Here is a 56347-nt window from a genome sequence, read left to right as displayed (position 1 = left end):
GGGCCGCCGCCCGGCTCACCCGGGTCGCCATGGAGCGCGCCGTGGGCCGGGAGATGAACGAGGTCTTCCCCTTCCGCGACCACGACGGGCGCGAGTGGTGGAAGGCGCTCGACCCCGAGGGCGGGCTGCGTACCAGGACCAGGGTGCCCGAGCGGCCGCTGCACCTGCCGGGCGGCCAGGAGCTCTACGTCGCGGCCCGGCTGGTGCGCGAGCCCGAGCGCGGCGGCGAGGTCGAGCGCGTCACGATCACCCTGCGCGACGGCGGCGCCCGCGCCCGGCTGGAGCGCAGCCGCGCCGACCTGGTCTCCACCGTGGCCCACGAGCTGCGCTCGCCGCTGACCAGCGTCAAGGGCTTCACCGCCACCCTGCTGGCCAAGTGGACGCGCTTCACCGACGAGCAGAAGCGCGTCATGCTGGAGACCGTCAACAACGACGCCGACCGCGTCACCCGGCTCATCACCGAGCTGCTCGACGTCTCGCGCATCGAGTCCGGGCGGCTGGAGGTGCGCCGCCAGGTCGTCGACGTGCCGGCCAGGGCGCGCCGGCTGGTCGCCGGCCGGGTCGCGGCGGGCGACTCGGAAGACCGCTACCGCCTGATCGTCGGCGACCGTTTGCCGGAGATGTGGCTCGACCAGGACAAGATCGACCAGATTCTGGGTAATCTGGTGGAGAACGCGGTGCGCCACGGGCGTGGCACCGTGACGATCGAGATCGAGTCCGTCGGATGGGGAGTGGCCGTGTCGGTGCGCGACGAGGGCGAGGGCATCGAGCCCGAGCTGGCTCCGCGCGTCTTCCGGCAGTTCTGGCGGGGCGGCAACAGCCGCCGGCGCGGCGGCACCGGGCTCGGCCTGTTCATCGTGAAGGGCCTGGTCGAGGCGCACGGCGGCACGATCACCGTGCAGCGTGCGCCCGAGGGCGGCGCGGAGTTCCGATTTACCGTGCCCACCGGCACACCCGACTTCGCCACGGTCTGAAGCCCCGAGCGGCTCGACACCCGTCGAAGTCGGTCCGGTGGGCGGGCCCCACTAGACTCATTTCCGCTCAAGCCCTGGATACGGAGCTCACTCTTGTCTGACTACGACCCCGTCGAGGTGACGCCGTTGCATGCCGACGAGCTGTCCCGCATGGAGGCCGACGCCCTCACGGCGATCAAGGCGGCCGACAGCCTCGACGCACTCAAGCAGGCCAGGCTGGCGCACGCGGGCGACCGCTCGCCCATCGCCCTGGCCAACCGCGAGATCGGCGCCCTGCCGCCGGCCGCCCGCGCCGAGGCCGGCAAGCGCGTCGGCGGCGCCCGCAGAGCGATCAACGAGGCGCTGGCCGCCCGCCAGGCCGAGCTGGAGGCCGAGCGCGACGCCCGGGTGCTCGTCGAGGAGACCGTCGACGTCACCCTGCCGTGGGACCGGCGGCCGCGCGGCGCCCGTCACCCGCTGACCACGCTGCAGGAGCGCGTCGCCGACGCGTTCGTCGCCATGGGCTACGAGGTCGCGGAGGGCCCCGAGCTCGAAGGCGAGTGGTTCAACTTCGACGCGCTCAACATCGCCACCGACCACCCCGCCCGCTCCGAGCACGACACGTTCTTCGTGGACTCCACCGAGTCGGGCATGGTGCTGCGCACCCAGACCTCGCCGGTGCAGATCCGCGCGCTGCTCCAGCGCGAGCTGCCGGTCTACGTCATCTCGCCGGGCAAGACGTTCCGCACCGACGAGCTCGACGCCACCCACACCCCGGTCTTCCACCAGACCGAGGGGCTGGCCGTCGACGAGGGCCTGACCATGGCCCACCTCAAGGGCACGCTCGACAGGTTCGCCGAGGTCATGTTCGGCGAGGGCATCACCACCCGGTTCCGGCCGAACTACTTCCCCTTCACCGAGCCGTCCGCCGAGATGGACCTGAAGTGCTTCGTCTGCCGCGGCGCCTCGGCGATCCCCGGCAACCCGCCGTGCCGCACCTGCAAGTCCGAGGGCTGGATCGAGTGGGGCGGCTGCGGCATGGTCAACCCGCGGGTGCTCATCGCCTGCGGCGTCGACCCCTCGCGCTACTCCGGGTTCGCGTTCGGCATGGGGATCGAGCGCACGCTGATGTTCCGCCACAACGCCGAAGACATGCGAGACATGATCGAGGGGGACGTGCGCTTCACGCTCCCGTTCGGAATGGAGATCTGATGAAGGTCCCGCTCTCCTGGCTGCGGGAGTACGTCGATCTCCCGGCGGCCACCGCGCACGAGGTGGCCGACAGGCTCACCATGGCCGGGCTCAAGCTTGAGGCCATCACCTCCTACGGCCACGACGTCAAGAACGTCGTCGTCGGCGAGGTGCTGGAGATCGAGGAGCTCACCGGCTTCAAGAAGCCGATCAGGCACTGCAAGGTCGAGGTGGGCGAGGCGACGCCGCGCGAGATCGTTTGCGGCGCCACGAACTTCGTCGCCGGCGACCGCGTCCCCGTCGTGCTGCCCGGCGGCGTGCTGCCGGGCGGGTTCGAGGTGGGCGCGCGCAAGACGTACGGGCGCATGTCCGAGGGCATGATCTGCTCCGAGCGCGAGCTGGGCCTCGGCGACGACCACAACGGCATCATGGTGCTGCCCGCCGGCACGCCCATCGGCACCGACGTGGTCGAGCTGCTCGGCCTGCGCGACGACGTGATCGAGCTGGAGATCACGCCCGACATCGGCTACGCGCTGTCCGTCCGCGGCGTGGCCCGCGAGGTGGCCACCGCGTTCGGCGTGGCCTTCCGCGACCCGGCCGACGTCGAGGTGCCCGCCGAGACCGAGCCGTCCTGGCCGGCCTCCATCGGCGACCCGACGGCCTGCGACCGGTTCGTGCTGCGCGAGGTGCGCGGCTTCGACCCGGCCGCGCAGAGCCCGCTGTGGATGCGGGTGCGGCTGAGCCGGTCCGGCATGCGCCCGGTGTCGCTGGCCGTCGACATCACCAACTACCTGATGCTGGAGCTGGGCCAGCCGCTGCACGCCTTCGACCGGTCGAAGCTGACCGGCGAGATCGTCGTCCGGCGGGCCCGGGAGGGCGAGCGGCTGGAGACGCTCGACCACGTCGTGCGCGAGCTCGACCCCGACGACATCCTCATCACCGACCAGTCGGGCCCGATCTCCATGGCGGGCACGATGGGCGGCCTGGAGACCGAGATCTCCGACGGCTCGACCGACATCGTCATCGAGGCCGCCCACTTCTCGGCCACCGGCATCTCGCGCGAGTCGCGCCGGCATGGGCTGGTCTCGGAGGCGTCCAAGCGGTTCGAGCGCGGCGTCGACCGCGAGCTGCCGCTGGTCGCCTCGTGGCGGGCGGTGCGCATGCTGGCCGAGCTGGGCGGCGCGACCGTGCAGCCCGGCGTGACGCACGCCGAGGTCGACGTCACGCCGGCGCGCATCGCGATCCCGGCCGGTCATCCGTCGGCCGTGGCGGGCGTCCCGTACTCCAAGGAGGTCGTCGTCGGCCGCCTGGAGCAGGTGGGCTGCCTCGTGACCGACGGCGACGACCCGGCCGTGCGCCAGGGCGGCGTCGACCCGACCGGCGTCGTGACCGGCGGCGAGCTGGCCGCCCGGCTGGCCGTCACCGGCCCCGACATGATCACGGTCACCCCGCCGTCGTGGCGGCCCGACCTCACCGACCCCAACGACCTGGCCGAAGAGGTCATCCGGCTCGAAGGCTACGACCGGCTGCCGTCGGTGCTGCCCAGCGCCCCGGCGGGCGCCGGGCTGACCGAGGGGCAGCGGCTGCGCCGGCGGGTCGGCCGGGCGCTGGCCGAGGGCGGCTACGTCGAGGTGCTGAGCTACCCGTTCATCGGGGCCGACGACTTCGACCGGCTGCAGCTGCCCGCCGACGACGCGCGACGCCGGGCCATGCGCCTGGCCAACCCGCTGTCGGAGGACGAGCCGCTGATGCGCACGACGCTGCTGCCCGGCCTGCTCAAGACGCTGGTCCGCAACGTCGGGCGCGGCTTCGGCGACGTGGCGCTGTTCGAGACGGGCGCGGTCTACCGGCCCCGGGAGAACGCCCCCGCCGCCGCTCCGGTGCTCGGCGTCTCGCGCCGTCCCACCGAGGAGGAGCTGGCCTCGATCGAGGCGGCGCTGCCCGACCAGCCGCTGCGGGTCGCGGTCGTGCTGGCCGGGGAGTTCGAGCGGTCCGGCTGGTGGGGCTCCGGCCGGCAGGCCTCGTGGGCCGACGCCGTGCAGGCCGCCCGGCTGATCGCCGCCGAGTCGCGGGTCGAGCTGTCCATCAGCGCCGACCAGCACGAGCCGTGGCACCCGGGCCGGTGCGCCGCCCTCTACGTGGGCGACACGCTGGTGGGGCACGCCGGTGAGCTGCACCCGCGGGTCATTGAGGCGTACGGGTTGCCGCCGCGCACCGCGGCCATGGAGCTGGAGCTGTCACGGCTGGAGTCGGCCATGCCGGGGCCGGTGCAGGCGCCGCCGGTGTCCCCATACCCGGTGGCGACGCAGGACGTGGCGCTGATCGTGCCCGACTTCACGCCGGTGGCCGACGTGGAGGCGGCGTTGCGCGACGGGGCCGGCGAGCTGCTGGAGTCGGTGCGGCTGTTCGACGTCTACGCGGGTGAGCAGGTGGGCGAGGGGAACAAGTCGCTCGCCTACACGATGCGGTTCCGGGCGTCGGGCCGTACGTTGACGGTCGAGGAGACGACGGCGGCCAGGGACGCGGCGGTGGCGATGGCGGCCGACCGCGTGGGAGCCCAGCTCCGCAGCGCCTGAGCCGATCAGAGGGGCCGGTACGGATTGTCGTACCGGCCCTTTCTACTTGCGGCGCCGGCCGAGCGCGGTGAGGTCGATGTCGATGTCGAACGGCACGGTCAGCTTGAGCCGGTCATGGTGGACACCGGTGCCGATGTAGGTACCGGTGGCGGGGTCGAGCTCGTAGACGTAGACCACCGGCAGCGCGCCGGCCTTTTCGATGCGCCAGAAGTGAGGGATGCCTGCCTCGGCGTAGAGGGTGGGCTTGCGCTTCCTGTCGCGCTCCTCGGAGTCGGGTGAGACCACTTCGACGGCGAGGATGACATCTTCGGCCTGGTAGCAGGTCACCGCCTCATCAGAGGGCGCTTCCGGGCCCAGAACGATCAGGTCGGGCTCGGGCCGCTGCTTGGGCCCCAGCTTGACGGTCATCTCCTGACAGACCTGGAGGTGGTCGAGTGCGGCATCGGCGAGCGCTTGGTGCAGATCGAAGATCACGTTGTGGTGGAAGCGTTGCTGGGGGCTCCCGAAGACCAAGCTTCCATCAATCAACTCTGTGTGCGCAGGCAAATCCGGAATGTGATCGAGGTCTTCGGCGACGTAGCCCTGCGGCGGGGGGAAGGCCCAGTCGGGGAGTGAAGAAGAGGACTCCATCTTGAAGATCACCGCTTCGGCAGTCATGGTCCAACGCTAACCATGTATTCCGTGCACGCTCGGTGAACGAACGTACACGTGTGTAAGTCGCGGGAGAATGTGGGGCATGAGGCAGTTGCTGGTGTTCGGCGAGCGTGGGGATGCCGAGGAGGTCGCCGAGACGCTGGGGGAGTGGTTCCCGGGGCTCGGGGTGCCGCGGGTGGTACGGGAGACGCTCGCCGGTGAGGACGACGCCGAGGACGCCCAGTGGCTCGTCGTCGTGGAGGGGCTCGACGAGCAGGCCCTCGGTCAGGTGGATGAGCTGGTGGAGCGGTACGACGGCTGGCGGGAGCGGGAGTAAGGCGGCCCCGGCAAGCGGAGCCGCCCCGGCGGGTGGAGCCGGTCCGGCCGATGGAACGGCCGCCCGGGGTGGGCCGGTCCGGTCGGTGGAACGGCGATGGCGGGCCGGTCAGGCCGGGGTGGGGTGGTCGGATGACTGCTCGACGCGGCGGGCGCGTTCGGCGAGCGCGTGTTCGTCGGTTCTGGCGTCGTAGCGGCGGAATCCGGGCAGGGCGGCGGCCAGGCCCAGGACGGCGCCCACGCACAGCAGGCCGCCCGCGCCCAGCGAGAAGCGGGTGCCGCCGAAGTTGGCCATCAGGCTCGCGCGGGCGTTGCCCAGCATCGGGCCGCTGGCGTACGACAGCAACTCGATGCCCGCCAGCCGCCCGCGCAGCTCCTGCGGGATGGTCTGGTTCCACATCGTCGTACGGAAGATGCCGCTGATCATGTCGGCCGCGCCGGCCAGCGCGATGCACAGGAAGACCAGCCACACGCTCGGGGCCAGCGCGGTCAGCGTCATCGCCACGCCCCACAGCGCCGCCGCGACGATCACGCCGAGGCCCTGCCGCTGGACGCGGGCCGTCCAGCGGCCGGTCACCGAGGCGGCCAGGGCCCCCACGGCGGCCGCGGAGTACAGCAGGCCGAGCGACTCGGGCGAGCCCAGCTCGTCGGCCAGGAACGGGAACAGCGCGTTGGACATGGCGAACACCATGGCCGCGATGTCCACCAGGTACGTGCCCATGAGGTCGCCGCGGCCGGTGGCGTACCGCACGCCCTCGACCAGAGAGCTGAGCGAGGCGGGCGCGGCGTCCTCGACGGGCGGCAGCGACCTGATGCGCCACAGCAGCGCCAGGGAGAGCACGAAGGTCGCCGTGTCGATGGCGTAGGCGACGTGCGTGCCGAGGTGCACCAGCAGCAGGCCGCCCAGCGCCGGGGCGACGATCGCGCCGACGTTCCAGCGCAGGCTGTTCAGCACCGCCGCCGCGGCCTGCTGGTCGTGCCGGACCACCTGCTGCATCACCGCCTCCAGGCTCGGACGCTGGAGGCAGGCGATGCCGGTGGACAGGGCGCCCATCACGTACAGGACCCAGACCTGCGGGTGGGGGAGCATCGCGTTGACCACGAGGGCGGCGGTGGTGACCAGCAGGCCCAGCTCGCTCAGCACGATGATCCGGCGGCGGTCGAGCGCGTCGGCGATCGCGCCGCCCCACAGCCCGCACACCACCATCGGCACGAACTCCGCCAGGCTCATCATCCCGACCGCGACGTAGGAACCGGTCAGCTCCTTCATCTGGTACGGCAGCGCCACCATGGTGATCATCGTGCCGAACATGGTGACGACGCCCGCGCCGAACAGCAGGCGGTAGTCGCGGGAGTCGCGCAGCGGGCTCAGGTCGGGGGAGAGATGACGGAGCAGGCGCATGAGTGGTGCGGGCACGAAGTCTGATTGTCCGACCACGTCCGCGACGAGGGCAAATCATTTAGGCACGGCGAAGGCCCCCGGGGGAACCGGGGGCCTTGGCGGGAGGGGTGTCAGGCGGCGGGCACCTTGTCGAGGAAGCCGAGGACCCTGCGGATCCGGCCGTCCTCGGCCAGCTCGACCACGTCGAAGCCGACGGCCAGGGGCTCCTCGCCGGCCGGGCCCAGGTGCCAGGTGAAGCGGGCGATGTGGTGGTGGGCGTCGAACACCTCGCCCGGCGTGAACACCAGGCCGGGGAACATGCCCTGCGCGCCCTCGATCACGGCGGCGATCCCGGCGTGTCCGGCCACGTCGGCCATCGGGTCGGTGTAGGTCGCGTCCTCGGTCCACAGCTCGGCGACGGCCTTGGCGCGGGCGTCGGCGTCGGTCTCGTTCCAGGCGGCGATGTAGCGCTCGACGAGTTCGGCGGTCATGATGATCTCACTTTCTTCCAGAAGTTCTTCCAACGGTTCTCCGGAGACGGTTCTCCGGAGAGATGTCAGCGGCGGGCCTTGCGCAGGCCGGTGATCTGCAGCTCCGCGAACAGCCCCACGACCAGGGCCTGGGCGATGGCCCAGACGGCGCCGAGCGTGCTGAAGTCGAGCGCGCCGGTCACGACGGCGGCCACGCTGCCCAGGGTCCAGGCGATGTTCAGGCCGATGACGGCCTTGACGGCGGCCGGGTTGATCGCGGGGCGGGAGGCCAGCAGGCCGACGGCGGCGCCGTACACGAGCAGGAAGATCCCGATCTCGCGCAGCAGGCCCGCGCCCGGGCCGAGCAGGTCGCTCGCGGGGCCGGCCAGGGCCAGGTAGACCAGCCCGTTGACGCCGGTGACGACGGCGTCCGCAACAAGAGCGAGGCGCAGGAACCTGGTCCGGTCGGCGGTGACGGTGAGGGCGGTCATCTTGGCTCCTTCAAGTGCTGGTTGCGACACTTGAACGATGTCAGCCGGGGCGTAGGGGCCGCGATTACGCGCCAGGTAATGAAGTCCGCGAACCGGCCGCCGACCTGCGGGTTCTCCGGAGAAAAAGAACGGGGCGCCCCCTTGCGGAGGCGCCCCGGAGGGGTTTCAGGAGGGTGCGGGTCCCGGAAGCCGGGGTCGGGAGTGTGGCGTCCGGGAGCGGGCGGGGGCCGTGAGTGCGGAGCCCGGGAGTGGGTCGCGTCCCGGAAGCGGGTCCCGGGAGTGGCGTTCCGGTTGTGCGGGGTCTGCCGAGGGGTCAGGAGCCGAGGACCTCGCGGCGCAGGTGGGTCTTGAGGATCTTGCCGCCGGGGTTGCGGGGCAGCTCGCCCTCGCGGAACCACACGTGCGCAGGGATCTTGAACTTGGCGATCCGGTCCGCCAGGAACGAGCGCAGCTCCTCGGCCGTGACCGATCGGCCCGCCGCCGGCCGGACCACCGCGCCGACCTCCTCGCCCAGCTCGTCGTGCGGGACGCCGATCACCGCCACGTCGTCCACCGCCGGGTGCTCGAACAGGGCGGCCTCGACCTCGGCGCAGTAGACGTTCTCGCCGCCCCTGATCACCATGTCCTTGGCGCGGTCCACGATGTAGACGAAGCCCTCCTCGTCGATCCTGGCCAGGTCGCCGGTGTGCAGCCAGCCGTCCACGAACGTCTGCGCCGTGGCCTCGGGCTGGTTCCAGTAGCCCATGATCACGTTCGGGCCGCGCACGCACAGCTCGCCCACCTCGCCCGCGGGCAGCTCGGCGCCCATGGGGTCCACCACTCGCACGTCCACGACGGCCGAGGGCATGCCGATGCTGTCGGGCCTGGCGTGGTACTCGGCGCCGCCGTTGCCGATGGCCAGGGCGGTCGTCTCGGTCATGCCGTAGCCGTTGGAGGGGGCGCGGTCGGGCAGGTTCGTGGTGATGCGCTCCAGCAGCTTGGGCGGGGCGGGGGCGCCGCCGTAGCCGAGGGTGGTCAGCGACGACAGGTCGTACTTGCCGAAGTCGGGGTGCGACATGAGCTGCCAGGCGTTGGTCGGCACGCCGATCATCGTGGTGACGCGTTCCCGCTCGATCAGCCGCAGCGCCTGCTCGGGGTCCCACTTGTACATGAGCACCACGCCGCCGCCGGTGAACATCGAGGTGATCATGGCGGAGAAGCAGCCGGTGACGTGGAACAGCGGCACGGTCAGCAGCGTCACCCGGCGCACGCTCGCCGCCGCGCCCGCGTCCTTGCCGGCCATGGTGACCGAGCGGACGAGGCCGTAGGCCACGGTCATGGGGGACTGGCCGAGGTTGCGGTGGCTGCCCAGCGCGCCCTTGGGCCGGCCGGTGGTGCCGGAGGTGTAGAAGATCGTCGCCGGGTCCTCGGGGGACAGCTCGACGTCGGGCAGCCGCACGTCGGCGGTGACCTCGCCCAGCACGTCGCCGAACGACCGCGCGCCCTCGGGCGCCTCGCCCCTGGTCACGATCATCGGCACGCCCGTGGAGGCCAGCCTGACCGCCCGCTCGCCGTCGGCGATCAGCACCTTGGCCCCCGAGTCGCGCACGCCGTAGGCCAGCTCGGCCTCCGTCCACCAGGCGTTCAGCGGTACGGCGATGGCTCCGGCGGCCAGCGCCGCAGAGAACGAGACCACCCATTCCGGGTAGTTGCGCATGGCGATGGCGACGCGGTCGCCCTTGGTGACGCCGTACTCCTCGACCAGGCGGCGGGCGAGGGTGGCGGCGCGGCGGAAGTGCTCCTCGAAGGTGATGTGCTCGTCCTCGTAGGCCAGGAAGACCTGCTCGCCGTGGAACCTGCTGGTCTCCAGCAGGGCGCGGAAGTGTGCCGGCGCGTGCTTCCACGTGCGTACCCCGGTGTCGCCGATCTCCTCGGTCTCGAAAAGCTGGCCGGGGCCGGTGAGCTGGGCTTGGACCTGGGCGTGCGAAAGGGACATGCGCAGAACTCCCGCATCAGACGATTCTTCTGGACTTTCACAGTACCGACCGGTAGGTACGTCGCGCTAGAGCAGCCAAAACCCTGGCGACAGGTGTCCGTGAAAGTTTCATATAGAAACCGATATTTTTCGCTCGTCAACTGCTCTTTTGAGGGCGGCGCGCGATCGGCATTGACCGCTCTCCTGCATGTCAATACCGTCTGCGATGCGATCCGCTGGGGATCGAAAGGTTTCGGAATCGAGTGCCTGCCTCCGGAGGTAGATGCCCGTGCTCTCGTCCCTGTCCGTCAGAGTCCTCGCGCTGCTGGGGATTCTCGCAGCATTCCTCCTCCCCGCCACCTCGGCCGACGCCTCGGCGCCCCTGCGCACGCACGCGTCCGCCAAGGGCAAGTTCATCGGCACGGCGCTCGCCACCACCCCGCTGTCCGGCGAGACCTCCTACCGCACCATCGCGGCGACCGAGTTCAGCCAGGTCACCCCCGAGAACGCGATGAAGTGGGACGCCACCGAGCCCAGCCAGGGCCAGTTCAACTACTCCGGCGCCGACGCGATCGTCGCCTTCGCCGCCCAGAACGACCAGCAGGTGCACGGCCACACCCTCGTGTGGCACAACCAGACGCCGGGCTGGGTGCAGGGGCTGAGCGCGACCGCGATGCGCGCGGCCATGCAGAACCACATCGCCAACGTCGTCGGCCACTTCGCCGACAACCCGGCCGTCGTCTCCTGGGACGTGGTCAACGAGGTCTTCGAGGACAACGGCAACCTGCGCACGTCGTTCTGGTACAACACGCTGGGCTCGGGCTACATCGCCGACGCCTTCCGCGCCGCGCGCGCCGCCGACCCCGACGCCAAGCTGTGCATCAACGACTACAACACCGAGGGCATCAACGCCAAGAGCACGGCGATCTACAACCTGGTCTCCTCGCTGCGCCAGCAGGGCGTGCCGATCGACTGCGTCGGCTTCCAGTCCCACCTGGCCATCCAGTACGGCTTCCCCAGCGACTTCCAGCAGAACCTGCAGCGCTTCGCCGCCCTCGGCGTCCAGGTCCGGATCACCGAGCTGGACGTGCGCATGCAGACCCCCAGGGACGCCGGCAAGGACGCCACCCAGGCCACCTACTACCGCAACGTCGTCAACGCCTGCCTCGCGGTGACCGCCTGCCAGGGCGTCACGATCTGGGGCTTCACCGACAAGTACTCCTGGGTGCCCGACACCTTCCCCGGCCAGGGCGCCGCGCTGATCTACAACGAGAGCTACCAGCAGAAGCCGTCGTACACCGCCGTGCACGACGCCCTGGCCGGCGGCGCCGGCACCGACACCACCCCGCCCAGCACGCCGGGCGCCCCCACGGCGGCCAACGTCACCGCGAGCTCGGCCACCCTCACCTGGGCCGCCTCCACCGACACCGGCGGCAGCGGCCTGGCCGGCTACGACGTCTATCGCGAGCAGGGCAGCACCGACACCCGGCTCGGCCAGTCCACCGGCAACAGCATCAACCTGACCGGCCTGACCGCGGACACCCAGTACCAGGTCTACGTGCGGGCGCGCGACGGCGCGGGCAACCTGTCCGGCGAGTCCCCGTCGGTCACCTTCACCACCCTCACCGGGGGCGGCGGAGGCGGCTGCACCGCCGCGGGCACCGTGCAGACCCAGTGGAGCGGCGGGTACGTCATCCAGCCCGTGACCGTCACCAACACCCGCACGTCCCAGATCAACGGCTGGACGGTCACCTTCACCCTGCCCGCCGGGCACACCCTGACCGGCTCCTGGAACGCCGCCGTCACCGTCAGCGGGCAGAGCGTCACCGCCAGGAACGCCGGGTACAACGGCACGCTCGCGCCCGGCGCGAGCACCAGTTTCGGGTTCCAGGTCAGCAGGCCGGGCGGCGACACCGCGACGCCGTCCGCCTACACCTGCGCCTGACCCGCGCGACCTCCCCGGGCGGACATGGCCACCGCCCGGGGAGCCGCGCGACGGCGCGGCGGGGGCACGGGAGGGTGCCCGAACGGGGCCCTTGGTGGGGCCTGCGCGCGGTGGTACACAGTGCACATGGCAGAGATCATCCTGTTGCACTCCGCACAGGGCCTGCGACCGGGGGTAATAGGGGCCGCGGAGGCGCTTCGCGCGGGCGGGCACGTCGTGCGCACGCCCGACTACTACGACGGCGAGGTCTTCGACGACCTCGAATCCGGACTGCGCAAACGGGACGCGATCGGCTTCGACGAGCTCGCGCGCCGCTGGCGGGAGATCGCCGCGCAGGTGCGCGGGCCGGTCGTGTTCGCCGGGTTCTCGCTGGGCGGGTTCGGGGCCCAGCTCCTGGCCGCCACGCACCCGCTGGCCCGGGGGCTGCTGCTCTACCACGGCTGCGCGGCCGTGGCCGAGGTGAGCGCGCAGGGGTGGCCGGTCTCGGTGCCGGTGCAGCTCCACTACGCGGAGGGCGACCCGTGGATGGACGCCGGTGACGTCCGCAGCCTGCGGACGGAGCTCGGTCCGTTATTCGAGTGCTTCATTTATCCGGGAAATGTGCACTTGTTCGCCGATCCCGATCTTCCCGGATACTCCGAAGAGTCGGCGGCGCTTATGTGGAAACGAACCCGCGACTTTATTGCGCGGATATAAGACGATTTCGCGGATATTTCGTACTTGGGTCTATCAAAAGGGGCGATCTTTACTTTATGATCTCATCGGCCCATCAAGATCGACGGAAGGATCGCTCATGACGATCGAGATCAAGAAGGTCGAAGAAGTCGAGACCACCGGAAACAGCAACAGCTGCTGACCTCTTCGGGCCTCCCGCGACGCGGCCCGACCCCGCGGGAGGCCCTCACTCGCCCGGGAGCCGCCTTCATGCCCAGGATTCAAGTGAATCCGGTCTTCCCCCTGTTCATCGACGACGCCCGCGGGCGCGTACGGCTCGGCGACTTCCCCCCGACCGGCCAGATCCTCGACCCGGCGCCGCCACCCCTGCGCCGCCTGCTGCGCCTGTGCGCCGAGACCCCCGTCGAGCAGTCCGACCTGTACGACCTCCTCGACGACCTCACCCCCGCCGAGATCGACTCGGCCGTCGAACAGCTGCGCGCGGCCCGCTTCCTGGTCACCGACGCCGAGCTGGTCACGCTCGCCGCCGACGCCAGACTGTCCAGGTTCGCGCTGTTCATGGCCATGTTCCAGCCGGCCGACCGGGCCGTGGCCGCGCTCGGCGACCTCGCCGGCCGGCACGTGGCGGTGCTCGGCGCCGGCGCGATCGGCGGCCAGGTCGCCCTGCACCTCGCCACCTCCGGCGTCGGCCGCCTGACCCTGCTCGACGACGACCGCGTCGAGATCGGCAACCTGCACCGCCAGCACCTCTACACCGTCCGCGACCTCGGCGAGCCCAAGACGGCCGCGGCCGCCCGCAGGCTGCGCGAGCACTGCCCGGACGTCCGCGTCACGCGCGTCGAGCGGCGCATCACCGGACCCGCCGACGTCGTCACCGACGCCGACCTCGTGGTCAACACCGTCGACACCCCGCAGCCGCACATCCGCCGCTGGGTCAACGAGGCCTGCGTGCGGGCCGGCACGCCGTTCGTCACCGGCGGCTTCAACCAGCACGTCGGCCTGCTCGGCCCGCTGGTCGTGCCCGGCAAGACCGGCTGCCTGGCCTGCCAGGAGGCCGCCCTGGCCGCGCGGTACGGCTCCACCGTCCTGCCGGCCAACGACAACCCAGGACGGGCCATCCCGTCGTTCGGGCCGTTGTGCGGGATCGTGTCGGGCATGCTCGCGTCCGAGGTGATCCGCTTCCTGACCGGCACCGGGGACCCCGCCGTCGAGGGCCGCAGCCTCTGGCTCGACCTGCTCACGCTGACTACCACGGCCTACGACTTCGACCGCCGCGACGGCTGCGAGGTGTGCGGGTGAAGGCCGAGCCGCTGACGGACCTGTCGTTCCTCAGCGTCGTGGCCGACGGCCCGGACGACTACGTCATCGGCAACGGCGAGACGTTCGTCAACGTGCCCGGCGTGGCGGCGGCCGTGGTCGAGGCGCTCGACGGCACCAGGACGGCCGCCGAGGCCCGCGCCCTGGTCCTGGCCGAAAGCGGTCTGGACGTGGACGTCGCCGAGTTCGTGACCGGGCTCGGCGCGGCCGGCCTGCTCGACCGGCCCCGGCGACCGCCCAACCTGTGGGACCGGATCAGGCCCGGCCACGTGGCCTGGCTGTTCTCCCGTCCGGCGCACGCCGTGCTGGCCGCGCTGACCGTGTGTGCCCTGGCCGCGGCGGTCGCCAGGCCCGGCGTGCTGCCGTCGTTCTCCTCGCTGGTCTGGTCGGACAGCCTCACCTTCACCGTCGCCTTCGCCGCGGCCTCCTGGCTGCTGGTGCTGGTCCACGAGCTCGGCCACATCGCCGCGGCCCGGTCGCTCGGCGTGCGGGCCGAGCTGTCGCTCGGCACCCGCCTGCAGTTCCTCGTCGTGCAGACCAGGATCACCGGCATCTGGGGCGTGCCCAGGCGCGCCCGCTACCGCGCCCACCTGGCGGGCATGCGGGTGGACTGGTTCCTCGCCTGCGCCGGGACCTGCGTCCTGTACGCCGCCGACCTGCCCGTGGTGCGGCTGGTGGTGGTCATCTGCCTGTCGCAGATCGCCTGGCAGTTCCTGTTCTTCATGCGCACCGACGTCTACTACGCCATCGCCAACGCCGGCGGCAACAAGAACCTCATGGCCGACGCGCAGGCGTACCTGCGGGCGCGGCGCACCCGTACGGCGCCGCGCGGCGTCCGGGTGTACGCCTGGTTCCTCGTGGCAGGGCGGGTGCTCGGGCTGGCCTTCTTCGCGCTCTACACGGTCCCGGTGACGGTCGCCGTGTGCCGCCGGGCCGTCGAGGAGCTGCCGGGCTGGCAGCCGGTGGCCGCCCTGGCCGTGGTCGGCGCCGGCTGGGCGCTCTACCTGGCCGTCCTGGGCCGCCGCCTGCTCGCCTCCACCCGCAGTATGGCTCGCCCGTCCTCCTGAGACGGCTGACGTAGGGCGCGGTCCCGGCCGCCCCCTCCGCGGCCGGGACCGTGGCGGTCAGGCGCCCCCGCGGCTCCTGGCGACGACCTCCTCCGTGGTGAGCGGCGCCTTCGGGTGGTGCGTCAGGCACATGGGCACGCGCGCCTTGGCGAACCCGCCGCCCTCACCGGCCACGTAGAACTCGCCAGCGCCCAGCCGGGAGATGTCCGGCACGTCGCCGCCGCCCTTGAACTGGGCCATCTCCCTGGCCGCGCTGATCTGGATCGGCGCGTTCAGCAGGCCGAAGAACTGCGTGGCGCAGTTGCCGGGGATCTGGTTGTGCAGCCCCTTGGGCGCCTGCGTGGCGAAGACCAGGCCCAGGCCGTACTTGCGGGCCTGGGAGGCGAGCAGCACCGTGCTGCGGGTGGAGACCGACGCGCCGCCCGCCGCGGGGGCGAACGTCTGCGCCTCGTCCATGACGAACAGCGCGCCCAGCGGACTGTCCTGGGCGGGGTGCCGCTTGAACCAGACGAACAGCTCCATCTGCAGCCGGCTGACGAAGCTCTGCCGCTGCTCCAGGCCCGGCAGCCCGGCCAGGCTGATCACCGAGACGCGGGCCCGCCGGCCCGGCGGCGGCGTCACCAGCAACCCGGGATCGACCGGCTCGCCGGCCCCGCCGAACAGCGGGTCGTTGTCCATCGCCGCGGTCAGCGACTGGGACAGGTCGGCCGCGATGCGCCGGGCGCTGGCCAGCTCGCTCACCCCGTCGGGCAGGTCGGCCAGGTACGCCGCGAACCCTCTCAGACTGGTCGCGCCGCCACCTCCGTAGGCGGCCAGGGCCCGCCTGAGCACGGCCTGCCCGCGCAGCGCCTTCTCGGTGTTGGCGTCCAGCCTGACCCGCGGCACGATGAACGCGACCGCGGCCTCGACCGCCTCGGCGAACTCGTCGGGGTCGCCGGCCAGGCTCGCCAGGTCGGGCAGCGGCTGGAAGCTCAGCGGGCGTCCGCCCGTCCGTCCCGGCGTCCAGACGGTGACCTCGGTGGCCGCCAGGTACTCCTCGGCGCGGCGGGCGTCGCCCTCCGCCCACGTGCGCGGCGGCTCGGGCCACGGCTCGTCCAGCCGGGCCAGGTCGTTGTTCGGGTCCAGCACGATCGAGGAGACGCCGCGCAGCGCGCACTCCTCGACCAGCCGCCTGATCAGCACGGTCTTGCCGGAGCCGGAACCGGCGAAGATCGCGGTGTGCTTGCGCAGCGCCTCCAGCGCGATCCGCACCGGCTCGCCGTCCGCGATCCGCCGCCCGATCGTCAGGGAGTGGTCCTGGGCGTCGCCGTCCTGGCTCCGCGCCGCGACGGGGATCCCGGGGGCCGGTACGGCGGGAACGCTCCACGCGTCGGCCAATGCCTCGGTGAGGAAGCCGATCCCGGACGTCGGCCGCCGCGCGGCGAGCCAGGCGGCCAGGTCCGGCGGGCTCTCCGCGACCAGGGACCGCAGCGCGGCCAGGACCAGCAGGTCCTGGCGGCTCATCCGCAGCGTCCTGCCGCCCGCCCGCTCGAACGCCGCGATCGCCTCCCGCGTCGCCGGCCCAGGCGACCACGGGGTGTCGCGCAGCAGGAACAACCGCCGTTTGGGCACCTCCGCGTCGAGTCCGGCCGCCACGCACGCCTTGCGGAGGCGGTTCAGCGCCGCGTTGCCGTGCGTCGCGCTGACCGCGCGGAAGGCCCAGTGGACCTCGTCCTCCCTGCTCTCGTCGAGCGTGCGGCGCAGCCGGGCGTGCAGCGGGGGCTTGGCGCTCGGCGGCGGGTCCAGGCTGAAGGCCCGGCCGGCCTCACCCTGCTCGGCGATCCACGCGGACAGCCCGGCGGCCAGCAGCGCGGGCATCGCGGTGTCCTCACTGGCCTGGTCGATCACTGGAGCCCGCGCGGCCGCCAGCAGCTCGGCGAAGCGGGCGTCGAGCGCGGCGAGATCGGCGGCGCCGGCCGCCGCGACAGGGCCGGCGTGGTCGGCGGGGCGGGCGTGGTCGGCGGGGCGCGCGGGCGGCTGCGGACGCGGCGTCGTCTCCGCCGCGAACCCGGTCAGCTCCCTGACCTCGCCGTCCAGCAGGCAGGCGCGGACATGCCGGTCGATCCGGATGAGCAGATCGCGCGGGGTGATCCCGGGCGCCTGCTCGAACGCCTCCGGCCGGACCGGCCACGTCGGGTAAGGCGGCTTGACGCCCGCCTCGCCGTACTGCACCTCGAAGCGCGTGGCGACCAGGGAGCGGGCGGTGGCCGCGTCGGGGATGGTCATGAGCGGGACCGCCTGGCGGAAGCGGTCGCGCACGGTGTCGACCGCGACCTGCTCGATGAGCGCCCACGTGGCGGGGATGCAGGTCACCACCGTCAACGTCCGGCGGGTGACCTCGCGCAGCGCCATCAGGCCGCCCGCGATGCGCTCGATCATGAGCTGCTCGGCCGGGTCGTGCCCGGCGTGGCCGGAGGTGGTGACCCGGGACTGGGCGACGAGCGGGTCGATCTGGTCCACCGCGACGATCGTGGGGCCGGTGAGCGCCATCAGCCGCGAGAGGTCCCTGACGATCTCCTGCGGCGTGCGCCCGAGCTGCCGGATGCCCCAGCGGGCCCGCTCGCCCGGCTCGCCCTCGGGCGCCGACGACAGGTACGACTCCCCGAGGTCCTGCAGTCCTGGATCGTCGCCGGCCAGCAGGACCAGGGCGCGCGCGGCGTCCTGGCTGTCGCGGCCGACCTGGCCCCCGACGCGGCGGAACGCGGTGACGAAGGCGTCCAGCTCGTCCCGGGTGAGGCCGCGCTTGCCGGTGATCGAGCGGCGGGCCATGCGGGACAGCCCCGCCATGATGGCCAGGCGGTCCAGGAGCACGGTGAGCTGCGTCTGCCCGTCGTGGCGGGGCCGGGAGAGGCTGTCCAGCAGGGAGACCACGATGCTCTCCCAGAACCCCTTGGCGTCCAGCAGGCCGACCAGGACGAAGTAGCCGTCCTCGCGCTGGGCGCGTTCGCGCAGCCAGCCGAGCAGGTGGGTCTTGCCGGTGCCGCGCTGGCCCTGCACGACCACGCCGATGGGGCTGCTCTCCGGCCGGTGGGCGGCCTCGGCCAGCCCGTCGAGGAGGATCTTCGTCGACGCGCCGTGCAGGCCGTCGACGTGGAAGGGGGAGCGGCGCCACACGTCGTCGGCGCCCTCGGTGTAGTTGAACGTCAGCGCGGCCAGGTCCGCGATGCCGCCGCCGCTCACAGCTCGCCGATCCACAGCAGATGCTTGTCCTGCCCGCCTATGATCACCGCCGCTTCGCGGTCCTCGGGCGTGAGCGTCTTCTGGTTCGACTCCGGGACCAGGTTCACGTCCGGGAGGCGTTCCATCAGGACGAGCGCCTCGTCCACCTCGTGCTTCGGCACGGCGGGGAGCAGCCGCCGGAGCGGGGTCAGGCTCACCCACGAGCCGGGCGCGGCGGCCAGCTCGGCGTACGCGGCCCGGATGCGGGACTCCAGACCGGCGGGAACGACGTCCGGCTCCGGCTGGAAGATCTCCGACAGCCGTTGGTCGGTGCGCCGCATGAACCGGGGCAGCCATTCGAGCAGGGCCCGCGCGATGGCCCCCGACGAGCCGGTCTGCGGCGGGATCGCCCCCGCCCGCAGGTCCTCGGCCAGCCTGGCCCACCCGGAGTCGGTGAGCACGTGCACGAAGGCGCGGCCGCCCCTGGGCTGCCGGCTCTCGACCAGCTTCAGCTCGTTGAGCTTCAGCCGCCTCGGACGGTCGATGGTCAGCTTGTAGTGCTCCTTGAGCTCGCTGCTAGAGACCTCGCGGGCTTCGACGGCCAGCACCAGCAGGGCAGTGAACTCGGGCAGGGTCAGCCCTTTGTCCGGCATATCTCATCCTTCCGCTCTGCGGCGGTTCCGCAGAAACTGGCCGATCTGACGGACGACGGTGTCCATGTCAGTCATCACCTGAGCATCGGGAAAGCGCAGCACGGCGTAACCGTCGAGTTGGAGGAGCACGTCCCGCTGCCGGTCCGCGGCGAACTTGGCCGGCGCCCGGTGGTCGGGACCGTCGATCTCCACGACGCACCGCTCCCGCTCCCAGAGCAGGTCCACCCGGATCGGCACGGCCAGCGGACCCGGCCGGTACGTCTGGTTCCAGGCCCGGCCCCCGGCCCACGCCCGCGCGGACAAGGCGGCCTCCAGCGCCCGCTCGCTCGCGCTGCCCGGATGCGGCCTGCCCGCCACCGGCGGATACGCGACGGCGGGCGCCCGATCGGCGGTCGCGGGAACCGGGACGGCGTCGCGGGCGTCGCGGGCGTCGCCAACGGCTGCGGGGAGCGGGGTGGCGATCGTCCGCACGCGGTCGTCGTGCAGGGGCGCGCCCGCCAGCCAGACGCCGGCCCGGCCCCGGTGCGCCAGCCACTCGCACCCGGCGACCAGCACTTCCCGTGCCGCCGCGCCGAGCCCGTCCGGCACCCGCACCAGGATCGCCAGCCGGGCCCGGCCGAAGCTGTCGGCCAGCACCCTGACCAGCCCCGCCGCCCGGACCTCCGGCGCCAGAGCGCTGGGTGCGCCCGTCAGCGCCCGCCGGGCCAGCTCAGCGAGGAACGGCCCGAAGTGGCCGGTCACCGAGGCCCTGCGCAGGGCCAGCGCCTGGACCGCGGCCACGTTCGCCCCGGACGGGCTCTCGATGCCCTCGGCCCCCGGTAACCAGGCCGGGAACAGCGCGATGGCCGCCTTGTCCAGCTCACGCAGGACGGAGGCGGCCAGGTCGGCGACGGAACGTTCCTCGGCGGCGAAGTAGGTGACGACGGCCGGGGCGTCGTCCGGCAGGGGATCGAGGGCCGGCGCCACGGCGTCGGGGTCGGCGTCGAGCCGTACCACCTGGCCGATCGGCAGCTCTGCCCACGACGGCACGGCTTCCTGCCCTCACAAGATCGGAAACGTCGGCACTTGGGAGGGTAACCCCGTCCTCAGCGGGCTGTCACCCAGACCGGGGACGCAGCCTCCACGGACGGGACGTGGGCGCGGGTCAGCAGGGCCTGGGACACGCTCGCCTTCACCAGGGCCGCCGTCCGCACCACCGGGACGAGCGTGAGCGCGAACAGCAGGCCCACCGCCGTGTTGAACACCACGAACGGCACGGTTCCGGTGCCGAGGCCGAGCAGGGCGGGCAGGCCGCCGTCCACGCCGGGGATCGCGGCGATCGCCCAGCCGTAGACCGGGAAGGTCAGGCCGAGCAGCGCGCCCGCCCACCACACCGCGCTCACGACGGCGGCGGCCAGCGAGACCGGGAAGGTGATGATCGCGTGCAGCAGGTCCATCGCCGCCTGGCCGGAGGCCAGCGGGTTCATCATGCGGCGGAAGGAACCCGCCCCCGCGGGGGTCTGCGCGTAGCGGGGGCGGGCGATCGGGTGGCCGAGCACTCCGGGGAGCGCGGCGCGCTCCAGGTCGGCGAAGTGGCGGGCCATGGCGGCGGTGGCGGCCAGGACGGGCAGCCCGACGAACACGACCGCCGAGCCGAGACCGGCCGAGACTCCGGCGACGGCGAGGGTGAAGGAGGCGGCGGCCGCGGGGAGGCCGAGCAGGGTGTACCGGGTGTCGGTGGCGACGCGGTGCCGGAGGGTTGTCATGGCTACGACGCTACGGGCCCGGCGGGGGAGCGCTCGATCCTGGCGGCGGGCCACTACGTGGTAGGGCAGGCCCTACCACGCCTCCCGGCGGACCCCTGGGGAAACGGTCCCCCCTACTGCGGCTGGTCCACCCGGATCACGGTCAGCTCCTGCGGACGCACCGGCTCCCGGCAGTGCGCGCACACCGTGAGCGGCTCCAGGGGCTCGCCGCACGAGTGGCGCCACACGGTGGGCGGCTCGCCCTCGGTGACGTACCGGTCGCCCCAGTCCATCAGGGCGAGCAGGACCGTGTGCAGGGCCTGGCCCGACTCGGTGAGGACGTACTCGTGGCGCGGCGGGTGCCGCTCGTACGGCACCCGCTCCAGCAGGCCCACCTCGACCAGCTTGCGCAGCCGGGCGGTGAGGATGTCGCGGCTGGCGCCGGTGTTGCGGGCGATCTGGTCGAAGCGGCGCACCCCGAGCATGATCTCGCGCATCGCCAGCAGGCTCCACCGCTCGCCCACGACGGCCAGCGCGTTGGCGATCGAGCACTCTCTCGGGCGGGACAAGGCCCCTCCGCTCAGGTAGGTCCGGATTTCCAACTTACCATCAGGCGGCCCGTCCAGGGATGGCGGCGAGCAGCTCGCGGGTGTAGTCGGCGCGCGGCGAGCCGAAGATCTCGGCCGCCGTGCCGCTCTCCACGATCCGGCCCGCCTGCATCACGTGCACCCGGTGCGAGATCATCCGGACGACGGCCAGGTCGTGGCTGATGAACAGGTAACTGAGCCCGAGGTCGCGCTGCAGGTCGGCGAGCAGCTCCAGGATCTGGGCCTGGACCAGCACGTCCAGCGCGGAGACGGCCTCGTCGAGCACGACCAGCTCGGGGGAGAGCGCCAGCGCCCGCGCGATCGCCACCCGCTGCCGCTGGCCGCCGGACAGCTCGTGCGGCAGCCGTTCGGCCACCGACGCCGGCAGCGACACCTTCTCCAGCAGCTCGGCGACGGTCCGCGCGCGCTCGGCCGGGGTGCCCACCCGGTGCACGCGCAGCGGCTCGGCGATCGACTTCTCGACCGTGTAGCGAGGGTCGAGCGAGGCGTACGGGTTCTGGAAGACCGGCTGCACCCGGCGGCGGAAGGCGAACAGCTCCCGGCGGCCGAGCGAGGCCAGGTCGGTGCCGTCGAACAGGATCCGGCCGGAGGTGATGCCGTCCAGGCCGAGCAGCAGGTTGGCGGTGGTCGACTTGCCCGAGCCCGACTCGCCCACGACCGAGACGGTACGGCCGCGCGGGATCGTGAAGGAGACCCCGTCCACCGCCGTGAACTCCCCGGCGCCGCCCCGCAACGGGAACACCTTGCGCAGGTCCTCCACCACGACCAGGTCCTCGGCGCTCTCCTCGGGGCCGGGCTCGGCCACCCGCACCGACGACAGGCTCGGCACGGCCTTCAGCAGCCGCCGGGTGTACTCGTGCCGCGGGTCGGCCAGCAGCTCGGCCGCCGGGCCGGTCTCCACGATCTCGCCCCGGTACATGACGGCCACCACGTCGGCCCGCTCGGCGGCCAGCGCCAGGTCGTGCGTGATGAGGAAGACGGCGGTGCCCATCTCGGCGGTGAGCTGCCCGAGCTGGTCGAGGATGCGCCGCTGCACGGTCACGTCGAGGGCCGAGGTCGGCTCGTCGGCGATGAGCAGCTTGGGCCGGCAGGCCAGGCCCATGGCGATGAGCGCCCGCTGCCGCATGCCGCCGGAGAACTCGTGCGGGTACTGCCCGGCCCGCCGCTCCGGCTCGGGGATGCCGACCATCTCCAGCAGCTCGGTCACGCGCCCGCGCGCCGTCCTGCCCGCGGCCAGGCCGTGCACCTCCAGGGCCTCGGCGATCTGGTCGCCGATGCGCATGAGCGGGTTGAGGTTGGACATCGGGTCCTGGGGCACCAGGCCGATGCCCGCGCCCCGGACGGCGGTCATCTCGCGCTCGCTCACCCCGGCCAGGTCGCGGCCGTCGAACAGCACCTGGCCGGTGGTGATGCGGCCGCCCGCGGGCAGCAGCCGGTTGACCGCGGCGGCCGTGGTGGACTTGCCCGAACCCGACTCGCCGACCACGGCCACGGTCTGTCCCGGCAGGATCTCCATCGAGACGTTCTTGACGACGGTGACGTCCTGCTTGCGGGTGCGGAAGGCGACGGAGAGGTCGCGGATCTCCAGGAGCGGGGTCATGCGGTCCTCGATCGGTGGGTGATGGCCTGCAGCAGGCCGGTCCAGAGGGCGTCGGTGGGCGTCGGCGCGGCCGTCGTCAGCAGGCGGTTGCTCGCCAGCGCGATCGCGACGTCCCGGCCGGGGACGAACCCGACGGCGCACCCGACGTAGCCGGGGTGGCCGAGCACCGTGACGGTCTCCTCCCGCAGGTCGAGCCGGTAGGTGCGGAAGCCGAGCGCCTGGCCGGGGTCGGGGCCGGGGGTGAAGAACTCGCGGGCGACCTCGGGCCGCCACAGCCGGTCGTGCTCCTCGTAGCGGGACAGCGCGGTGGCGTACCGCAGCAGGTCCGGGACGGTGGAGAACAGCCCGGCATGGCCCGCCACGCCGCCGAAGGCGTGGTAGGCGTTGCCGTCGGCGACCCGGCCGAGCACGGGCTCGTGCCGCCAGCCGGCGAAGTCCGCGCTGCGGAAGGGCACCGGGTACGGCTCGGAGGTGTCGAGCATGCGCATCTCGACCCGGTCGTCCAGGGCGCTCATGGCCACCTCGGGCCCCGCCGGCCGCGCGTACGTGGTGCCGGCCAGCCCGAGCGGCCCGGTGACCAGCTCGGCCACCGCCCGGTCCAGCGACGTGCCGGTGACGGTCTCGACCACCCGGCCGAGCACGATGAAGCCCAGGTCGGAGTAGTGCCGTTCGCGGCCGGGCGCGTAGCGCGGGGCGGGCATCCGCGGGTCGAGGTACATCGGCCACCACTCCCACAGCCCGGCCCGGTGCAGCAGCAGGTCCCGCACGGTGATCTGGTCGGGGCAGCCCTCCGGCAGGTACGCGGCCGCCCGCTCGTCCAGGTCCACCAGGCGGTCGGAGACCAGGCGGAGGAGGGCCGTCGTGGTGGCGACGACCTTGGTGACCGAGGCCAGGTCGTGGTGCGTGCCGAGGGTCATGGGGGCCTCGCCGGCCAGTGCGCCGCCGTCCGCCCGGCGCACGGTGCGGTGGCCGGTGCACTCGGTCAGGTCGAACCACGGCGTGCGGGCCGCCCGGACCAGGCCCGCGGGCGGACCGGGCTCGGGGCTCGCGGGCCCCCCTGGCCGGCTCGAAGGGCCGGGCGGCGCGGCGGGAGCCGGGGTCATCGGCGCAGCACCAGCGAGCGCGGCGGCGTGGTCAGCGGGGCGGGCAGGGCGAGCGGGCCCGCGCCCGGCGTCAGCGTGCCGAGCACCCGGGCGGCCTTCGCGCCCGTGCCGCCGGGGACGGTGCCCGGCAGGCCGTGGGCGGTCAGCCAGCCGATGAGCGCGAAGGCGATGGCCTCCTTGTCGTCGGCCGGGGCGCCGAGCTCGTCGGACAGCGACACCCGCACGCCGGGCAGGGCGGCGCGCAGGCCGTCCATGATGACCGGGTTGCGGCAGCCGCCGCCGGAGACGACCAGCACGTCCACGCCCGCCGCGGCGACGTCGGCCGCCACCGTGCGGACCGTCAGCTCGGTCAGCGTCGCCACCAGGTCAGGGCCGGACGGCTCGCGGCCCGCCCTGGCGATCGCGGCCTCGACGTAGGCCAGGTGGAACAGTTCCTTGCCGGTGCTCTTCGGCGCGGCCAGCCGGTAGTACGGCTCGTCGAGCAGCACGTCGAGCAGGCGTTCGTCCACCTGGCCGGAGGCGGCGATCCGGCCGTCCTCGTCGTAGCCGCGCGGGTTCAGGCCGCGGCCGGACACCACGGCGTCGACGAGGGCGTTGGCCGGGCCGATGTCGTAGGCGCTCAGGCCGCCGTCGCGCACGACGGTCATGTTGGAGATGCCGCCCAGGTTGAGCGCCGCCGCGCCGCCCGCCCCGCCCGTGCCGCCCGTGCCGCCCGTGCCGCCCGGGTGTCCGTCCGACAGCAGGCCGCCGAGCAGCAGGTCGTCGAGCACGGAGACCAGCGGGGCGCCGTGCCCGCCCGCGGTGATGTCGCGGATGCGCACGTCCGACAGCACGGGCGCGCCGGTGCGCTCGGCGATCCAGGCGGGCTGGCCGATCTGCAGGGTGCCGCGCGCGTGCGCGCCCTCCACCCAGTGGAAGACCGTCTGGCCGTGCGAGACGATCAGGTCGGCCGGACCGGCCTGCCCGGCCGCGGCCGCGGCGGCCTCGGCGAAGCACTGGCCGATGAGCGTGTCGAGCACGCACACCTCGGCCAGCGTGACGGGCGCGGGCGGCAGCGCGGCCACCAGCCGGGCGCGCAGCTCGTCCGGATAGGGGGTGCTCGCGGTGTGCAGCACGCGGCCGGTCAGCACGTCGCCGTCGAGGCCGAAGTCGACCAGGGCCACGTCGATGCCGTCGTGCGAGGTGCCGGAGATCATGCCGAGGATCTTCACGCCGGCTCTCCCAGCGCCACGCGCAGCCGTCCCTCGCTGCGGTCCAGCAGCGCCGCCGCCTCCTGCGGCCCGAGCCCGAGCCGGGCGCCGAGCACCGCCTGCTTGACGTTGAAACCGTGCTGGTCGAGCACCCGTTCCGCCTCCTCGCGGTCCACACCGGCGATCGTGCGCACGATCCTGATCGCCCGTTCCCGTAGCTTGCCGTTGCTGGCCTTGACGTCGACCATCAGGCTTCCGTACGTCTTGCCGAGCCGGACCATGACGATGGTCGAGAACATGTTGAGCACGAGCTTCTGCGCCGTGCCCGCCTTGAGCCGGGTCGAGCCGCTGACCACCTCGGGCCCGACCAGCACCTCGATCGCGTGCTCGGCCTCGCCGCTGAGCGGGGTGCCCGGGTTGCAGGACAGGCCGACGGTCAGCGCGCCGCGCTCGCGGGCCCGCCGGACCGCGCCCAGCACGTACGGCGTGCGCCCGCTGGAGGCGATGCCCACCACCGTGTCCAGCGGCCCGACGCCGGCCGCGTCGATCGCCGCCGCGCCGGCCCCCGCGTCGTCCTCGGCGCCCTCGCACGGGTGCACGATCGCCCGCTCGCCGCCGGCGATGACGGCGAAGACCTGCTCGGGCGGGGTGCTGAAGGTGGGCGGGCATTCGGAGGCGTCCAGGACGCCGAGCCGGCCCGGCGTGCCCGCGCCCACGTAGACCAGCCGGCCGCCGGCCCGTACCAGCTCGGCGGCGGCCTCGATGGCCGGGGTGATCTGCGGCAGCGCCGCGGCGACCGCGGCGGGGACGGTGGCGTCGGCCGCGTTCATGGTCGCGGCGAGCTCGGCCACGCTCATGGTGTCGATGCCCGCGAAGCGCGGGTCGGCCGATTCCGTGGTCAGTTCTGAGAGGTTCACCGCTTGCCTCGGGTTCTGGGGTCGAGAGTGTCACGCAGGCCGTCGCCGAGCAGGTTCAGGCCCACCACCAGCAGCACGACGACCGCGCCCGGCGCGATCAGCGTCCAGGGGGCGACGAACACCAGGCTGCGGGCCTCGAAGATCATCGAGCCCAGCGAGGGGGCGGGCGGCGGCGTGCCCAGGCCGAGGAAGCTCAGCGACGCCTCGGTCAGCACCGCCCACGACAACGACAGCGCCACCTGGATGACGATGATCGAGGTGATGTTGGGCAGCACGTGCCTGAGCATGATCTGCCAGCGGCTCTGGCCGGTGGAGACCGCGGCCTTGACGTACTCGATCTCCCGCAGGGAGAGCACGGGGCCGCGCGTGACACGGATGAAGATGGGGACGTACACGATCGCGATGGCGACGGCGACCGTGAACCAGTTGCGGTCCAGCACCGAGGCCAGCGAGAGCGCGAGCAGCAGCGGCGGGAACGCGAACAGCACGTTCGTCACGCCGCCGATGGCGCCGTCGGCGAAGCCGCGGTAGAACCCGGACACCAGGCCGCCCAGCGTGCCGACCACGGTGGCGAAGGCCACCGCGACCACCGCGATGAGCGCCGAGTTGCCGACCCCGGCCGCCACCCGGGAGAAGACGTCCCGGCCGAACTGGTCGGTGCCGAACAGGTGCGTCCCGGACGGCGACAGGAACCGCTCGGGCGGGTTCTGGGCGATCGGGTCGTAGGGGAGCAGCCCGGCGTACGACAGCGCCGCCACCACGGCCAGCACCAGCAGCACGATCGTGCCCGCCAGCATGGCGGGGCTCCTGCGCAGCGCGGTCACGACGCCCTCACCCGCGGGTCGATGATCCGGTACAGCCCGTCGGTCAGCAGGTTGACCAGCACGAACGCCAGCGCGATGACCAGGACCGTGCTCTGCACGACCGCGTACTCCTTCTGCTGGATGCCGAGCAGCACCTGCCGGCCCACGCCGGGCACGGAGAAGATCTGCTCGACCACGACCGCGCCGCCGAGCAGGTAGCCGAACTGCAGCCCGGTCATCGTCACGATCGGCACCAGCGCGTTGCCCAGCACGTGCCGGACCTGCAGGCGGCGCGGCGGCACGCCCTTGGCACGGGCGGTGCGCACGAAGTCCTCCGAGCGCACCTCCAGCACCGCCGTACGGGTGGTGCGCAGGATCGGCGCGGCGATGCCGAAGCCGAGCACGAGCGCGGGCAGGAACATCTGCTGCAGGTTGAGCAGCGGGTCCTCGGCGAGCGTGGCGAAGCCCTGGCCGTTGGGGTTGAAGCCGAACGACGCCGCGAAGATCGACAGCAGCGTCGTGGCCAGCAGGAACGCCGGGACCGACAGCCCGGCCAGGCTCACGACCTGGCCGAAGGCGTCCCGCGGCGAGTTCGTCCTGGACGCCGACAACATGCCGAGCGGCACGCCCAGCAGCAGCGCCAGCACGATCGAGAACACCGCCAGCTCGAACGTCACCGGCAGCGAGTGCAGCGTCATCTCCAGCACGCCCTGCTGCGAGCGGGCCGAGTAGCCGAAGTTGCCGGTGAGCATGTTGCCCAGCCAGGAGAAGAACTGCGTGACCGGCGACTGGTCCAGCCCGTAGTACTGCTCCAGGGCCACGCGCTGCGCCGGGGTGAGGGCAGCCGCCTCCGTGCCGAGCCCCGCGGTGATCTGGTCGCCCGGGATCGCCCGGAGCATGACGAAGACGAACACGGCCACCCCGAACAGGGTGCCGATCGTCGAGGCCACGCGCCGGACGGCCCGGCTTGCGAGGATCCGGCGCATCAGGCGACGGACGTCGTGCGCAGGTACTGCAGCGACCCGCTGACCATCGGTACGAACCCGGACACGTTGGAGGTGGTGCCGGTGTAGGTGTAGCTGGTGAACAGCCAGATCCAGGGCGCGTTGGCCTCCAGCTCGGCCGAGACCTTCTCGTAGATCGCCTTGCGGGCGGCCGGGTCGGTCGTGGCCTTGCCCTCGGCGAACAGCTTGTCCAGCTCCGGCGAGCTGTACCCGGCGACCTTGTTCAGGTTGCCCTTGCTGGTGAAGTAGCGGCCGTAGGAGCCGTCGGGGTCCGGACGCCCGCCGTTGAGCGCGACGGCCGCGTCGAAGTCGGCCGCCACCCAGCGGTCCACGAACGCGCCGGACTCCAGCACCTCCAGGTCCAGGGTGATCTTCGCCTCGGCGAGCTGCGCCTTGAGGTTCTGGGCCTCGTTCACGGAGGTGGCGTACTCGCCCTGGGAGACGATGGCCTTGACCGTCACGCCGCCGGACTTGCCCGCCTTGCCGAGGTACTCGGCGGCCTTGGCCAGGTCGCGGGCCGGGCAGGGACGCTTGGCCGGGTCGGACTTGAAGGCCGGGGCGGTGATCGGCCCGGTCACCTCGCCCTCGCCGAGCGCGGCGGTGTCGAGCACCTGCTTGCGGTCGATCGCGCACTGGATCGCCAGGCGCACGTTGACGTCCTTGAGGTCGCCGCGCTGGGCGTTGAGCTGGAGGGCGTGGTAGCTGAGCTGCGGCGTCTTGGTGACGGTGATCGTTCCGCCGCCCTGCGCGGTCTGGGCGACCAGCGGGTCGTTGAAGACCGCGAGCTGCACGTTGCCCGACTGCATGGCCGAGACGATGGACGACTCGTCCGGGATCACCCGGAACTCGACGCTGCCCACCTTCGGCTTCTCGGCGCCCCAGTACTTGTCGTTCCTGGCCAGCGTCAGCGACTGGCTCGGGACGCGCTTGCCCAGCGTGAACGGGCCGGTGCCGTTGGGGGTGGCGTTGAGCTTCTCCTCGGTGTCGTCGGAGGAGAGCATCGCCATGTTGACGGTGGCCAGGTTCGCCGGGAGCGCGGCGTCGGGGCCGGTCAGCTCCAGCACCACCGTGCTCTCGTCGGGAGCCTCGACGGACTTCACCGACGCCAGCGACGCCCGCGCCACGGCCGCCGTCTTCTCGTCCATGATCTTCTCCAGGGACGCCTTGACGTCCTTGGAGTCGAAGGCGCTGCCGTCGCCGAAGGTCACGCCCTTGCGCAGGGTGAGGGTCAGCTTCTTGCCGTCCTCGGACGCCTGCCACGACTCGGCCAGGCCCGGCACGACGTTCAGGTCCTTGTCGAACTCGGTGAGGGTGCCGTAGATGTTCTGCAACACGTTCACGGCCGTGAACTGGGTGGCCTTCCAGGGGAAGAGCGTGTCGGGGTCGGAGGTCACGCCGACGACCAGGGCGCCGCCGGACTTGCCCGTGGCGCCGGTGCTGGTCGCGGGCCCGGAAGATGATGAACAGGAGGTCAGGGCGATGGACAGCACTGCGGCGGCGCCGATCGCGGAGAGCGCGCCACGGGGCATGTGGTCTCCTCAGGGGCAGTAGGTCATAAAATTACGCAGACCCTACCACTGGTGTACTAAATTTCCTCAACAGGGATGGATGACGAATGGTCGAGGACGACGGAAGCCTGCTGATCCGCATCCGTGCGGCCATGCCCGCATTACGGCCGTCGGAGCGGCGTATCGCCGAGACGTTCACCGGCGACCCGGCCGCCGCCGCGAACCTGTCCATCGCCGAGCTGGCCGCCCGCTGCGCCACCTCGACGACCTCGGTCGTGCGCTTCTACCAGCGCATGGGATACGCCCACTTCAAGGACTTCCGGATCGACCTGACCAGGGCCGCCGCCCGGGAGGAGCTGACCACGTCGAGCCTGCCGGAGGTGTCGGGCGACATCGACCGCCACGACAGCTTGGAGGGCATCGTCTCCAAGGTCGCCACCAACGAGACGCTGTCCATCGCCGACACGGCCCGTTCCCTGGACATGCGGGCCCTGGGCCGGGCGGTCGCCCTGCTGCTGGCCGCGCGCCGGATCGACACCTTCGGCGTGGGCGCGAGCGCGCTGGTCGGCCTCGACCTGCAGCAGAAGCTCTCGCGCATCGGGCGTACCGCGATCAACTGGCACGACGCCCACTCGGCCTGGACGTCGGCGGCCACGCTCGACGCCGGCTGCGTGGCCGTCGCGGTCTCGCACACCGGCGCGACCGTGGACACGGTCGAGTTCCTGGCCATCGCCCGCCGGTCCGGCGCGGCCACGGTGGCGATCACGAACTTCCGCGACTCGCCGCTGGCCGCCACCGCCGACGTGACGCTGACGACGGCCGCCCGCGAGACCCAGTTCCGCTCCGGCGCGCTCGGCAGCCGCATCGCCCAGCTCATGGTCGTCGACTGCCTGTTCACCGGCGTGGCCGCGGCCAGTTACGACGAGTCGATGGCGGCCCTGCGCAACACCTACGCGGTCGTCCACGACCGGACGGTGCACAAGCGGGGGTGAACCGGCCTGACCAGCATGGAAGTCTTTCTTTGGCGGCACGTGAATCTAGTGACAAAAAGTGATGACACGGCTACTTTAAGTTGACATTCTGGTGGCGAGGCATCGTCTACCAGGAGAGACACCACATGCAGCTGATCACCCGTGCCGACTGGCACGCCAAGAAGCCCACGACCAGTTACACCCGGCTGGCGTCCACCAGGGGCGTCAAGATCCACTACACCGGCGGGAAGGTGCCATCCGACCTGCCGGACGCCGACAACCACGACAAGTGCGTCGACCTGGTCAGGGACATCCAGCGCATGCACATGTCCGGCGGGCGCGGCGAGACCTACATCGACCTCGGCTACAACATGGTGTGCTGCCCGCACCGGCGCACCTTCATGGGCCGGGGTCCGCACGTCCTGCCCGCCGCCAACGGCCCGGGGCTCAACTCCGGCCACTACGCCGTGCTCGCCCTGCTCGGCAACACCGGGTTCACCGAACCGAACGACGACCTGCTCAACGCCCTCGTCGACGCCATCGAGTACCTGCGCGAGCACGGCGACGCCGGCGACGAGGTCAAGGGCCACCGGGACGGCTACGACACCGACTGCCCCGGCGACCCGCTCTACCACTGGGTGCGAGGGGGCGCCGAACGCCCCTGAGCCGCATGCGTCCCGAGGACACCCCGCGAGCGGCGGCCGCCACGGACGTCCATGGCGGCCTCGACGGCCACCGCGTGCGCGACGAGAGGCGGGGCGCTAGACCAGCCGGCCCACGTGGGCCAGCGCCTGCTTGAGCAGCACGCCCTGGCCGCCGGTCATCTCCTGCTGCACGGCCGGCGAGGACGCCTCCTCCGGGGTGAACCAGACCAGGTCCAGGGCGTCCTGCCGGGGCCGGCAGTCACCGGCCACGGGCACGATGTAGGCCAGCGACACCGCGTGCTGGCGCGGGTCGTGGTACGGCGTGACGCCCGGCGTCGGGAAGTACTCCGCGACGGTGAAGGGCTGCGGCGAGACTGGGATGCGCGGCAGGGCCACCGGCCCGAGGTCCTTCTCCAGGTGGCGCAGCAGCGCGTCGCGGATGCGCTCGTGGTGCAGCACCCGCCCCGAGACCAGCGCCCGGCTGACCGTGCCGTCCGCCGCGATCCGCAGCAACAGGCCCACGCGGGTCACCACGCCGGTCTCGTCGACGCGCACCGGCACGGCGTCGATGTAGAGGATCGGCAACTGGCCGCGCACCGACTCGAGCTCTTCGGGTGCCAGCCATCCAGGCGCGGTTTCGGTCTTTTCGGTCATCTGCCGATCGTATGCCCCGCGCCGCCACTGACAGCGTAAGCCCCACCGACCGATCCCCGGACGGGGTCAGGCCCGCCGGGCCGGCCTGCTCCTGCCCGCGATCCACGACGCCGTGCAGACGACCAGCACGATGCCCATGAACGGCAGGTACTCGGCGACTCTTCTCATGACAGATCACGCTCCGCTCTCGACTTGGCGAGCCGCCGGCGTTGCGGCTCGACGGTGTACCGGGGGTCGCACGCCGAGGCCGTCCCGGCGTGGAAGATCCCGAACCGGGTGCACACCGACCCGGCCAGCAGGGCCGCCCCCGCGGCCACCGCCGCGACCCTGCTGCGCGCGCCCAGGCCCTGACCGAGCAGGGCGCCCGCGACCGACAGCGCCTGGCCCGCCCTGAGCAGGCGGCTGCGCCGCAGCGGCTCGGCGGTCAGGCCCATCCGGCGTTCCATGCGGACGGCCGCCGCGCACTCCAGGGCCGCCCCCAGCACCGCCGCCCGCCGGGCCGGGGCCGCCTGCGCGACCGGCGCGGCCAGCATGCCGAGCCCGCCCGCCGACGCGGCGGCCGAGCCCGCGAACAGGAACGGCATCTCCCTGAACCCGTCGTGCCAGGCCGGGACGGCGGTGTCGCAGATCAGCGCGGCGGTGTAGGTGGCCAGCGCCGGCCCGGTCAGCCCGGCCCCCACCGTGGCCGCCCGGCCCAGCCGGGGGAACCGCCCGGTCACCCCGGTGAGCGCGGCCAGCCCGGCCTGCGGCCCGTACGCGGTCAGGATCCAGGTGCCGACGCTCATCGGCGAGGTCACCTTGAACACCCGCAACATGTTCAGGAAGCGCGACGGCTTGCCCAGGTCGTGGATCAGCGAGTACAGCGAGCCGCCGACCGCGCCCAGGGCGGCCACCTTGGCGGCGCGGGCCAGCGCCGGGCGTCCGGTCAGCTCGGCGGCGGCGGCCAGCGTGGAGGAGGCGCCGGCCAGGCCGCCGAGGAACAGGTAACCGGCGATGTCGTGGTCGCTCCAGGGCGTGCTGTTCAGCACCGGCAGGCCGTAGTAGGAACCCGCCTCCGGCTCGGGCGGCCGCAGCGAGCGGCTGCCGCGGCCCGCCGAGCCGGGCGTGGCCTCGCGCTCGGTGCGCAGGCCGGGCGCGTCGTCCAGGCGCACGTCGGTCTGGTTGCTCATCCGCCCCTCCTCCAGGCCGCCGCGGCGGCCATCCCGGCCAGCAGGACCAGCGCCGCCGCGCCGGCGTGCCGCCACATCGACGGCAGGTCCGCGGTGGTCACCACGGGGTCCGGCGGCAGGCCGTACACCTGGGGCTCGTCCAGCAGCAGGAAGAAGGCGCCGGTGCCGCCCACGCCGTCGGCCGGGTCGTGGCCGTACAGGCGGGCCGAGGACACGCCCGCCGCGCGCACCTGCTCCAGACGGCGGTCGGCGCGCTCGCGCAGCTCGTCCAGCTCGCCGAACTGGATGGAGTCCGTCGGGCACGTCTTGGCGCAGGCCGGCTCCTGGCCGACCTCCAGCCGGTCGTAGCACATCGTGCACTTGGCGGCCGTGCCGGTCTCCGCGCGCCGGCCGATCACCCCGAACGGGCAGGCGGGCACGCAGTAGCCGCAGCCGTTGCAGACGTCCTCCTGGACGACGACCGTGCCGTACTCGGTGCGGAACAGCGAGCCGGTCGGGCAGACGTCCAGGCAGGCCGCGTGCGTGCAGTGCTTGCACACGTCGGAGGCCATCAGCCAGCGGAAGTCCAGGTCACGGGCGCCGGTCTCCTGGTGGCCCAGCGGCTTGCGCTGCTCGACGAACGCCACGTGCCGCCAGGTGTCGGCGCCGAGCCCGACGGAGTTGTCGTAGGACATGCCGGTGAACAGCAGCCCGTCCTCCGGCACCGCGTTCCACTCCTTGCAGGCCACCTCGCACGCCTTGCACCCGATGCAGACGCTGGTGTCGGTGAAGAAGCCCATGCGCCTGGGCGGGTCGTCGTAGCCGGCGTCGAGCGGCGCCCGGTCGAGGTCGAAGGCCACGGCTCACACCTCCGTTCCGGTGTGCTCGGTCACGCCCGCCCGCCGCCGGTAGGCCAGCACCAGCTCCGACAGGGCCGGGCCACGCGGCCTGCGCCCGGGGCGGATGTCCGCCGACAGGGCCTTGACCTCCTGGATGTGGGAGTTGGGGTCGAGCGAGATGGCCGACAGCTCGTTGGCCGCGTCGCCGGTGGCCAGGCCGTTGGGGCCGAAGTGGAAGGGCAGCCCGATCTGGTGCAGGACCTTGCCGTCCAGGTGCAGCGGCGCCATCCGGTCGGTGACCAGCACGCGGGCCTCGATGGCGCTGCGCGCGGTGATGATCGTGGCCCACTCGCCGTGCACGAGCCCGCGCTCGGCGGCCAGCTCGGGCGAGACCTCGCAGAACATCTCCGGCTGCAGCTCGGCCAGGTACGGCGTGTGCCGGCTCATGCCCCCCGCCGTGAAGTGCTCGGTCAGCCGGTACGTGGTCACCACGTACGGGTAGACCGACGCGCCCGGCTCGGCCCCGCTCGGCTGGTACCGGTTGTCCTCGTGCCGGTAGAGCTTGCGGGCCGGGTTGCGCTGCCGCCCGTAGAGCGGGTTGGCGACCGGCGAGTCCTGGGGCTCGTAGTGGCTGGGCAGCGGGCCGTCGACCACGCCCGAGGGGGCGAACAGCCAGCCCTTGCCGTCGGCCTGCATGATGAACGGGTCGATGCCCGACAACGCCGCCGGTCCCTGCGCCCCCGGCTCGGGCCGGTAGGACGGCGGTTTGCGCTCCTCGAAGTCCGGCACGTCGAGGCCGGTCCAGCGGCCGGCGTCCGCGTCCCACCAGACGAGCTTCTTGCGCTCGCTCCACGGACGGCCGTCCGGCGCGGCCGAGGCCCGGTTGTAGAGCACCCGCCGGTTGGCCGGCCACGCCCACGCCCACTCGGCGGCCACCCAGTCCTGCTCGGCGGCCGGTTTGCGGCGGGCGGCCCGGTTGACGCCGCCGGCGTACACGCCGCAGTAGATCCAGCAGCCGCACACCGTCGAGCCGTCGTCCTTGAGCTGGCTGTAGCCGTCGAGCGGCCGGCCCTCGGCGTCCCAGCCGTTGATCTCGGCGAGCACCGCCTCGGCGACCGGCTCGGCCGTCTCGCCCTCGACGGGGTAGTCCCAGGTGAGGTCGAGCAGGGGCCGGTCCATCGGGTCGGCGGAACCGGCCAGCTTCTGCCGGATGATCCGCCCGAGGTGGTACATGAACCACAGGTCGCTGCGCGCGTCGCCGGCCGGCTCGACGGCCCGGTGGTGCCACTGCAGCCAGCGGTTGGTGTTGGTGAAGCTGCCGCTCTTCTCGGTGTGGGCCGCGGCGGGGAAGAAGAACACCTCGGTGCCGATCCGGGAAGTGGTCAGCTCGCCCGTCTCGATCTCGGGGCCGTCCTTCCACCAGGTGGCGCTCTCGATCAGGTTGAGGTCGCGCACCACCAGCCAGTCGAGCTCGGCCATGCCCAGGCGTTGCATCCGGGAGTTGGCCGAGCCCACCGCCGGGTTCTCGCCGAGCAGCAGGTAGCCCTTGCAGGTGCCGTCGAGCTGCGCGAGCACCGTGTCGTACGTGCTGTGCGAGCCGGTCAGGCGCGGCAGGTAGTCGAAGCGGAAGTCGTTGTCGCGCGTGGCCGCCGGGCCCCACCACGCCTTGAGCAGGCTCACCAGATAGGCGGGCATGTTCGCCCAGAAGCCGCGGCAGGAGGCGTCGGCGCGCAGGAAGTCGCGCATCTTCTCGTGCTCGTGGGCGTGCGGCATCGGGATGTAGCCGGGCAGCAGGTTGAACAGCGTCGGGATGTCGCTGGAGCCCTGGATGCTGGCGTGCCCGCGCAGCGCCTGGATTCCGCCGCCGGGGCGGCCGATGTTGCCGAGCAGGAGCTGCAGGATGCTGGCGGTGCGGATGAACTGGGCGCCGTCGCTGTGCTGGGTCCAGCCCACCGCGTAGACGAACTCGGCGGTCCGCTCCGGCCCCGAGTTCTCCGTCAGGTGGCGGCAGACCTGGGCGAACAGCTCCGGCGGCACCCCGCACACCTGCTGGACCATCTCCGGCGTGTAGCGGGCGAAGTGGCGGCGCAGCACCTGCAGCACGCAGCGCGGGTGCCGCAGCGTCTCGTCCCGCCGCATCTCGCCGCCCAGCGGGACGCCGGTGCCGCCCTGCACCTCGGCGCGGCCGGCCGGGAGGCTGCCCGCCGGCCGGTCGTAGTCCTCGTCCCGCTCGCCGGAGGCCGCGACGGTGTGCATGCCCTCGTACTGCCAGGTGTCGTCCTCGTAGCAGCGGTTCTCGGCATCGAAGCCGGAGAACAGGCCGTCGAGGTCCTCGGCGTCGCGGTAGTCCTCGCGCAGGATGGTCGCCGCGTTGGTGTAGTGCAGGACGTAGTCGCGGAAGAACAGCTCGTTCTCCAGCACGTGGTTGACGATCGCGCCGAGGAAGGCCACGTCCGAGCCCGCCCTGATCGGCACGTGCAGGTCGGCCAGCGCGCTGGTGCGGGTGAACCGCGGATCCACGTGGATGACCACCGCGCCGCGGGCCTTGGCCTCCATCACCCACTGGAACCCGACCGGATGCGCCTCGGCGAAGTTCGACCCCTGGATCAGCACGCAGTCGGAGTGCTGCAGGTCCTGCAGGAACGTCGTGGCCCCGCCGCGCCCGAACGACGTGCCGAGCCCCACCACGGTCGAGCTGTGGCACACCCGCGCCTGGTTCTCGATCTGCACCACGCCGAGCGCGGTGAGCAGCTTCTTGATGAGGTAGTTCTCCTCGTTGTCCAGCGTCGCGCCGCCCAGGCTGGCGATGCCCATCGTGCGGGCCACCCGGCGGCCCTTGTTCTCCCACTCCCAGGTCGCCCGGCGGGTAGCGATGATCCGGTCGGCCACCATGTCCATGGCGGTCTCCAGGTCGAGCTCCTGCCAGTCGGCGGCGTACGGCGGGCGGTACAGGACCTTGCTCAGCCGTCCGGAGCCGGTGGTGAGCTGGAGGCTGGAGGCGCCCTTCGGGCACAGCCGGCCCCGGCTGATCGGGGAGTCGGGGTCGCCCTCGATGTGCACGACCTTCTCATCACGGACGTAGACGTTCTGGGCGCAGCCCACCGCGCAGTACGGGCACACCGACTTGACCACGCGGTCGGCGGCGGCCGTCCGGGCCGGGTGCGCGCCCGTGCGCGGCGACTTCACCGCGGCGGCCCGGCCGAGCTTGTCCTTGCCGGTGAGCTGCCGCAGCAGCGGCCAGGAGAACCCCATGCCGCTCACGCGCCCGTCTGGCGCATGCGCCGGTCGCTCCAGGCCCGCTCGCGCATCCAGGCGCGCACGTCGCCGCGCTCGACCGGCCCGACCTCGCGCGGGTTGACCAGGTGCTGGGTACGCCCGGCCAGCAGGCCCGGCCGTCCGCGCCGGCGTGCCACCGCGTCGCTCCCGTCGGCCGGCACGCCCGTCGCGATCAGGTACGCGCGCCCCGCGGGCACGCCCAGCAACCTGGCGATCTCGGCATAGTCCAGCCCCTGCGACAGCAGCCGCAGCACCCGCTCCTTGCTCGGCATCGTTCCCCCCGGCGCCCGTGCCCCCCGATTCCGGTCCTCCCCTTCGCAGGCAGGAGGAAACCCGAAGTCCCAGGTCAAAGGCGTACTTGGGGGACAGTTGGCGTCAGGCCAGGCGGGCGGCGGCCTCCGTCCAGGCGGCGGCGTCGCCGGAGGGCTCGTAGCGGCGCAACTCCTGCGTGTCGGCCACCAGCGCGCGCATCCCGGCCAGGTCGGCGACCAGCCCGGCCGTGCGCGCCTGCACCAGGACGTTGCCGAGCGCGGTCGCCTCGGCCGGCCCGGCCACGACCGGCAGCCCGCAGGCGTCGGCGGTGAACCGGCACAGCAGCTCGTTGCGCGACCCGCCGCCCACCAGGTGCACGACCTCCACCTCGCGGCCGGACAGCTCCATCGCCTGCCGGATCGCGTTGCGGTGCCCCAGCGCCAGGCTCTCCAGCACGCAGCGGACGATGCCCGCCGGCGTCGAGGGAGGCCGCTGCCCGGTGCGGCGGCACTCGGCGGCGATCCGCGCGGGCATGTCGCCCGGCGGCAGGAACACCGGCAGGTCGGGATCCACCACGGCGGCGAACGGACGTTCGCGCGCCGCCGCCGCCAGCAGGTCGCCCAGCGAGGAGCCGGGCCAGGCCCGCAGGCACTCCTGCAACAGCCACAGCCCCATGACGTTGCGCAGGTAGCGGACGGTGCCGTCGATCCCGGCCTCGTTGGTGAAGTTGGCCGCCCGGCCCGCCTCGGTGAGCACGGGGGCGGCCAGCTCCACCCCGGCCAGCGACCAGGTGCCGCACGAGACGTAGGCGAAGGCGGGCCCGGCGGCCGGCACGGCGGCCACGGCCGAGGCGGTGTCGTGCGAGGCCACCGCCCGCACCGGCGCCGAGAAGCCGATCTCCGCCGCGACGTCGCGGCGCACCCCGCCGATCGGCTCGCCCGGCTGCCGCAACCGGGGGAAGATCCCCTCCGGCAGGCCCAGACGGTCGATCAGCGGCACCGCCCAGGACCGGGTGCGCACGTCGAGCAGGCCGGTGGTCGAGGCGTTGGTCACCTCGGCGCCGATCTCGCCGGTCAGCCAGTAGCCGATCAGGTCGGGGACGAGCAACATCGTCGCGGCCCCGTCCAGCCGGTCGGCCAGGAGCTGGTAGATCGTGTTGAACGGGAGCACCTGCAGCCCGGACACCGCGTACAGCGCCTCGGCCCCGATCAGCTCGGCCACCTGCCCGGCCACCCCCCGCGTACGGTCGTCGCGGTAGTGGACCGGGTTGCCGAGCAGCGCGCCGGTCTCGTCCAGCAGGCCGTAGTCGACGGCCCAGGAGTCGACGCCGATCGAGGTGACCGGCCCGGCCGCGCGCAGACCGGCCAGGATCTCGCGGTAGAGGCCCAGGACGTCCCAGTGGAGGCGGCCGGCCAGGCGGACCGGGCCGTTGGGGAAGCGGTGGACCACGGACGTGGCGAGTCCGTCCGACAGGTCGGCGACCAGCACCCGGCCGCTGGAGGCGCCCAGGTCCACGGCGGCGAATCGGCTCATTGGGTGGACTCCCTCGCGACCAGTTCGGGCTGGAACATGATGTGCTGGTGGGCGTGCTCGGCCGGGTTGTCGCACTCGTCCAGCAGCAGCTCGGTGGCGATGCGGCCGAGCTGGTACGTCGGCTGCCGCATCGAGCTGAGCGACACGGCCGAGGCGGCGGCGAACTCGATGTCGTCGTAGCCCATCAGCGCCACGTCGTCGGGCACCCGCACCCCGGCGCGCAGCAGGGCCCGCAGCACGCCCAGCGCGAGCAGGTCGTTGGCGCAGAACACGGCCTCGGGCAGGCCGTCCGCCATCAGGTCGGCCGCGGCCTTCTCACCCGCGCGGGCGGTCATCGCGGCCGCCCCGACCACCCGCAGCGAGGCGGGGTCGAGCCCGGCCGCGGCCAGCGCCTGCGCCGCGCCCCGCCGCCGCTCGGCGCACTGCCGGATGGTCAGCGGCCCGGTCACGTACGCGACGCCGTTCCCGCCCCTGGCCAGCAGATGCCGCACCGCGGCCCGGCCGCCCGCGACGTCGTCCACCGCGACCGCGCACTGGTCGGGCCGGTGGGCCGGGTGGTCGACGAGCACGACGCTGATGCCGCGCTCGCGCAGCCGGTCCAGCCGGGCCGGGTCCTCGCCGGACGGGGTGATCAGCACGCCGCGCACCCGCTGCTCGGCCAGCACGCCGAGGTTGCGCTCCTCCTTGTCCGGGGAGCCGGCCGAGTTGCCGAGGATCACCGCGTAACCCAGCTCGCTGGCGACGTCCTCGACCCCGGCGGCGACCTCGGTGAAGAACGGGTTGCCGATGTCGATGACGCTCAGGCCGATCGTCCTGCTGTGGCCGGCGCGCAGGGTCGAGGCCGATCCGTGCCGGACGAAGCCGAGCTCCCGGATCGCGGCCTCCACCCGCTCGCGGGTCGCCGGGGCGACCTTCGCCGGTCTGTTCAGGACGTTGGAGACCGTCCCCGGGGAGACGCCGGCGCGGGCGGCGACGTCCTTGATGCTGACCATGGCCATGGCGCCACATTAAAACGTACCAACGGTGATGTTGGCCAGTGCCACCGATCTGACCGGGCGACGCATTGACAGCGCCCCCGTGTGATCGTAGTTTCCTCCGCGACAGATTAAAACGTTTTGAAGAGGGGTGACCGTGCGACGCGTCTGCTTCCTGCTCAAGGTCCGTCCCGAGCGGCTGGCGGAGTACCGCGAACGCCACCGGGCCGTCTGGCCGGACATGCTCGACGCGCTGCGCCGCGCCGGCTGGCACAACTACTCGCTCTTCCTGCGCGAGGACGGCCTGCTGGTCGGCTACCTGGAGACCGCCGACTTCGAGGCCGCCAGGAAGGCGATGGAGGCCACCGAGGTCAACGCCCGCTGGCAGGCCGAGATGGCGCCCTTCTTCGAAGACCTCGACGGCCGGCCCGACGAGGGCATGCGGCCGCTGGACGAAGTGTTCCACCTGGACTGATCGGGAAGTCATGACCACTGACATCAAGGCCGCCCTGCGCGCGCTGCACATCGAGACGCCCTCGTGGGCGTACGGCAACAGCGGCACCCGGTTCAAGGTGTTCGCGCAGCGGGGCGTGCCGCGCGACCCGTACGAGAAACTGGCCGACGCCGCCCAGGTGCACGCCCACACCGGCGTCGCGCCCACGGTCGCCCTGCACATCCCCTGGGACAAGGTGGCCGACTACGGCCACCTGGCCGCCCACGCCCGCGAGCTCGGCGTCGGCATCGGCGCGATCAACTCCAACGTCTTCCAGGACGACGCCTACATGCTCGGCAGCGTCACCAACCCCGACCCGGCGGTCCGCCGCAAGGCGCTGGCGCACCTGCTGGAGTGCGTGGACATCATGGACGCCACCGGCTCGGACACCCTCAAGCTCTGGTTCTCCGACGGCACCAACTACCCCGGCCAGGACGACATCCGCGCCCGCCAGGACCGCCTGGCCGAGGCCCTGTCCGCGGTGTACGCCCGGCTCGGCGAGGGACAGCGCTTCCTGCTGGAGTACAAGCTGTTCGAGCCCGCCTTCTACACCACCGACGTGCCCGACTGGGGCACCGCCTACGCCCACTGCCTCAGGCTCGGCCCCAAGGCGCAGGTCGTCGTGGACACCGGCCACCACGCGCCGGGCGTCAACATCGAGTTCATCGTGGCGTTCCTGCTGCGCGAGGGGAAGCTCGGCGGCTTCGACTTCAACTCCCGCTTCTACGCCGACGACGACCTCATGGTGGGCGCGGCCGACCCGTTCCAGCTCTTCCGCATCATGTACGAGGTCGTGCGCGGCGGCGGCCTGGCCGCGGGCGTGGCGTTCATGCTCGACCAGTGCCACAACATCGAGCCCAAGATCCCCGGCCAGATCCGCTCGGTCATGAACGTCCAGGAGGCCACGGCCAAGGCGCTGCTCGTCGACCGGGACGCGCTGGCCGCCGCCCAGGCCGGAGGAGACGTGCTGGGCGCGAACGCCGTGCTCATGGACGCCTACAACACCGACGTGCGGCCGCTGCTCGCCGAACTGCGCAAGGAGACGGGCCTCGCGCCCGACCCGATGGCCGCGTACGCCAAGTCCGGATATTTCGAGAAAATCGCTGCCGAGCGCGTCGGCGGCACGCAGGCCGGCTGGGGGGCCTGACCATCATGGACGTCATCAACGAGCTCCTGGACCGCTCCCACCGCCTGGGCGCCGACCCGCGCAACACCAACTTCGCCGGCGGCAACACCTCAGCCAAGGGCCGCGCCGCCGACCCGGTCACCGGCCGGGACGTCGACCTGCTCTGGGTCAAGGGCTCCGGCGGCGACCTCGGCACGCTCAAGGAGGCGGGCCTGGCCGTCCTGCGCCTGGACCGCCTGCGCGCGCTGGCCGCCGTCTATCCCGGCGTCGAGCGCGAGGACGAGATGGTCGCCGCCTTCGACTACTGCCTGCACGGCAGGGGCGGCGCCGCCCCCTCGATCGACACCGCCATGCACGGCCTGGTCGAGGCCGCCCACGTGGACCACCTGCACCCCGACGCCGGGATCGCCCTGGCCACCGCCCGCGACGGCGAGGAGCTGACCCGGCGCGTCTTCGGCGACCGCGTGGTGTGGGTGCCGTGGCGGCGGCCCGGCTTCCAGCTCGGCCTGGACATCGCCGCCGTCAAGGAGGCCAACCCGCAGGCCATCGGCTGCGTGCTCGGCGGCCACGGCATCACCGCCTGGGGCGCCACCTCGCAGGAGTGCGAGGCCCGCTCCCTGGAGATCATCCGCACCGCCGAGGAGTACCTGGCCGCGAACGGCCGTCCCGACCCGTTCGGGCCGGTGCTCCACGAGCCGCTGCCCGAGGACGAACGGCACGCGCGGGCCGCCGCGCTGTTCCCGGTCGTGCGCGGGCTGGCCTCCTCGGACGCGCGGCAGGTCGGCCACTACACCGGCACCCCGGAGGTGCTGGACTTCCTCTCCCGCGCCGAGCACCCGCGCCTGGCCGCGCTCGGCACGTCCTGCCCCGACCACTTCCTGCGCACCAAGGTCGCCCCGCTGGTCCTGGACCTGCCGCCGGACGCGCCCCTGGACCAGGCGGTCGCCCGGCTGCGCGAGCTGCACGCCGCCTACCGCGCCGACTACACCGCCTACTACGAGCGCCACGCCACCCCGGACTCGCCGCCGATGCGCGGCGCGGACCCGGCGATCGTGCTGGTGCCCGGCGTCGGCATGTTCTCCTTCGGCAAGGACAAGCAGACCGCCCGCGTGGCCGGCGAGTTCTACGTCAACGCGATCAACGTCATGCGCGGCGCCGAGTCCGTCTCCGCCTACGCGCCCATTCCGGAGTCGGAGAAGTTCCGGATCGAGTACTGGGAGCTGGAGGAGGCCAAGCTGCGCCGGATGCCGAAGCCGAAGCCGCTGGCCGGGCGGGTGGCGCTGGTCACCGGCGCGGGCTCGGGCATCGGCGCGGCGACCGCGCGGCGGCTGGCCGCCGAGGGCGCGTGCGTGGTGCTCGCCGACCGCGACCAGGCCGCCGCGGGGAAGGTCGCCGCCGAGCTCGGGGCCGGGGCGTACCGGGCGTCCGACGTCGCGGTGGCCGTGGAGGTGGACGTCACCTCCGAGGAGCAGGTCGTGGCCGCCGTACGGGCCGCCGTGCTCGCCTTCGGCGGCGTGGACCTGGTGGTGAACAACGCCGGCCTGTCGTTGTCGCGCTCCCTGCTGGAGACCAGCCTGGACGACTGGGACCTGCAGCACGACGTGATGGCGCGCGGCTCGTTCCTGGTCTCCCGCGAATGCGCCCGGGTGCTGATCGATCAGGCGATGGGCGGGGACATCGTCTACATCTCCTCCAAGAACGCCGTCTTCGCCGGGCCGAACAACGTCGCCTACGGCGCGGCCAAGGCCGACCAGGCCCACCAGGTCCGCCTGCTGGCCGCCGAGCTGGGCGAGCACGGCGTCCGCGTCAACGGCGTCAACCCCGACGGCGTGGTGCGCGGCTCGGGCATCTTCGCCTCCGGCTGGGGCGCCAACCGCGCGGCGGTGTACGGCGTGGAGGAGGAGCGCCTGGGCGAGTTCTACGCCCGGCGCACCCTGCTCAAGCGCGAGGTCCTGCCCGAGCACGTGGCCGCCGCGGTCTACGCGCTCACCGGCTCCGACCTGACCCACACCACGGGCCTGCACGTCCCGGTGGACGCGGGCGTCGCCGCCGCCTTCCTCAGGTGAGCCCGGGTGGCGGCCTCACGAGTAGGCCGCCACCACCCCCACCACCATCAGCAGCGCCCCGGCGGCGGTGACCACGCAGCCCGCCGCCACGGCCGCCCGCCTGGCCCGCCGTCCCGCCCCGGCCCAGTAGAGCAGCACGTAGGGCAGGAACCCGATCCCGCCCAGCCCCACCGCGGGCAGGGCCATCGCGGCCAGCACGCCTCTGGTCCCGGCCGGTGCCGCCCGGTCGCCCTCGGGCGTGAGCTGCGCCCGCGTCACGTCGCCCGCCGCGGAGTCGGGGGAGGCGTCCACCGGGACGGACGGGCCGCCGGAGTCGGGCGTGAACCGCCCCTTGCAGTCGTAACGCCCCTGGCCCAGGTCGGCGCAGGAGAGCACGGTCAGCGTCCCCGGCGTGCCGGTCCGCCCGGTGGCCAGCCGGAAGTCCTGGACCGACAGCACCGCCGGCAGCACGCAGATCCCCACCCACAGCAGCACGATGACGGCGCGCCCGAACGGCCCGGGACCGGGCCCGCGCGACGGGGTGACGAAGGTGAGATCGGGCAGGAAGTCGCTCATGCCCGGCAGCATCCCGCCCGCCACTTGGGATTGGCCTGGAAAGGACTGGGACATGGACCCGTCACCGGCGCGGGCCGTCCCGGCTTGCATAATCATCCTCTTGAGTGCATCATCTTCACAAGCAAGGTCATGAGATAGGGTGCATACTTATGCAGGAGGGCCGGATGAGAGCAGCGATCGCGGGAGCCAGCGGCTACGCCGGAGGTGAGCTGCTCCGCCTCCTGCTCGGCCATCCCGAGTTCGAGATCGGCGCGCTCACCGCGGCCTCCAACGCCGGCAGTCTGCTCGGCGCCCACCAACCGCACCTGCCGCAGCTCGCCGACCGCGTCCTGGAGGAGACCACGCCCGGCGTGCTCGCCGGGCACGACGTGGTCTTCCTCGCGCTGCCGCACGGCCACTCGGCCGCCGTCGCCGCCGAGCTCGGCGAGGACACGATCGTGGTCGACTGCGGCGCCGACCACCGGCTCGCCGACCCCGCGGCCTGGCAGGAGTTCTACGGCGGCGACCACGCCGGCACCTGGCCCTACGGCCTGCCCGAGCTGCCCGGCCAGCGCGAGGTGCTGCGCACAACCCGGCGCGTCGCCGTCCCCGGCTGCTACCCGACCTCGGTGTTGCTGGCCCTGTGGCCCGCCTTCGCCGCGGGCCTGGCCGGTCCCGACGTCGTCGTGGTGGCCGCCAGCGGCACCAGCGGCGCGGGCAAGGCGGCCAAGCCCCACCTGCTGGGCAGCGAGGTCATGGGCTCGGTCAGCGCGTACGCCGTGGGCGGCGTCCACCGCCACACCCCCGAGATGGAGCAGGGGCTGTCCGCCGTCGCCGGCGCCCCCGTACGCGTCTCCTTCACCCCCACCCTGGCCCCCATGAGCCGCGGCATCCTGGCCACCTGCACCGCCCCCGCCGCCCCCGGCCTCACCCGCGAGTCGCTGCGCACCGCCTACGAGGTCGCGCTCAAGGCCGAGCCGTTCGTCCGGCTCCTGCCCGAGGGCGTCTGGCCGGCCACCTCCATGACGTACGGCGCCAACACCGCCACCCTCCAGGTGACGCTCGACGAGCGCGCCGGCCGCGTGGTCGCCGTCATCGCCATCGACAACCTCACCAAGGGCACGGCCGGAGGCGCCGTCCAGAGCGTCAACCTCGCCCTCGGCCTGCCGGAAGAGCTCGGCCTTCCCCTGACAGGAGTTGCTCCATGAGTGTCACCGCCCCACTGGGCTTCCGGGCCGCGGGCATCGCCGCCGGCATCAAGTCCGGCGACGCCCGCGACCTGGCCCTCGTCGTCAACGACGGGCCCAGCCGCGCCGCCGCGGGCGTCTTCACCGCCAACCGCGTCAAGGCCGCTCCCGTGCTCTGGTCGCAGCAGGTCCTGGCGGGCGGGCGGCTGCGCGCGGTGGTGCTCAACTCCGGCGGCGCCAACGCCTGCACCGGCCCCGAGGGCTTCCAGGACACCCACGCCACCGCCGAGAAGGTCGCCGAGGTCATCGGCGACAGCGCCGGCGAGATCGCGGTCTGCTCCACCGGCCTGATCGGCGAGCGGCTGCCGATGGAGGCCCTGCTGACCGGCGTCCAGACCGCCGCTGGCCAGCTCTCCCGCGACGGCGGCCTGGCCGCCGCCGACGCCATCCGCACCACCGACACCGTCTCCAAGATCTCCTTCAAGCGGGCCGACGGCTACATGGTCGGCGGCATGGCCAAGGGCGCCGGCATGCTCGCCCCCGCCCTGGCCACCATGCTCTGCGTGATCACCACCGACGCCGACCTGACCAGCGAGGAGCTCGACACGGCGTTGCGCGCCGCCACGGCGACCACCTTCGACCGGCTCGACTCCGACGGCTGCATGTCCACCAACGACACCGTGCTGCTGCTGGCCAGCGGCGCCGCCGGGGTCAGGCCCGACCTGGCCGAGTTCGGGCAGAAGGTGCAGGAGGTCTGCGCCGACCTGGCCAGGCAGCTGCTCGTGGACGCCGAGGGCGCCTCCAAGGCGATCGCCGTCGAGGTCGTCGGCGCCGCCTCCGAGGACGACGCCGTCGAGGTGGGCCGCACCGTCGCCCGATCCAACCTGCTCAAGTGCGCCATCCACGGCGAGGACCCCAACTGGGGCCGCGTCCTGGCCGCCGTCGGCACGACGAAGGCCGCCTTCGAGCCCGACCGGGTCAACGTCGCCATCAACGGCATCTGGATCTGCCGCGACGGCTCCGTCGGCGACGACCGCTCCAAGGTCGACATGCGCCCCAGGGACGTGACGATCACCATCGACCTGTCGGCCGGCCGCCACAGCGCCACGATCCACACCACGGACCTGACCGCCGAGTACGTCCACGAGAACTCGGCGTACTCCTCGTGAGGGCCGTCACCGCGGCCACCAAGGCCGAGGCGCTGATCGAGGCGCTGCCCTGGCTGACCCGCTTCCACGGCGCGACCGTCGTCATCAAGTACGGCGGCAACGCCATGACCGACGAGTCCCTCAAGGAGGGCTTCGCCGAGGACGTCGTGTTCCTGCACCACGCCGGCCTGCGCCCGGTCGTCGTCCACGGCGGCGGCCCGCAGATCAGCAGCGCCCTCGACAGACACGGCATCGAGTCCACCTTCACCGCCGGCCTGCGCGTCACCACGCCCGAGGCCATGCAGGTCGTCAGGATGGTCCTGGTCGGCCAGGTGGGCCGCGACATCGTCGGCCTGGTCAACCGGCACGGCCCGTTCGCCGTCGGCATGTCCGGCGAGGACGCCTGCCTGTTCACCGCCGAGCGCAAGCCCGCGCTCGTCGACGGCGAGCCGGTGGACATCGGCCAGGTCGGCGAGATCGTCAAGGTCGATCCCGGCGCGGTGCGCGCGCTGATCGACGACGGCCGCATCCCGGTCGTCTCCAGCGTCGCCGTCGGCGTCGACGGAGAGATCTACAACGTGAACGCGGACACCGCGGCCGCCGCGCTGGCCGTGGCGCTCGGCGCGCAGAAGCTGATCGTCCTCACCGACGTCGAGGGCCTGTACGCCAACTGGCCCGACGACACCGACGTGATCGACCAGCTCGACGCCGACGAGCTGGAGAAGCTGCTGCCCACGCTGTCCAGCGGCATGGTCCCCAAGATGGAGGCGTGCCTGACCGCCGTGCGCGGGGGAGTGCCCCAGGCGCACGTCCTCGACGGCCGCGTGCCCCACTCGATGCTGCTGGAAATCTTCACCAACGAAGGAATCGGAACCATGGTGATGCCCTCATGAGCCTCCACGAGCGGTTCGAGCAGGCGTTCATGCCCAACTACGGCGTCCCCCCGATCGCCCTGGCCCGCGGCGAGGGCACCCGCGTCTGGGACGTCGACGGCAAGGAGTACCTCGACTTCATCGGCGGCATCGCGGTCAGCTCGCTCGGCCACGCCCACCCCGCCCTGGTCGAGGCCGTCTCCAAGCAGGTCGCCACGCTCGCCCACACCAGCAACCTGTTCCTGCACGAGCCCGAGGTGCTGCTCGCCGAGCGGCTGCTCGGCCTGCTCAACGCGCCCGCCCGGATCTTCTTCGCCAATTCCGGCACCGAGGCCAACGAGGCCGCCTACAAGCTCGCCCTCAAGTACGGCCGGCGCGAGGGCCGCTCCTACTTCGTGGCCGCCGAGAACGGCTTCCACGGCCGGACGATCGGCGCCCTGTCGCTGACCGGCAAGAAGGCCATCCGCGACCAGTTCGGCCCGTTCCCCGTCGACGTGCGCTTCGTCCCGTACGGCGACGCCGACGCGCTCAAGGAGGCGGTGACCGGCGACTGCATCGCGGTGTTCCTGGAGCCGACGCAGGGCGAGGCCGGCGTCGTCCCGCCGCCCGAGGGCTACTTCGAGGCCGCCCGCGAGATCTGCGACGCCACCGGCGCGCTGCTGGTCGCCGACGAGATCCAGTCGGCGATCGGCCGTACCGGCCACTGGTTCGCCCACCAGGCCGACGGCGTCACCCCCGACATCCTGACCCTGGCCAAGGGCCTCGGCGGCGGCCTGCCGATCGGCGCGTGCGTCGGGTTCGGCGAGGCCGGCCGGCTCTTCGACAAGGGCGACCACGGCTCGACGTTCGGCGGCAACCCCGTCTCGTGCGCCGCGGCCCTGGCCGTGCTGGACAACCTCGACCTCGACCACGTCAAGTCGGTCGCCGCCGGGCTGCGCGGCGGCCTGGAGGCCGTCCGCCACCCGCTGCTGAAGGGCGTGCGCGGGCGCGGGCTGTGGCTGGCCGCCGTCCTGACGGAGGAGCGGTCCACGCGGGTGCAGCAGGCCGCCGCCGAGGCGGGCTTCCTGGTCAACGCCCTCCAGCCGGACGCCGTGCGCCTCGCGCCCCCGCTCGTGGTCACCCACGAGGAGGTGACCGCCTTCGTCGAGGCGTTCCCCGCGATCCTTGAGGAGGCGTCGGCGTGACCCGGCATTTCCTGAGGGATGACGACCTGACGCCGGAGGAGCAGGCGGAGGTGCTCGACCTGGCCGCCGCGATGAAGAAGGACCGGTTCGGCTACCGACCGTTCGAGGGCCCGAAGACCGTCGCCGTCCTGTTCGACAAACCCTCGGCCCGCACCCGCGTCTCCTTCCACACCGGCATCGGCGAGCTCGGCGGCCTGCCGCTCGTCGTGGACAACGTCGCGGTGCTGATGGGCAGGGGCGAGCCGACCGCCGACATCGCCCGCGTGCTCGACCGCCAGGTGGCCGCCATCGTGTGGCGCACCACCGGGCAGCGACTCGTCGAGGAGATGGCCGCCGCCTCGGCGGTGCCCGTCGTCAACGCGCTCACCGACGACTTCCACCCCTGCCAGATCCTCGCCGACCTGCAGACCGTCCGCGAGCGGCTGGGCGGCACGGCCGGGCTGACGCTGACCTACGTCGGCGACGGCGCCAACAACATGGCCCACTCCTACCTGCTCGGCGGCGCCACGGCCGGCATGCACGTCCGGATCGCCGCCCCGGCCGGCTACCAGCCCGACGCGGTGATCCTCGGCCAGGCCGCCGCCGTCGCGGCCAGGACCGGCGGATCGGTGGTCGCGATGACCGACCCGGCCGCCGCCGTCCAGGGGGCGCACGTGATCGCCACCGACACGTGGGTGTCCATGGGGCAGAGCGGCGAGCAGGAGCGGGCGGCGGCGTTCGCGCCGTACCAGGTGAACGCCGGGCTGCTGGAGCACGCCGCGCCCGAGGCGATCGTCCTGCACTGCCTGCCCGCCTACCGCGGCAAGGAGATCACCGCCGACGTCCTCGACGGGCCGGCCAGCGTCGTGTGGGACCAGGCGGAGAACCGGCTGCACGCCCAGAAGGCCCTGCTCCACTGGCTGGTGACCCGCGGATGACCATCCCGATGACCAAGGCCGCGCGGCAGGCGAAGATCACCGACCTGCTGCAGCGCAAGGCCGTGCGCTCCCAGCCGGAGCTGGCCAAGCTGCTGGCCGAGAGCGGCGTCGAGGTCACCCAGGCCACCCTCTCCCGCGACCTGGACGAGCTCGGCGCGCTCAAGCTGCGCGCCGACGACGGCTCCCTGGTGTACGCGCTGCCCGGCGAGGGCGGCGACCGCATCCCGCTCACCAGGACCGGCGGCGGCGGCGAGACCCCGGCGGCGCGGCTGCACCGCATCGCCGAGGAACTGCTGGTGGCCGCCGAGGCCTCGGCCAACCTGGTCATGGTCCGCACCCCGCCGGGCGCCGCCCAGTTCCTCGCCTCCGCCATCGACCACGCCGACTGGGAGTCGATCCTCGGCACCGTGGCGGGCGACGACACGATCCTCGTCATCAGCCGGGATCCGGCGGGCGGCCAGGCCGTCGCCGAGGCGCTGCTGCGCGTGGCGGACCGGCGTGGCTGAACCGGTCGCCGGGATCGCGGCCGCCCCTGACGCAAAGAAGGGCTGAGTTGCACTATGGTCGCGTGGGAAATGGAGGAGATGACGGTGAGTGATGGCAAGCCGATGCGGCTGTGGGGCGGGCGCTTCGAGAGCGGTCCGTCCGACGCGCTGGCCCGGCTGTCGGTGAGCGTGCACTTCGACTGGCGGCTGGTGCCGTACGACCTGGCGGCGTCCAGGGCGCACGCCCGCGTGCTGCACAGGGCGGGGCTGCTGAGCGACGAGGAGCTCGAGCGCATGATCGGCGCGCTCGACGACCTGGAGGCCGCCTGCAAGGCGGGCGAGTTCCGCCCGACCGTGGCCGACGAGGACGTGCACACCGCGCTGGAGCGCGGCCTGCTGGAGCGGCTCGGCTCGCTCGGCGGCAAGCTGCGCGCGGGCCGCAGCCGCAACGACCAGATCGCCACCGACCTGCGCCTCTACCTCCGCGACCACGTGCGCAGCATCGTCTCCCGCCTGGTCGAGCTGGAGACCGCGCTGATGGCCCAGGCCGAGCAGCACGCCGAGACCGCCGCGCCGGGCATGACGCACCTGCAGCACGCCCAGCCCGTCTCCTTCGGCCACCAGCTCCTGGCCCACGTCCACGCCTTCACCCGCGACATCGACCGCCTCACCGACTGGGACAAGCGCGCCGCGGTCTCCCCGCTCGGCTCCGGCGCCCTGGCGGGCTCCTCGCTGCCGCTCGACCCGCAGGCCGTGGCCGAGGAGCTCGGCTTCTCCGCCGCCGCGCCCAACTCGATGGACGCCGTCGCCGACCGCGACTTCGCCGCCGAGTTCCTGTTCGACGCGGCGATGATCGGCGTGCACCTGTCGCGGCTGGGCGAGGAGATCGTCCTGTGGGCCTCGCAGGAGTTCCGCTGGATCGAGATGGACGACGCCTACTCCACCGGCTCGTCGATCATGCCCCAGAAGAAGAACCCCGACGTCGCCGAGCTGGCCCGCGGCAAGTCCGGCCGCCTGATCGGCAACCTCATGTCGATGCTCACCACGCTCAAGGGCCTGCCGCTGACCTACAACCGCGACCTGCAGGAGGACAAGGAGCCGGTGTTCGACTCGGTCGACACGCTGCTGCTCGTCCTGCCCGCGATGGCCGGGCTGGTCGCGACCATGCGCGTCAACACCGCCCGCATGGAGGCCTCGGCCCCCGACGGCTTCGCCCTGGCCACCGACCTGGCCGAGCTGCTGGTGCGGCGCGGCGTGCCGTTCCGCGACGCGCACGAGGCCGTCGGCCACCTGGTGGTCTGGTGCCAGGTCAACGACAAGGACCTCGGCGACCTGAGCGACGACGAGCTGGCCAAGGTCTCGCCGCACCTGACGCCCGACGTCCGCGACGTGCTCAACGTGCCCGGCGCGCTCGCGGCCCGCAAGGCCCACGGCGGCACCGCGCCCGACCGCGTACGCGACCAGCTCGTCGCCCTGCGCGAGGCGGTCGACGCGCAGGCGGCATGGGCCTCGGGCAACTGAGCGCCGCGCCGCTGCCGCGGAGTTTCTTCGACCGGCCCTCGCACGAGGTCGCGCCCGACCTGCTCGGACGCGTCCTCGTGCACGGCCCGGTCGCCGTGCGGCTCACCGAGGTCGAGGCGTACGGCGGCCCCGGCGAGGACCCGGCGGCCCACACCTACCGCGGCAGGACCCCCCGCAACGCCGTCATGTTCGGCCCGCCCGGCCACCTGTACGTGTACTTCACCTACGGCATGCACTTCTGCGCGAACCTCGTCTGCCTGCCCGAGGGCCACGGCTCGGCCGTGCTGGTCCGCGCCGGCGAGATCGTCGCCGGCCTGGACGAGGCCCGCACCCGCCGCACCCCCGCCGCCGGCCGCTCCCCGGCGGGCGGTCAGGGCGGCCGGGGCGGGCGGGTCCCGGACCGTGACCTCGCCCGCGGCCCCGCCCGGCTGGCCGTCGCGCTGGGCCTGCTGCGCGAGCACAACGGCCTCGACGCGATCTGGGAAGGCGCACCCGCGGCCCTCGATCCCCTCACCGGGCACTCCGGGCGTTTTGGTCACGGGCCGGAGCACGCGACCTGGCTCACCGGCCTGCCCCACGGGTCGGCCGCCGTGCTCGAAGGCCGGCCCGCCGACCCCGGCACGATCAGGTCAGGCCCGCGCACCGGCGTCTCGACCGCCAAGGAGACCCCGTGGCGGTTCTGGATCGACGGCGACCCGACCGTCTCGCCGTACCGGGCTCACGTGCCGCGCCGGCGCAGCTCCGCGGCCACCTCCGTGGGGGAGACGCCCAGCTCGTGAGCGCTGAAGACGTGCAGGTGGTCGCCGGTGTCGATCTCCAGCATCTCGCTGCGCACCCCGAACCGCCTGCGCACGTCCACCGTGACGTCCTCGATCGCCGCCCACGGCACGTGCCGCCGGCCGGCGAACCCGTGCACCACCGTGATCCCGTCCGCGTCGGCCGACAGCCGCACCGGCACCAGCACGTCGCGCAGCCCCATCCCGCCCACCAGCACGGCCGCCGGCACCGCGAGGATCACCCCGCGCACGTCTCCGGCCACCCACCAGAAGACGGCGAGCCCGGCGCACGCCAGAGCCCCTAAGATCTTGAAAACGGCCAGCTCGCGACGGACCCTCCACATGGACACCGAGCGTATCCAAGTGGCGCGCCGGCACACCGATCGGGCAGGCTAAAGGCACCGACTCCGACTCAGGGAAGCCACATCACCGTGACCGACATCATCGACGACCTCGCGTGGCGAGGATTGATCGCCCAGTCCACCGACCTCGACGCCCTGCGCGCGTCCATGGCCAAGGCACCGATCACGGTCTATTCCGGTTTCGACCCCACAGCGCCGTCCCTGCACATCGGCCACTTCGTGCCGCTGCTCACGCTGCGCCGCCTGCAGCTCGCCGGGCACAACCCGATCGGCCTGGTCGGCGGCGCCACCGGCCTGATCGGCGACCCGAGCGGCCGCAACACCGAGCGCTCGCTCAACTCCAGCGAGATCGTCGCCGAGTGGGTGGAACGCCTGCGCGGCCAGGTCGGCAAGTTCCTCGACTTCGACGCGGAGTCCAACCCGGCCCGCCTGGTCAGCAACCTCGACTGGACCGGTGAGCTCAGCGCCATCGACTTCCTGCGCGACATCGGCAAGCACTTCCCGGTCAACCGCATGCTCGCCAGGGAGTCGGTCTCGGCCAGGCTCGCGGGGGAGGGGCTCAGCTACACCGAGTTCAGCTACCAGATCCTGCAGTCCAACGACTACCTGGAGCTGTTCCGCCGCTACAACTGCACCCTGCAGATCGGCGGCAGCGACCAGTGGGGCAACATCACGGCGGGCGCCGACCTGATCCGCCGCATCGAGGGCGGCCACGTGCACGTCCTGACCCAGCCGCTGATCACCAAGGCCGACGGCACCAAGTTCGGCAAGACGGCGGGCGGCGCGCTCTGGCTCGACCCCGAGATGACCTCCCCGTACGCCTTCTACCAGTACTTCCTCAACTCCGACGACCGGGACGTGATCCACTACCTGAAGGTGTTCACGTTCCGCAGCCGCGAGGAGATCGAAGAGCTGGAGAAGGCGGTCGCCGAGCGTCCCTTCGCCCGCGAGGCCCAGCGCACGCTGGCCGAAGACCTCACCGAGCTGCTCCACGGCCGCGCCGAGCTGGAAGCGGTCATGGCCGCGTCGAAGGCGCTGTTCGGACAGGGGTCGCTGGAGGACCTGCCCGCCGCCACGCTGGAGGCCGCCCTGGCGGAGGTCCCCAAGGCCACCGTCGCCGAGCTCGGGGCGTCCTTCGTCGACCTGCTGGCCGACAGCGGGCTGGTCGAGTCGAAGTCGGCGGCCAGGCGCGCGGTCAAGGAGGGCGGCGCCTACCTGAACAACGTCAAGATCACCGACGAGGCGTACGTACCCGAGGCGTCCGACCTGCTGGCGGGCCGGTTCATGGTCCTGCGCCGCGGCAAGAAGTCGATCGGCGGCGTCGAGGTCGCCTGATCACGACCGGCGAGGCGGGCCCTCCGGGGCCCGCCTTCCGTATGGCCGGGGTCCTGCGGGTCCGCCTTCCGTATGGCCGGGCGGGTCTTGCGGGGCCCGCCTTTCGTACGGCCGGGCGGGTCTTGCGGGCCCACTCTGTTGTATGGCGAGGCGAGCTCTTGCGGGGCCACTTGCGGCCTGGCAAGGCGGGCCCTGACAGGCCCACTGTCCATGGCGAGGCGGCCCCCCGGGAGGCCCGCTGCCGCACGGCGAGGCGGCGTCCGGGAGGCCCGTCTGTCCTATTTCCGCGCCGACGTCCGTGTCGGCGTCCGCGTCGGCGTCCGTGCTGGTTTCCGTTCTGGCTTCCGTTCGAACAGGGCCACCGTCAGCCCCGGCAGATCCGCCGAGTGCTTGACCGACACGGGCTCGAACCCCGCCTGCCTCACCTGCGCCACCCGCGGCACGGAGTCGCCCTGCAACCCCGCCTGCTTGGTACCCCGCCACACCACCCAGACCCGGTCGCGCCCCTTCAACGCCGCCGCGACCTCCGACCTTTCGGGGTAGCCGAACCCGTCGGCGTCCGGCACGTCCCCTGTCTTCAGTACGTCGTCCGGCATCGCCGCGTCCGCGTAGTAGTCGAACCCGGCCCGGAGCTGGCTCTGCCCGTACACGATCGCGTCCTTCGGCTCCGCCTTGACCACTCGCAACGCCCACGGGATGTTCTCGAACCGCCCGTTCTCCTCGCGTACCGTCACATGCTCGGAAGCCGCGAGCAGACCCCCCACCAGCACGAGGGCCACCCCCGCCGGCACCGGGAACCGCGGCACCCCCGCCACGGCCACCCCCGCCAGCAGCGCGAGCGCCGGCGCAGTCACGAACAGGTACCGGTCCACGTACGCCGGCGTCACCAGCTGCGAGACCGCGAGCAGCAGCAGCGGCGGCAACACCAGCCACCCCACCCCCGCAACAGCCCACCGACCACCTTCCCCGGCCCCCGGATCAAGCCCCGCGAAACCGCCACCTTCCCCCCGCACCCGCTCAGCCCCCGCGGAACCGTCACCCAGCCCCCAAGCCTGACGAGCCCCCGCCGACCGGCTTCCGTCGTCGCGCACCCGATCACGGCCCGCCGTCGACTTCCAGAGCACCACCGCACCGGCCAGCGCGACCGCGAACAGCAGCACCCCGGCCCCGGTCGAGCCCGCCGCCATCTTCGGGAACTTGAGCCACACCTCCGGCCCCCGCTGCGGGATCCAGCTGATCGCGTGCCGCTCCCCGAACCCGACCAGTCCCAGCACGACCGCGGGCAGACCTCCGATCCCCAGCGCCACCGCCATCCGCACCAGCACCCCACGCCGCGCCAGGGCGAGGTGCGCGGGCAGCGCCAGCACCGCGAACAGGTGTGTGCAGCACACCAGCGCCACCGCCACCCCGTACGCCACCCACCGCCGCCCGCTCGGCCGCTCCACCGCCCGGTGCAGCGCCCAGAACGAGAACACCACCGCGGCCGCCGCGAACGCGTAGGACCTGGCGAAAGCCCCGTAATAGGAGACGGACGGCAGGATCGCGAACAGCGCCGCCCCGATCACGCCCGCCCGCACACTGTGCAGCCGCCTTCCGAGGTCGGCGAGGAACCAGGCCGCCACCCCGATCGCCACCGCCGACGGCAGCCGCAACCACAGCTCAGCCGTGCCGGCCTTGATCCAGAAGTGCATGAACAGGTAGTACGGCAGGAAGTGCCCGTCGATGTTCCGGGCCAACTCCCACAACCCCGCCAGTGACCGGGAAGCCGCGCTGATGGTGGCCAGCTCGTCACCGTTCAGGGTGGCCGCCCCCGTCCCCGAGAACGCCACCGCCCCCGCGACCAAAGCCATCCACCAAGGGGCAGAGGAACGCAGACGGGTCACAGGTCGAACCGAGGGGGCAATTGTGGCGGCAGTGGTCACCGGGGCAGAATACGCGCCCCTCCGAACCCCCGCCCTGCACTCTGAACCCGACAACCGTCCGAGCGACCTGCCCTCACCACAGCCTCCACACGCCAGTCACTGCCTTCGTCGCGAACGCGCTGGCGCACCGGCCACAGAACACAACCCCGCACCTCAGAGCAGCAAGTACTGCAGTCTCTCCCGCTCCCCGCCCGCAGAGCCCGAACGAGCCACCCCACCCCACTGCCTCCGCCACATCAGGCCGACCTCACTCTCACCCCTACCGCCCTTCTCCAACCCCCTTCGAACCGCTGATCACTCCCTCCCACCGCCAATCGCCCCGCCCCCGCAACCAGCCCTCGCCGACGATGGCTCGCGCAGCACGCGTGACGAGCACGGTCATCCCGCGTTCCGCCATGCTCCCGTCCGTCGATTTGACGTGTCGCGGATCGCGACCTAATCTTTCACTTCGTCCCGGGAGCGAGCCGGACGCCGATCAGGCGGACGGGCCCCAGGACAAGCCCCTTGAGATGACAAGCCACCTCGGTCGAGGCGCTTCAACGCGCTTTGACATGGGTTGTCCTCTGGCGCCCGAAGCACGCCGAATAATCGGTTGATTCGACAAGTGCCGGATGACACGGTAAGTTATGAGGGTTGCCTCGGAAGCGGGGCATCCAATCCTAGACAGGTTTGGCCCGGTTTGTTCAAGTCTCCGGATTTGACACGAAATCGGCGGGCCTGCTAAGATTAAGAAGAAGAAATGAACGCCTCTGAGCGGGGATCCGGGAACGGGTTCTGGTGAGGAAGTACGCGTCCGTTTCTTGAGAACTCAACAGTGTGTTAAAAGCCAGT

At 72.6% G+C, this 56347-nt stretch carries 49 protein-coding genes (1 of these 49 cut by a window edge); 22 read left to right on the top strand and 27 right to left on the bottom strand.

The features are described from left to right. The 3 genes from ACWEJ6_RS20210 to ACWEJ6_RS20200 all read left to right on the top strand — a co-directional run. A protein-coding gene (locus ACWEJ6_RS20210; protein ID WP_352364892.1) for a sensor histidine kinase crosses the window boundary here: on the top strand, positions 1-974 show its 3' portion. It extends 118 nt beyond the left edge of the window; 974 of the gene's 1092 nt are visible here — the last part of the coding sequence; the start codon falls outside the window, past its left edge; its stop codon occupies positions 972-974. 150 nt (positions 975-1124) lie between these two features. After that, the gene (gene pheS / locus ACWEJ6_RS20205; RefSeq protein WP_352364980.1) at positions 1125-2165 is read left to right on the top strand and encodes a phenylalanine--tRNA ligase subunit alpha; all 1041 of its coding nucleotides are present in this window, start codon (positions 1125-1127) and stop codon (positions 2163-2165) included. After that, positions 2165-4720 (top strand): phenylalanine--tRNA ligase subunit beta, encoded by a 2556-nt coding sequence (locus ACWEJ6_RS20200; RefSeq protein WP_452425277.1) that lies wholly within the window; start codon positions 2165-2167, stop codon positions 4718-4720. The genes pheS and ACWEJ6_RS20200 overlap by 1 nt, the downstream gene beginning before the upstream one ends. A gap of 42 nt (positions 4721-4762) precedes the next feature. On the opposite strand, the gene ACWEJ6_RS20195 is transcribed toward ACWEJ6_RS20200, so the two are convergent. Then, a complete protein-coding gene (locus tag ACWEJ6_RS20195; protein WP_452425275.1) occupies positions 4763-5377 on the bottom strand; it encodes a Uma2 family endonuclease in 615 nt (204 codons plus the stop codon). Positions 5378-5456: 79 nt separating this feature from the next. Between ACWEJ6_RS20195 and ACWEJ6_RS20190 the strand changes: the two genes are divergently transcribed. Beyond that, complete coding sequence (locus tag ACWEJ6_RS20190) at positions 5457-5690, top strand: hypothetical protein (protein WP_452425273.1); 234 nt, start codon at positions 5457-5459, stop codon at positions 5688-5690. 108 nt (positions 5691-5798) lie between these two features. Here ACWEJ6_RS20190 and ACWEJ6_RS20185 read toward each other — a convergent pair whose 3' ends face one another. The 4 genes from ACWEJ6_RS20185 to ACWEJ6_RS20170 all read right to left on the bottom strand — a co-directional run bounded on the left by ACWEJ6_RS20185 (position 5799) and on the right by ACWEJ6_RS20170 (position 10006). Next, a complete protein-coding gene (locus tag ACWEJ6_RS20185; protein WP_452425271.1) occupies positions 5799-7106 on the bottom strand; it encodes an MFS transporter in 1308 nt (435 codons plus the stop codon). A 95-nt stretch (positions 7107-7201) separates the two neighbouring features. After that, positions 7202-7561, bottom strand: a complete 360-nt coding sequence (locus tag ACWEJ6_RS20180; RefSeq protein WP_358285803.1) for a nuclear transport factor 2 family protein — start codon at positions 7559-7561, stop codon at positions 7202-7204. Between the two features lie 65 nt (positions 7562-7626). Beyond that, a complete protein-coding gene (locus ACWEJ6_RS20175) occupies positions 7627-8031 on the bottom strand; it encodes a hypothetical protein (RefSeq protein ID WP_452425268.1) in 405 nt (134 codons plus the stop codon). Between the two features lie 313 nt (positions 8032-8344). Then, positions 8345-10006: a class I adenylate-forming enzyme family protein gene (locus tag ACWEJ6_RS20170; protein WP_387665167.1), complete on the bottom strand. Its 1662-nt coding sequence runs from the start codon at positions 10004-10006 to the stop codon at positions 8345-8347. 262 nt (positions 10007-10268) lie between these two features. Between ACWEJ6_RS20170 and ACWEJ6_RS20165 the strand changes: the two genes are divergently transcribed. The 4 genes from ACWEJ6_RS20165 to ACWEJ6_RS20150 all read left to right on the top strand — a co-directional run bounded on the left by ACWEJ6_RS20165 (position 10269) and on the right by ACWEJ6_RS20150 (position 14989). Continuing rightward, a complete protein-coding gene (locus tag ACWEJ6_RS20165; protein WP_452425266.1) occupies positions 10269-11930 on the top strand; it encodes an endo-1,4-beta-xylanase in 1662 nt (553 codons plus the stop codon). Between the two features lie 126 nt (positions 11931-12056). Next, positions 12057-12626 (top strand): dienelactone hydrolase family protein, encoded by a 570-nt coding sequence (locus tag ACWEJ6_RS20160; protein WP_452425264.1) that lies wholly within the window; start codon positions 12057-12059, stop codon positions 12624-12626. A 228-nt stretch (positions 12627-12854) separates the two neighbouring features. After that, positions 12855-13904 (top strand): TOMM precursor leader peptide-binding protein, encoded by a 1050-nt coding sequence (locus ACWEJ6_RS20155; RefSeq protein ID WP_452425262.1) that lies wholly within the window; start codon positions 12855-12857, stop codon positions 13902-13904. Then, entirely contained in the window at positions 13901-14989 is a 1089-nt protein-coding gene (locus ACWEJ6_RS20150; RefSeq protein WP_452425260.1) for a hypothetical protein, read from the top strand. The genes ACWEJ6_RS20155 and ACWEJ6_RS20150 overlap by 4 nt, the downstream gene beginning before the upstream one ends. A gap of 57 nt (positions 14990-15046) precedes the next feature. Here ACWEJ6_RS20150 and ACWEJ6_RS20145 read toward each other — a convergent pair whose 3' ends face one another. The 12 genes from ACWEJ6_RS20145 to ACWEJ6_RS20090 form a co-directional block, all read right to left on the bottom strand. Next, positions 15047-18223, bottom strand: coding sequence for an ATP-binding protein (locus ACWEJ6_RS20145; protein ID WP_452425258.1), 3177 nt, complete (start codon positions 18221-18223; stop codon positions 15047-15049). Beyond that, positions 18205-18840 (bottom strand): hypothetical protein, encoded by a 636-nt coding sequence (locus ACWEJ6_RS20140; RefSeq protein WP_452425256.1) that lies wholly within the window; start codon positions 18838-18840, stop codon positions 18205-18207. Before ACWEJ6_RS20140 ends, ACWEJ6_RS20145 begins: the two co-directional genes overlap by 19 nt. A gap of 3 nt (positions 18841-18843) precedes the next feature. After that, positions 18844-19869, bottom strand: coding sequence for a DUF559 domain-containing protein (locus tag ACWEJ6_RS20135; protein WP_452425254.1), 1026 nt, complete (start codon positions 19867-19869; stop codon positions 18844-18846). 56 nt (positions 19870-19925) lie between these two features. Continuing rightward, the gene (locus tag ACWEJ6_RS20130; RefSeq protein WP_387665190.1) at positions 19926-20585 is read right to left on the bottom strand and encodes a sensor domain-containing protein; all 660 of its coding nucleotides are present in this window, start codon (positions 20583-20585) and stop codon (positions 19926-19928) included. A gap of 113 nt (positions 20586-20698) precedes the next feature. Further along, entirely contained in the window at positions 20699-21133 is a 435-nt protein-coding gene (locus ACWEJ6_RS20125; RefSeq protein WP_352364923.1) for a winged helix-turn-helix transcriptional regulator, read from the bottom strand. Positions 21134-21173: 40 nt separating this feature from the next. Further along, the gene (locus ACWEJ6_RS20120) at positions 21174-22772 is read right to left on the bottom strand and encodes an ABC transporter ATP-binding protein (protein ID WP_452425251.1); all 1599 of its coding nucleotides are present in this window, start codon (positions 22770-22772) and stop codon (positions 21174-21176) included. Then, positions 22769-23875, bottom strand: a complete 1107-nt coding sequence (locus tag ACWEJ6_RS20115; RefSeq protein ID WP_452425249.1) for a serine hydrolase domain-containing protein — start codon at positions 23873-23875, stop codon at positions 22769-22771. Before ACWEJ6_RS20115 ends, ACWEJ6_RS20120 begins: the two co-directional genes overlap by 4 nt. Beyond that, positions 23872-25086 (bottom strand): anhydro-N-acetylmuramic acid kinase, encoded by a 1215-nt coding sequence (locus ACWEJ6_RS20110; protein ID WP_452425247.1) that lies wholly within the window; start codon positions 25084-25086, stop codon positions 23872-23874. The genes ACWEJ6_RS20115 and ACWEJ6_RS20110 overlap by 4 nt, the downstream gene beginning before the upstream one ends. Beyond that, positions 25083-25982, bottom strand: coding sequence for an N-acetylmuramic acid 6-phosphate etherase (gene murQ, locus ACWEJ6_RS20105; protein ID WP_358285846.1), 900 nt, complete (start codon positions 25980-25982; stop codon positions 25083-25085). The genes ACWEJ6_RS20110 and murQ overlap by 4 nt, the downstream gene beginning before the upstream one ends. Next, positions 25979-26806, bottom strand: a complete 828-nt coding sequence (locus tag ACWEJ6_RS20100) for an ABC transporter permease (protein WP_352364933.1) — start codon at positions 26804-26806, stop codon at positions 25979-25981. Before ACWEJ6_RS20100 ends, murQ begins: the two co-directional genes overlap by 4 nt. After that, the gene (locus tag ACWEJ6_RS20095) at positions 26803-27771 is read right to left on the bottom strand and encodes an ABC transporter permease (RefSeq protein ID WP_358285852.1); all 969 of its coding nucleotides are present in this window, start codon (positions 27769-27771) and stop codon (positions 26803-26805) included. The genes ACWEJ6_RS20100 and ACWEJ6_RS20095 overlap by 4 nt, the downstream gene beginning before the upstream one ends. Further along, a complete protein-coding gene (locus tag ACWEJ6_RS20090; protein WP_358285855.1) occupies positions 27771-29318 on the bottom strand; it encodes an ABC transporter substrate-binding protein in 1548 nt (515 codons plus the stop codon). Before ACWEJ6_RS20090 ends, ACWEJ6_RS20095 begins: the two co-directional genes overlap by 1 nt. 86 nt (positions 29319-29404) lie before the next feature. Between ACWEJ6_RS20090 and ACWEJ6_RS20085 the strand changes: the two genes are divergently transcribed. Further along, positions 29405-30289: a MurR/RpiR family transcriptional regulator gene (locus ACWEJ6_RS20085; protein ID WP_387665209.1), complete on the top strand. Its 885-nt coding sequence runs from the start codon at positions 29405-29407 to the stop codon at positions 30287-30289. 125 nt (positions 30290-30414) lie between these two features. Further along, positions 30415-30933 (top strand): peptidoglycan recognition protein family protein, encoded by a 519-nt coding sequence (locus tag ACWEJ6_RS20080; RefSeq protein ID WP_358285861.1) that lies wholly within the window; start codon positions 30415-30417, stop codon positions 30931-30933. 96 nt (positions 30934-31029) lie between these two features. Here the strand turns inward: ACWEJ6_RS20080 and ACWEJ6_RS20075 are convergent, their stop codons facing one another. The 7 genes from ACWEJ6_RS20075 to ACWEJ6_RS20045 form a co-directional block, all read right to left on the bottom strand. Then, complete coding sequence (locus ACWEJ6_RS20075; RefSeq protein WP_352324412.1) at positions 31030-31566, bottom strand: NUDIX hydrolase family protein; 537 nt, start codon at positions 31564-31566, stop codon at positions 31030-31032. 164 nt (positions 31567-31730) lie between these two features. After that, positions 31731-32735 carry an NrfD/PsrC family molybdoenzyme membrane anchor subunit gene (nrfD, locus tag ACWEJ6_RS20070; RefSeq protein WP_452425243.1) on the bottom strand — a complete coding sequence of 335 codons (1005 nt, stop codon included), beginning with the start codon at positions 32733-32735 and terminating at the stop codon, positions 31731-31733. Next, positions 32732-33514: a 4Fe-4S dicluster domain-containing protein gene (locus ACWEJ6_RS20065; RefSeq protein WP_352364982.1), complete on the bottom strand. Its 783-nt coding sequence runs from the start codon at positions 33512-33514 to the stop codon at positions 32732-32734. The genes nrfD and ACWEJ6_RS20065 overlap by 4 nt, the downstream gene beginning before the upstream one ends. Before the next feature lie 63 nt (positions 33515-33577). Continuing rightward, on the bottom strand, positions 33578-36805 hold the full coding sequence (gene fdh, locus ACWEJ6_RS20060; RefSeq protein ID WP_452425443.1) for a formate dehydrogenase: 3228 nt from the start codon (positions 36803-36805) through the stop codon (positions 33578-33580). Between the two features lie 5 nt (positions 36806-36810). Continuing rightward, positions 36811-37101 carry a hypothetical protein gene (locus tag ACWEJ6_RS20055; RefSeq protein WP_352364948.1) on the bottom strand — a complete coding sequence of 97 codons (291 nt, stop codon included), beginning with the start codon at positions 37099-37101 and terminating at the stop codon, positions 36811-36813. Between the two features lie 103 nt (positions 37102-37204). Beyond that, on the bottom strand, positions 37205-38614 hold the full coding sequence (locus tag ACWEJ6_RS20050) for a rhamnulokinase (protein WP_452425240.1): 1410 nt from the start codon (positions 38612-38614) through the stop codon (positions 37205-37207). Further along, positions 38611-39612 carry a LacI family DNA-binding transcriptional regulator gene (locus tag ACWEJ6_RS20045; RefSeq protein ID WP_452425238.1) on the bottom strand — a complete coding sequence of 334 codons (1002 nt, stop codon included), beginning with the start codon at positions 39610-39612 and terminating at the stop codon, positions 38611-38613. Before ACWEJ6_RS20045 ends, ACWEJ6_RS20050 begins: the two co-directional genes overlap by 4 nt. Positions 39613-39745: 133 nt before the next feature. Between ACWEJ6_RS20045 and ACWEJ6_RS20040 the strand changes: the two genes are divergently transcribed. From ACWEJ6_RS20040 to ACWEJ6_RS20030, 3 genes are read left to right on the top strand one after another with little or no spacing between them, the layout of a single operon-like run. Next, complete coding sequence (locus ACWEJ6_RS20040) at positions 39746-40063, top strand: L-rhamnose mutarotase (protein WP_452425236.1); 318 nt, start codon at positions 39746-39748, stop codon at positions 40061-40063. Between the two features lie 10 nt (positions 40064-40073). Further along, the gene (gene rhaI / locus ACWEJ6_RS20035) at positions 40074-41228 is read left to right on the top strand and encodes an L-rhamnose isomerase (protein WP_452425234.1); all 1155 of its coding nucleotides are present in this window, start codon (positions 40074-40076) and stop codon (positions 41226-41228) included. A gap of 5 nt (positions 41229-41233) precedes the next feature. Next, positions 41234-43273: a bifunctional aldolase/short-chain dehydrogenase gene (locus ACWEJ6_RS20030; RefSeq protein WP_452425232.1), complete on the top strand. Its 2040-nt coding sequence runs from the start codon at positions 41234-41236 to the stop codon at positions 43271-43273. A 15-nt stretch (positions 43274-43288) separates the two neighbouring features. Here the strand turns inward: ACWEJ6_RS20030 and ACWEJ6_RS20025 are convergent, their stop codons facing one another. Further along, positions 43289-43828, bottom strand: coding sequence for a hypothetical protein (locus tag ACWEJ6_RS20025; RefSeq protein WP_397165398.1), 540 nt, complete (start codon positions 43826-43828; stop codon positions 43289-43291). A 164-nt stretch (positions 43829-43992) separates the two neighbouring features. On the opposite strand from ACWEJ6_RS20025, the gene argC reads away from it, so the two are divergent. The 8 genes from argC to ACWEJ6_RS19985 all read left to right on the top strand — a co-directional run bounded on the left by argC (position 43993) and on the right by ACWEJ6_RS19985 (position 51900). Further along, positions 43993-45015, top strand: coding sequence for an N-acetyl-gamma-glutamyl-phosphate reductase (gene argC / locus ACWEJ6_RS20020; protein WP_452425230.1), 1023 nt, complete (start codon positions 43993-43995; stop codon positions 45013-45015). Beyond that, positions 45012-46163: a bifunctional glutamate N-acetyltransferase/amino-acid acetyltransferase ArgJ gene (gene argJ / locus ACWEJ6_RS20015; protein WP_352364964.1), complete on the top strand. Its 1152-nt coding sequence runs from the start codon at positions 45012-45014 to the stop codon at positions 46161-46163. Before argC ends, argJ begins: the two co-directional genes overlap by 4 nt. Further along, positions 46160-47035: an acetylglutamate kinase gene (gene argB, locus ACWEJ6_RS20010; protein WP_452425228.1), complete on the top strand. Its 876-nt coding sequence runs from the start codon at positions 46160-46162 to the stop codon at positions 47033-47035. The genes argJ and argB overlap by 4 nt, the downstream gene beginning before the upstream one ends. After that, a complete protein-coding gene (locus ACWEJ6_RS20005; RefSeq protein WP_452425226.1) occupies positions 47032-48198 on the top strand; it encodes an acetylornithine transaminase in 1167 nt (388 codons plus the stop codon). Before argB ends, ACWEJ6_RS20005 begins: the two co-directional genes overlap by 4 nt. After that, positions 48195-49115 (top strand): ornithine carbamoyltransferase, encoded by a 921-nt coding sequence (argF, locus tag ACWEJ6_RS20000; protein ID WP_452425223.1) that lies wholly within the window; start codon positions 48195-48197, stop codon positions 49113-49115. The genes ACWEJ6_RS20005 and argF overlap by 4 nt, the downstream gene beginning before the upstream one ends. Further along, complete coding sequence (locus ACWEJ6_RS19995; RefSeq protein WP_352330310.1) at positions 49112-49621, top strand: arginine repressor; 510 nt, start codon at positions 49112-49114, stop codon at positions 49619-49621. The genes argF and ACWEJ6_RS19995 overlap by 4 nt, the downstream gene beginning before the upstream one ends. Before the next feature lie 78 nt (positions 49622-49699). After that, positions 49700-51121, top strand: a complete 1422-nt coding sequence (gene argH / locus ACWEJ6_RS19990) for an argininosuccinate lyase (protein WP_358285899.1) — start codon at positions 49700-49702, stop codon at positions 51119-51121. After that, positions 51103-51900 (top strand): DNA-3-methyladenine glycosylase, encoded by a 798-nt coding sequence (locus ACWEJ6_RS19985; RefSeq protein WP_452425221.1) that lies wholly within the window; start codon positions 51103-51105, stop codon positions 51898-51900. Before argH ends, ACWEJ6_RS19985 begins: the two co-directional genes overlap by 19 nt. Here ACWEJ6_RS19985 and ACWEJ6_RS19980 read toward each other — a convergent pair. Next, positions 51840-52241 carry a PH domain-containing protein gene (locus ACWEJ6_RS19980; RefSeq protein ID WP_452425219.1) on the bottom strand — a complete coding sequence of 134 codons (402 nt, stop codon included), beginning with the start codon at positions 52239-52241 and terminating at the stop codon, positions 51840-51842. The genes ACWEJ6_RS19985 and ACWEJ6_RS19980 overlap by 61 nt on opposite strands. 87 nt (positions 52242-52328) lie before the next feature. Between ACWEJ6_RS19980 and tyrS the strand changes: the two genes are divergently transcribed. Further along, on the top strand, positions 52329-53594 hold the full coding sequence (gene tyrS, locus ACWEJ6_RS19975) for a tyrosine--tRNA ligase (protein ID WP_352330051.1): 1266 nt from the start codon (positions 52329-52331) through the stop codon (positions 53592-53594). A 278-nt stretch (positions 53595-53872) separates the two neighbouring features. On the opposite strand, the gene ACWEJ6_RS19970 is transcribed toward tyrS, so the two are convergent. Beyond that, entirely contained in the window at positions 53873-55444 is a 1572-nt protein-coding gene (locus tag ACWEJ6_RS19970) for a glycosyltransferase family 39 protein (RefSeq protein ID WP_452425216.1), read from the bottom strand. Positions 55445-56347 lie beyond the last annotated feature (903 nt).

It is taken from the genome of Nonomuraea sp. NPDC004702 (genome assembly GCF_053601695.1).
This window is presented reverse-complemented; position numbering and strand designations above follow the sequence as displayed.

Excerpts from the sequence above, each read along its gene's own strand:
- pheS (WP_352364980.1), top strand. The coding sequence starts at position 1,125 with ATGGAGGCCGACGCCCTCACGGCGATCAAGGCGGCCGACAGCCTCGAC.
- ACWEJ6_RS20200 (WP_452425277.1), top strand. The coding sequence starts at position 2,165 with ATGAAGGTCCCGCTCTCCTGGCTGCGGGAGTACGTCGATCTCCCGGCG.
- ACWEJ6_RS20195 (WP_452425275.1), bottom strand. The coding sequence starts at position 5,377 with ATGACTGCCGAAGCGGTGATCTTCAAGATGGAGTCCTCTTCTTCACTC.
- ACWEJ6_RS20190 (WP_452425273.1), top strand. The coding sequence starts at position 5,457 with ATGAGGCAGTTGCTGGTGTTCGGCGAGCGTGGGGATGCCGAGGAGGTC.
- ACWEJ6_RS20180 (WP_358285803.1), bottom strand. The coding sequence starts at position 7,561 with ATGACCGCCGAACTCGTCGAGCGCTACATCGCCGCCTGGAACGAGACC.
- ACWEJ6_RS20175 (WP_452425268.1), bottom strand. The coding sequence starts at position 8,031 with ATGACCGCCCTCACCGTCACCGCCGACCGGACCAGGTTCCTGCGCCTC.
- ACWEJ6_RS20170 (WP_387665167.1), bottom strand. The coding sequence starts at position 10,006 with ATGTCCCTTTCGCACGCCCAGGTCCAAGCCCAGCTCACCGGCCCCGGC.
- ACWEJ6_RS20165 (WP_452425266.1), top strand. The coding sequence starts at position 10,269 with ATGCCCGTGCTCTCGTCCCTGTCCGTCAGAGTCCTCGCGCTGCTGGGG.
- ACWEJ6_RS20160 (WP_452425264.1), top strand. The coding sequence starts at position 12,057 with ATGGCAGAGATCATCCTGTTGCACTCCGCACAGGGCCTGCGACCGGGG.
- ACWEJ6_RS20155 (WP_452425262.1), top strand. The coding sequence starts at position 12,855 with ATGCCCAGGATTCAAGTGAATCCGGTCTTCCCCCTGTTCATCGACGAC.
- ACWEJ6_RS20140 (WP_452425256.1), bottom strand. The coding sequence starts at position 18,840 with ATGCCGGACAAAGGGCTGACCCTGCCCGAGTTCACTGCCCTGCTGGTG.
- ACWEJ6_RS20130 (WP_387665190.1), bottom strand. The coding sequence starts at position 20,585 with ATGACAACCCTCCGGCACCGCGTCGCCACCGACACCCGGTACACCCTG.
- ACWEJ6_RS20120 (WP_452425251.1), bottom strand. The coding sequence starts at position 22,772 with ATGACCCCGCTCCTGGAGATCCGCGACCTCTCCGTCGCCTTCCGCACC.
- ACWEJ6_RS20115 (WP_452425249.1), bottom strand. The coding sequence starts at position 23,875 with ATGACCCCGGCTCCCGCCGCGCCGCCCGGCCCTTCGAGCCGGCCAGGG.
- ACWEJ6_RS20095 (WP_358285852.1), bottom strand. The coding sequence starts at position 27,771 with ATGCGCCGGATCCTCGCAAGCCGGGCCGTCCGGCGCGTGGCCTCGACG.
- ACWEJ6_RS20090 (WP_358285855.1), bottom strand. The coding sequence starts at position 29,318 with ATGCCCCGTGGCGCGCTCTCCGCGATCGGCGCCGCCGCAGTGCTGTCC.
- ACWEJ6_RS20085 (WP_387665209.1), top strand. The coding sequence starts at position 29,405 with ATGGTCGAGGACGACGGAAGCCTGCTGATCCGCATCCGTGCGGCCATG.
- ACWEJ6_RS20080 (WP_358285861.1), top strand. The coding sequence starts at position 30,415 with ATGCAGCTGATCACCCGTGCCGACTGGCACGCCAAGAAGCCCACGACC.
- ACWEJ6_RS20075 (WP_352324412.1), bottom strand. The coding sequence starts at position 31,566 with ATGACCGAAAAGACCGAAACCGCGCCTGGATGGCTGGCACCCGAAGAG.
- nrfD (WP_452425243.1), bottom strand. The coding sequence starts at position 32,735 with ATGAGCAACCAGACCGACGTGCGCCTGGACGACGCGCCCGGCCTGCGC.
- ACWEJ6_RS20065 (WP_352364982.1), bottom strand. The coding sequence starts at position 33,514 with ATGGGCTTCTTCACCGACACCAGCGTCTGCATCGGGTGCAAGGCGTGC.
- fdh (WP_452425443.1), bottom strand. The coding sequence starts at position 36,805 with ATGGGGTTCTCCTGGCCGCTGCTGCGGCAGCTCACCGGCAAGGACAAG.
- ACWEJ6_RS20055 (WP_352364948.1), bottom strand. The coding sequence starts at position 37,101 with ATGCCGAGCAAGGAGCGGGTGCTGCGGCTGCTGTCGCAGGGGCTGGAC.
- ACWEJ6_RS20050 (WP_452425240.1), bottom strand. The coding sequence starts at position 38,614 with ATGAGCCGATTCGCCGCCGTGGACCTGGGCGCCTCCAGCGGCCGGGTG.
- ACWEJ6_RS20045 (WP_452425238.1), bottom strand. The coding sequence starts at position 39,612 with ATGGCCATGGTCAGCATCAAGGACGTCGCCGCCCGCGCCGGCGTCTCC.
- rhaI (WP_452425234.1), top strand. The coding sequence starts at position 40,074 with ATGACCACTGACATCAAGGCCGCCCTGCGCGCGCTGCACATCGAGACG.
- ACWEJ6_RS20030 (WP_452425232.1), top strand. The coding sequence starts at position 41,234 with ATGGACGTCATCAACGAGCTCCTGGACCGCTCCCACCGCCTGGGCGCC.
- ACWEJ6_RS20025 (WP_397165398.1), bottom strand. The coding sequence starts at position 43,828 with ATGAGCGACTTCCTGCCCGATCTCACCTTCGTCACCCCGTCGCGCGGG.
- argC (WP_452425230.1), top strand. The coding sequence starts at position 43,993 with ATGAGAGCAGCGATCGCGGGAGCCAGCGGCTACGCCGGAGGTGAGCTG.
- argJ (WP_352364964.1), top strand. The coding sequence starts at position 45,012 with ATGAGTGTCACCGCCCCACTGGGCTTCCGGGCCGCGGGCATCGCCGCC.
- ACWEJ6_RS20005 (WP_452425226.1), top strand. The coding sequence starts at position 47,032 with ATGAGCCTCCACGAGCGGTTCGAGCAGGCGTTCATGCCCAACTACGGC.
- ACWEJ6_RS19995 (WP_352330310.1), top strand. The coding sequence starts at position 49,112 with ATGACCATCCCGATGACCAAGGCCGCGCGGCAGGCGAAGATCACCGAC.
- argH (WP_358285899.1), top strand. The coding sequence starts at position 49,700 with ATGACGGTGAGTGATGGCAAGCCGATGCGGCTGTGGGGCGGGCGCTTC.
- ACWEJ6_RS19985 (WP_452425221.1), top strand. The coding sequence starts at position 51,103 with ATGGGCCTCGGGCAACTGAGCGCCGCGCCGCTGCCGCGGAGTTTCTTC.
- ACWEJ6_RS19980 (WP_452425219.1), bottom strand. The coding sequence starts at position 52,241 with ATGTGGAGGGTCCGTCGCGAGCTGGCCGTTTTCAAGATCTTAGGGGCT.
- ACWEJ6_RS19970 (WP_452425216.1), bottom strand. The coding sequence starts at position 55,444 with ATGGCTTTGGTCGCGGGGGCGGTGGCGTTCTCGGGGACGGGGGCGGCC.